Below are 55,298 nucleotides of genomic sequence, written 5' to 3'. Positions count from 1 at the left end.
CTGATCATGGACCGCGACGACGGCCCGGCCATCGTCGAAGCCGCCCGCAATCAAAACCCGCAGGGCCTGCTGCTGAACGCCCCGCGCCCCAACCTGCTGCGCTTCATGCCGGCGCTGAACGTCACGGCCGAAGAAATCGACCTGATGCTGAAGCAACTGGATGCGCTGATCGCCCAGGTTCGCAAGGCCTGATTGATCGGATGGTGAGGTAAAGCCAAGGGCCGCAGAGAGGCGGCCCTTGGCTTTTGTGCGCGCCGTGGCAGGGCGGAAGCACATTTCTGCTGCCTTATAGTGCAGCAGAAACTGGTTGTTTGCTGCACTATAGGCTAATATTTATGCACTCTGTGCAAGCCTATAGGCTAATAATGTCTCCCGAACTTAATCAACTGCGCTTAGAACAATTGCAGGCAACGCTGGCGCGCTATGCCGCTCTGCTGACACAAAAGACGCCTGCGCATGGTTGGTTGAAATTGATCCGCGAATCCCTGGGCCTGAATCAACGGCAGCAGGCCCAGCGGCTGGGCATTGCTGCGCCCACTTTGCACAAGGCAGAACAGGCGGAAGCGGACGAGCGCATCACGCTGGGAAACCTTCGCAAGCTTGCGGACGGCCTTGACTGCGAACTCGTCTATGCCTTGGTGCCGCGCAAACCGCTCACCGACGTGATTCAAGAGCGCGCTCGCGCCATCGCGCTTGAAGAGGTCAGTGGCGTTGCGCACACAATGAGCCTTGAAGATCAGCGTCCCACGGATGCGCGTCTACGCAAACAGGTCGAGCGACGGACGGAGGAGCTGCTGCGTGGCCGATGGTCCGATCTATGGCGCTAGAACTCGACGAACAGGATGGACAGACACCGCTCGATCCCGATGAACGCGCGGGCCTTATCCCCGAGCACTTGAGCACTAAAGGCGATTTGAATGATTGGGAGCAAGAGAATCTCTTGCGAGCGGTGCGTTGGTTGAAGCGGGTTCGTTCGCAGGACGTTCTTACCGAGGGATTCTGCCGGACGCTTCACTTAAAAATGTTCGATCAGACTTGGGCCTGGGCTGGCACATTTCGCCAGTCTGACAAGAACATAGGTTGCGACTGGACGCAGGTAAGCACACGGCTTGCTCAACTGCTTGCGAACACGCGCTGGGGAATCGAACATCAAACGTTTCATCCCGATGAAATCGCCGCCCGCTTTCATCGGGACCTGGTTTGGATTCATCCGTTCCCCAACGGCAACGGACGGCATGCCCGAATGATGGCCGATGCCCTGCTCCGTAGTCTTGGGCAGTTGCCGTTTTCGTGGGGGGGCGGTGGAAACCTGGTGAACGCATCCGAAGCACGCACCCGCTATCTGAATGCGCTGCGTGCGGCGGACCGGGGTGACTACCCTTTGCTGCTCGCTTTTGCCCGCAGTTGAAAACTGCCGCGCTATCTCTGACCGTATTCCTCCCAAGACCGAGGCTCTACGCATGGGGAATAGGTCTCCGTTTATGTCAACTCTTGCCCTATACTCGCGCCACTACCGCACCAACGGTAGTCCGGAATGGAAGCCGGCAATGTCTTTGGCGGACGATCGCCGCGCAAGCGGCATTTTCACGTCTGCGCGCCTTTGCACGTCCCTATGGGCGGGCCTTGGCGAGGGTGCGTTCGCGCACGCCGGTTTCCAAAGACACCGGTCTTCCAACCTTGTCTCGTGCCCGCCCACCCCATTTGGAAGTGGGATGCGGGCTGACTCGTCTTTGGAGCAAGCATGCAATCGCACCCTCTCACCCAGAATCCCTGGTCTATCGAGACCGACCCCGAGTTGGGCGTCATTCCGCTCGCGCACCTGCACCACATCGATCGTACCCGCCATGCCATTGAGGCTATCGCACGCTTGGTCGGCAATAGCGCATTTGAACCCGCCGCAACCGGGGAGCAACCGTTGGACGCCTGGACGGTTGCGGCGTTGATGGGCGGGGTGCAAAGCTTGTGCGACCACTTCGGTACGTTGACCGAAGTGATGCTCGAACAGGCTCGAACAGCAGGCCGTGACGTAGGCCCCGACTGTTCATGCTGCAACGCGCCCGCGTCAATGCAGTAAATGATGATTGGACTTTGATCGTCGAGGTCGATCAAGACGCCCAGTTGTGAAAGCTGCGCTTCAGACGATCGACCGTGTGCCGCCATTTTGGCGTTGTCGGCTGACAAACAGTATTTTGATTTCCGAAAAGTCCGACTTCATTTATCGCCTCGCTCTCCGAGACGGTGTGCAGCCACTTCACCCGCACGAAGTACTCAGCGCGATCAGGGTCGCTCGCCCTTACGCCGTATTTGTCGGCATCTTTGAGAACGTGCAAGGCAGGTTCTTCCCCTGTTTCGGTTTGAACATTGAAGTCATTGATCGATTGCACCGGTTCCACCACGGTGCCGACCCCGACATAACCCTTTTTCGGAATCTTGACCCAGACTCGATCGCCGGGAGACAGCAGTTTCAAGGTCTGGCTATACCAGCTACCGCCACCGCCACTGATAAAGCCGAATCGGCGCGCGTCTTCCCAATCCCTGTTCCCGTAAGAGACATAGAACTCGCCGTTCCAAGGCTCTTTTTCGCCATTTGCGGCAGCCGTAGAGGCAACGTTCGCCTGCGTTTCGCTCGGGTCAATAAGCCATGCACGACTTAACAACTTGTCGTCGCCATGCGCGAAAACCTGAAAGAAGACAGCGTTTATCGCAATGTCGCGGGCGTTCAGATAGCTGATGATGCGTTCGGTTGCCGGATCCAACTCCGCGGCCACGATGATGATCTGATGGGACTGGTTCAGTGTCTCATCATCCAATTCAACGCCAAACCTCTGCTGGAAGGCTTCATCCAACGCCTTGCCGTCGGAGAAACGTTGATAGATCTGAGCGACGCGGTCCGGCGTGAGCTCTTCGACCCAGGATGCGTAGTCCAGCGCTTGCGCCACGATTTCACGCGGCGTTCGATTCCGTTTCAGCTCGATGAGTACCAGCGATCCATCAGGTGCGATGGCCAGTAAGTCGATGCGACCTCCGTGCGCAGTGGCTTCCTGACGACCGATCAGCATCCAATCGTTGGATAAGATCCTGGCATCCTGGAGGATCATTTCTTCAAGCTGCTGTTCGCTAGCGAGCCGGGTACGAGATAACAATGCCGGCTGTTCGCCGACAAGCCAGATGGAGTGATTAATGGGCATTTCGAGTCAGTCTGGAAAATAGGGTTTCAGGCAATCGTTGCAAGCCGGATTGGGGCGTCAAAAAATCCTTTGCGTCCTCAGCACGCGCCTGCCGCACGCGCGCCATGGGTTGCCTGACTGTGAGTGTATTTATCACTGACGCTCGACGAGAGCTGTTCGATCAAACCTTTACACGAAAATCCCATCATGCTGACGTATTGTTTCGCCGATCTTTCGGCCTGCTTGTTCCAGTCTGCCTTGAGGCTATCCACCGCCACGGTCGCATCTGCGACGCTGTAGCCGTCGCCAAAATCGGACGACAGTTGTTCAATCAACCCGTCACGAGAGAAACCCTGCATGCTGAGGTACTGCTGCGCCGAGCGAACCGCATTTTTTTGGGGCATCGTAAGGCTTTGAGCCGCTGCGGGAGCGGCTCCCAAGACGGCCAATGCAATAAGGGCGGTGCCGAGGTGCGACAGTGCTTTGTTCATGAGTGTCTCTTCTAGTTTTAGGAATGTCGATGCGCATTGGAACGAAATGGCACGGAGATTTCAGCGCCCCGTGTTCGTGTGCAAGCGTTGATCTGAATACGCTGCCGGAAGGCGAAGTTGCCGAATATACACTGCGATATCAAACCAATCCGTGACGCAGTCGTCACCGGCAAGTGCGTGGTTAATATCGCGCATTTATTATTTCTAGCCAGAAGAAAACTTGGCCGGCATACCGCGCCTTCAATTCAAGGCCTGCGCCTTCCCAAGCCCGCACGCGCCAGCCGCCAATCAGATGTATCCTTTCGCCCGTCGTCATCATTCACGAGGTAGCGCGCGTGCACTGTGAAACTTGTGGGGCGGCGCATCGCGGTCGTGGCCGTCTTTGCGACGAATGCACCAAGACCCTCTCCGGCATTTCCAGCGAAACAAAGGCGCCGCCGACTCCGTTCGGTTTCGGCACCGAGAGCAAGCCGCTTGCCCCGGAATATAAAAAGCCGCTCTCCAAAGAGGGCGGCTGGGATCGGCCGACGCTGGTTCGCACGGACGTCATTCCGATTGCATTGGGCGGCCGGCCATTGAAGCGTTGGTGGTTGGCCGCGTTTGGCCTGGCCGGGCTGGCGATGACTGTTGGTGAAGTCGCCTTCAAGTGGGGCGTGTGGTGGTTCTGGTTCGTCATTCCCAGCGCGATCGCATTTTCTGTTGGGCGTAGCCTGCTCAAAAGGCGCTTCGTCCGATTGGTGAACCTGATCAACGTCGAAGCCGATCGGTCGGGTAGCGTGTATGTCACGACGATAGGCGGAAGCTGCCCGGTATGTAATGCCGACATCAAGCTCAACGATATCGGCAGAAGCCAGCGCAGCAAGATCGTCGTTCAGTGCACCGAAAACAAGATCCATCAATGGCCATTCGACCCCAATCGCCTGGAGTCGTTGTAGCGGATCGATGCGGCCGTCAATGCTGAAGGCAACTGCCGATGGCCGACGTCAGCCGGGACATTTCCTTGTCCACGCCCAGATCCGCGCAATAAGCGCCCGCGCCGCGCAACGATAGCTTCAACGTGGACGTCTTCTTCGACATCTCGGCTCTGAGGCGGAAGCCGGCCGTGTTGGGCGTGCTGTAGTGTTGCGACTCCAGGACGCCGGAATGCGTGTCGCGGATGGCGTATCCGGTGTCGTATGGCGAACCACTGTCGTTGCTGGCGGCGCTGGCCTGATCGATGCAGGCGAATACGGCTTCGACCGAGGCGTTCTGCGGCACCGCGACCGTTGCGTTTTTTTCGGGACCGAATGCGTCGCACATGCTGGGCGACATTGAGCAAGCGCCGAGCAAGACGGCAAAGCCCAATGCAAGAGCCAGGCGGGCCGACAGCGGCACGGTTCTTGATGCCTCGTGAGTACGCTGCATATCTCTGATCTCGTGAAATGCCATTGGTCCACCTTGGTTATCGAGGGTGGCGCGACAAACGCGTGCCGCGACGACGCGTATCAGGAGGCTTGCCGGTCAAAAATATGGACGACGCGAAACCGTTCGCATACCAGCAGCATGTCCGGCGCATAGCCACCGTTGCGCTCGAAGTATGCAATATGTTCGTCGCGCCAGACGGGGAACGGGCCCTCCCCTTCCGCGACGGCGAACGCTTCGTCGACCTGATCGAAGCGCTGGATCAATATGCTGGTCGTTTCGATGACGCAGGCGGGGCGGCCCTTCCCGTCCAGTACCACATCGCGCCGCCCAGCTTGTGGCACTGGCTCGTCGTCGTTGAAGTGGTGCAAGGCGCCGCAAGTGGCCGTCTTGGTCCCGGCCAGGACCAGCGCCAGCAGCGCGTCGGCAAGCTCGGGGGAATCGCCGAACTGAAACGTCACGGCATCTTCAAAAGGAGCGGGAGGGGGCGTGGTCGGCTTCATTGTGGGGGTGCTGATGTTGTCTGGGGGGCGAGACGCGGTGCTGGTCCGCATGCGCGTCGGGGAAGATCGGATCATCATGGAAACCCATCCGACGGGAAACACGATGTCGGCATTCTAGTGGGTCGCACACCGCAGTTGGCTTCCAATACCGATGGAGTTATCGCACGTCTGCCGCGAGCTTGATGCTCAAGCCGATCAGCGCCAGTCCGGCAAGCCGCGTCGCCACGGTTCGAGCTCCGACAAACGCCACGCAACGCCGCGCTACCAGGTTGCCGATCAGCACCAAAGCCGATTGGTAAAGCAGGCTGAGAACGGTCACGTGCAGCATCATCGCCCAGAGCGTTGCGGTCGAGGCTTGCGGCGTCAGGAACAAGGGAAAGAAGGCGACGAAAAACAGCATGACCTTTGGGTTGGTCAGGCTTACCAGCAATGCGCGGCGCAAGATCCGCCACGGGGAAGCATCGCGCACCGGCTCCACGCCGTCTGCGCCGGGTCGCGAACGCAGCAGCTGCACGCCCAACCAAAGTAGGTAGGCGACGCCGGACCATTGCAGGGCCTGGAAGATCAGCGGATGCGCCTGCATGAGGGCGGCCAGGCCGGCTGCGGCCGCGACCATGAACAGGAAGTCGCCGATCAGCGTACCCGTCACGGCGGCCATGCCGGCGCGTTTGCCATTGCGCGCCGTGGCCTCAAGGATGGCGATCGTGCCTGCGCCCGGCACGGCCTGGAATATCAGGATGGCGACGATGAAGCTGCCGTAGTGCTGGATATCGAACATGCCGCTCAAGCCCTTTGCGTTGAAGAGCTCAAATTATCGAATTCGTCATCACCTTCGATACAGTACATTCTTCTTCTGCAATTCGATTTCCATGTTGATTTTTCTTGTGCATACCGGCTGGGGCAAGAATGGATAAAGGCGAACTCGATGACATCGCATGGCGTCTGCTGCGCGCGCTGCAAACGGACGCGCGCGCGCCCTTGAAGGCGCTGGCGCAAGCGGCGGGCTTGTCGGTGGCGGCGACGGCGGAACGGCTCAAGCGCTTGCAGGAAGCGGGTATCGTGCAGCGCTTCGCGGTTGAGGTAGACGCTGTGAAGACGGGATATCCCGTGAAAGCCATCGTCGGCATCACGGCGACGCAGCCGGGCAAGAAGGCGCTGCTGGACCGACTGCGTCAAGCGCCCGAAGTGCTCGAATGCCATCACGTGGCGGGGGCGGATTCCTACATGATGACTGTGGTGGCAACTGGGCTGGCCGACCTGGAGCGCTTTATCGGCACAATCAACGGCTACGGTGAAACCCGCACGTCCATCGTCTTCTCCACACCAATCGAGCGTCGCGGCGTGGTGCCGCCCGGCATCGGCAAACGCACCTGATGCCGGCGCATGGCGCGGGGCAGCGGCATCTGGTCGAACGCCGCCACCTCTGGCAAACTTGCCGCCATGCTACGCATCGACCATCTCAGCAAGCGCTACGGCGACTACCTTGTATTCCAGGGCCTGACTCACACCTTCGAGCCGGGCTGCATGGCGCTCTGTGAAGAGGACAGCACCGGCAAATCCAGCTTGCTGGGCATCATCGCAGGCGTGGTCCCCGCCGATGAGGGCGAGGTCTGGATCGACGGGCATTCCCTGGCGCAAGCGCCGCTGCAAGCCCGGTCGCGCCTGGCCTATGTGCCCGACAACTGCATGATGTTCCCCACGCAGACCGGCCACGAATTCCTGTTGAAAGCGGCAGCCGAAAAAAACGTCGTCCTGGACGACAGCGTGCTGGACCTGGCGTTTCGCCTGGGTCTGGAACCGCACCTGGACAAGCGCTTCGAACAGATGTCCACGGGTACGCGGCGCAAGGTGTACCTGACGGCCGCCGCGCTGGGCGCGCCGTCGGTCGTAATCGCGGATGGCCCCAGCAGCGGCCTGGACGCCCAGGCGCGCGCCGTGTTGGCCGAGACGTTCACCCTTTGGGCGCGAGACCGCGTAGTGCTGTTCGCCAGTCACGATCACGAGCTGGTGCAGGCGTGCAACGCCCGCACGCTCAACGTGGGCGATCTGCGTTAAGTGCCTGGTCTGGCCGAGGCCGCGTCAGCGCTTGGCGCCTTGCAAGACCTTGATGAACGCATCGCTGAACGCGGGAATGTCGTCGGGCTTGCGGCTCGATACCAGCGCGTCATCCACGACCACTTCCTGATCCACCCACTTGGCCCCGGCATTACGCAGGTCATCTTGAAGAGACGGCCAGCTTGTCATGGTGCGGCCACGCACCACGCCCGAGGACACCAGCAGCCAGCCGCCGTGGCAGATCACGGCCACGGGTTTGCCGGCATCGAACATGGCGCGCACTAGCGCTTGCGCTTTCGGGTGCATGCGAATCTCATCACTGTTCATAACGCCGCCGGGCAGCAGCAGTCCGTCGAAAACGCCGGGTTCGGCTTCGGCCTGTGCGAATGTCAGATCCACCGGAAAGCGGTCGCCGGGCTTGTCGTGATGCATGCCCAGGATCGGTTCATTGCGCGCTGACACCAGCACCGTGCGAGCCCCTTCGGCTTGCAGTCGGTCGCGCGGACCGGTCAGTTCTACCTGCTCGAATCCGTCGACGGCCAGAATTGCGACGTTCATTTCGTTGAGTGTTGCCATGATTGCTCCCTGTGCAGGGCCCCGTGCAAGCGATACGCGGCGGGCCGGGGCTGCGCCCGCCAAACCGATCACGCAGCAAGCGCCATGCCGCAGGGGCGGGAAGGCATCGGGATATCATGCAGAGTCGATTTCGACGCCGACCCCTTTTATCAATCAGAACAAGGAACAAAGAACGATGCCGCTATCCACCGTGCTTGCTCGCGTGTGCCTGATGGGATTCCTGTTGCCTGCCGTTGCCCTCGCGACGCCACCAGAGGCCCCTAAGCTTTCCGGCGTCGAAGCCGAGCGGGCCGAGCGGCTACGGACGAACGGCGATGCGTTGCTGGGCGACGCGCTACAGGGAATGGCGCTCGTGGTGATCCCGACCGTCAACCTGGACGCCCAGGCCGGGCGCGACTTTGATGACCCCGCCGTGCGCGACAAGTTCGCTCGGCAAGGCAGCGTGCTGATGCGCTGGCAGGACAAGACCGAAGCCGATTTCGGGATTAGCGCAGGGCCGGGCGAGCACAGGTTCAACAAGACCGACATCGGGCCGATCTTCCAGACGACGCGTGGCGCGGTGACGTATCAGGTGATCCCGGTATGGCCGGGCGAATATCAGCTGACGCGCATCACGTACCAACAACGGCGCACTGACCTGCCCAAGCTGGATGCGGATCTGGAAGTGCTGGATATGAAAAGGGAAATGGCCTACGCCTCGCTGCGCGAGCGTGCCGACTTCGATTTCAAAAAGATCGACTCCGCGCCGAAGCAGGAAGAAGACACGAGCGACGGCTTGGGCCAGGGCTGCATGATGATGATGCGGCTGGGTAATGGTTGCGACGAGGCGGCGAAGGCCTTGCGCTGGGAGTTGAACGGCCAACGCGCGGTCGCTGCTGGCGCGGCGGAACGGCAAGAGGTGCCGGGCATGGATGTCGAGCTGTCTTTTGCGCCTGTCGCCTCGATCACCTTGAGCAAGGGTGATGTGGTGCTGACCGACGGCTTCGTGTTGCAGGACGGGCAACCGGTCATGCGCACGGATATGTGCGGCTATTGGGCGGGCGAAAGACTCTGCGGGCTGCAATCTCTGATCGTGCAGCGCTTGCCCGCCAGCCTCCAGGATTTCCGGCAGGCACGCAGCGCCGCCAGCTTCAATATGCCCAGGCTTGAGGCGGCGTTGCAGCGCCTGGAGTATCGCGCGCCGACGATGCTGGTCGAGCCCGCCGACAAGGCAACGCCGAATGTGATTCGGGCGGAACGCAGGTAGTTCTGCCGACGGAGCTGCGCGCGGCAGGCGGGCGTGCAAGACGCGCGCCGCCAGTCACGACTGTTCGTATCCGCCAGCCCATCGCGGCCAGCGACGGCCGACTCAGGCTACGCTGGCGAAGCGCTGGTCCAGGTACTTGATGATTTCGCTGGATTCATACATCCAGCGCGTGCCGTCCGCATCTTCGATACGCAGGCACGGCACCTTGATCTTGCCGCCGCCAGCCAGCAATTGTTCACGCGCCTCGGGGTCGTTCTTGGCGTCGTGCAGCGTTACGGGCACGTTCAGGCGATGCATCGCGCGACGCGTCTTCACGCAGAAGGGGCAGGCCTGGAATTGATAGAGGGACAGCGCGGCGGCTTGCGCGTTGACGGCAGCCTGGCCTTGGGCAGAACGCTGTTGCGGGCGCGGACGGGTCAACGCGTCGCCAATCACGATCAGTTGACCCAGGCCGACACGCAGGGCTTTGACAAGCATGGATGGACTCAAAACAAGGGAAAGAGGCGGTCAGTCTACCTTGTTGCCGCAGGCGGCCCTCAGGTCTGCGCCGATTCGTGGCCGTGCAGCGTCTTCAACCTTCTCAATTCCGGGAACCAGCGCATCCACAGACCGGCCACCGCGATGGTGCCCATGCCGCCCAGTACGACCGCGGGCACCGCGCCGAACAGTTCGGCGGTCAGGCCCGATTCAAACTCGCCCAGTTGGTTCGACGCCCCGACAAACAGCGTGTTCACGGCGCTGACGCGGCCCAGCATATGGTCGGGCGTGTTCAGCTGCACCAGCGAGGACCGCACCACGACACTGACCGCATCGGCCGCGCCCAGCACCACCAGCGCAGCCACCGACAGCGGAATCGACGTGGACAAGCCGAACACCGTGGTCGCCAGGCCGAATACGATCAGCGAGCCGAACAGCAACCGCCCCACGTTTTCGCCCAGGCTCAATCGCGCCAGTGTCAGCGACATCAAGGCCGCGCCGCAGGCAGGCGCGGCGCGCAACGCGCCCAGGGCCCAGGGGCCGGCGTTCAGGATGTCTTTTGCGAACAGCGGCAGCAAGGCCGTTGCGCCGCCCAGCAGCACCGCGAACAGATCCAGCGACAAGGTGCCCAGCAGCAGGCGACGCTGAAAGATGAAGGTGATGCCGGCAAACAGCGTGCGCCACGTCGTGGGTTCTTTGCGCGGCAAAGCGCGTTCGATGACCAGCGTGGCGATCGATGCAAAGGCCGTCAGGTACAAGGCGGCCGCCACGCAGTAGATCCATCCCGCGCCCAGGCTGTAGCCGATGCCGCCCAGCGCGGGGCCGGCGATCTGTGCGATCTGCCCGCCCGATGAGGCCAGCGCGGTGGCGCGCGGCAGCCATTCGCGCGGCACCACGGCGGGAATCAACGTGGACAAGGTGGGCGCTTCGAACGCGCGCGCCGAACTCATGATGATGATGGTGGCGTAGATCAGCGTCTTGCCGCCGACGCCATGCAGCGCGGCAATGGCCAGCACCAGCGTGGCCAGCGTTTCCAGCGCCATGCAGACGGCGACGATCTTGCGGCGGTCGTAGCGGTCGGCGACGTGGCCCACCACCAGTGTCAGCGCAGCCATGGGCAGGAACTGCGCCAGGCCGATCAGGCCCAGGTCCATGGCGCTGCCGGACAGCGCGTAGATCTGCCACCCCACCGCCACGGAGACGATCTGGAACGCCAACGACGCGCTGATGCGTGCGAACAGGAAGTGCAGGAAAGGTGGGCGGGTAAGCGGACTGGGGGAATCGGCGGCGGGCATGAGGGCGTGCGCGGCAGGCGCTCGGACGGCGCCGGAACGCACATTCTAGTGACAGCTGGCTGACGCGATACTAAAGCGCCGGCCGGTGGGGTGATGGGGCGGGGGCGATGCGCTGAAAACGTGGCGCGACGACCCTGGCGCGACGACAGCGATGCGACGGCTGTAGTGCAACGAGTGCGATGCAACGACCGTAGCGCAATTTTCGCGACGCCCTACGCTCCGCCATCAGCACGCGCCGCCGCGACTGCGACGGCGCGCAAAGGCCAGCGCCTACGCTGCGATCGACACAAGCTCCGCGCCTTCGGTGACCTGATCGCCCACGCCATAGAACACTTCTTCGACCTTGCCGTCGCCGGGGGCGGAAATCGTGTGCTCCATTTTCATGGCTTCCATCACCAGCAATGGCTGCCCCTTTTCGACGGTGTCGCCCGCCTTGACCGAGATCGAGATGATCTTGCCCGGCATCGGCGCGGTCAGGCCGCCGCCGTGCTCGCCCTGCGTGTCCTGGGCATGCGCGAGGGGGTCGTACAGCTCCAGCACGTGCACGCCGTCATCGCCGAAGACGTGGGCGCGGTCGGCGTGCAGCACGACGGTGCCGGCGCTCTCATGGCCAGCCAGCGTAATGCGCAGGCCGTAGGCCAGGTTCGGATTTGCGCTGGCGTGCGAGCGCCACAGAAACGGTTGCGGGCCCGCGCCCGTGTCCAGCGTCCACGCGCCACCTTGGCGCGACACGGTGACGCGCCGCGTTTCGCCGTTGTCCACCCATTGCAGATGGCGCTGGTACTGGTTGCCCAGACGCCAGCCGTCGCGCGCGTCCCAGGGATCGGCGGGGCCTTTGCCAGCGGACTGCGTGCCGGGCTGGGCCAGGCCCTGGCGCACCAGCACGGCGGCCGCTGCCAGTGCCAGCGTGGCGGGGTTGGCGGCCTGCGGCTCGGGCAGCAGCGTGGCGCGCTGGCGCTCGATGAGGCCGGTGTCCAGGTCGGCGGCGGCAAACGCGCTGTCTTTCATCAGGCGCGACAGGAAGGCCACGTTGGTCTGCACGCCGACGGCTTGGGTCTGCGCCAGCGCTTGCAGCATGCGCTGGCGGGCCTGATCGCGGTCGGCGCCATGCACGATCAGCTTGGCGATCATGGGGTCGTAGAACGGCGTGATCGTATCGCCCGTGCGCACGCCGCCATCGACGCGGATGTCGGCGTTGGCGAATGCCGTGTGCGGCGGCAGGCCTAGGTAGGCCAGCGTGCCGATGGAAGGCAGGAAGCCCTTTTCAGGGTTCTCGGCGTAGATGCGGGCCTCGATGGCGTGGCCGTTGATGCGCAGGTCTTCCTGACGCGCGGGCAGCGGCTGGCCGGCCGCCACGCGCAACTGCCATTCGACCAGATCGTGGCCCGTGATCATTTCCGTGACGGGGTGTTCCACTTGCAGGCGCGTGTTCATCTCCATGAAGTAGAAGCGTCCATCCGGCTCGGCGATGAATTCCACCGTGCCCGCGCCCACGTAGCCCACGGCGCGCGCGGCGGCCACGGCGGCCTCGCCCATGGCGCGGCGGCGCTCTTCGGTCATGCCGGGCGCCGGCGCTTCTTCGATGACTTTCTGATGGCGGCGTTGCACGGAGCAATCGCGTTCGAACAGATAGACGCAGTTGCCTTGCGTGTCCGCGAACACCTGGATTTCGATATGGCGCGGCTTTTGCAGGTAGCGCTCGATCAGCACCCGATCATCGCCAAAGCTGGATGCGGCTTCGCGCTGGCATGAGGCCAATGCATCCAGGAACGCACCCGACGATTCCACCACGCGCATGCCCTTGCCGCCGCCGCCCGCGCTGGCTTTGATGAGCACGGGATAGCCGATGCCGTCGGCCTGGGCCTTGAGGAACTGCGGGTCCTGGTTGTCGCCGTGATAGCCGGGCACCAGCGGCACGCCGGCCTTTTCCATCAGGGATTTGGCGGCGGACTTGCTGCCCATCGCGGCAATGGCGGAAGCGGGGGGGCCCACGAAGGCGATGCCGGCCTTTTCGGCGGCTTCGGCGAAGGCTTCGTTTTCCGACAGGAAGCCATATCCGGGGTGGATGGCGCCCGCGCCGGTGTCGCGCGCGGCTTGCAGGATGGCGTCGGCGCGCAGATAGCTGGCGCGCGGTTCCGATCCGCCGATGTACACGGCCTGATCGCAGGCGGCCACGTGGCGCGCGTTGGCGTCCGCGTCCGAATAGACGGCGACGGTGCGGATGCCCATGCGGCGGGCGGTGGCGGCGACGCGGCAGGCGATTTCGCCGCGATTGGCAATCAGCAAAGTGTCGAACATGTATGTCTTCCTGGCTGTAATTCTTCTGGACCTGCGTCGCTGCGGCGCGGGGCCTACATGCGGAACACGCCGAACCGGGTGTCTTCGATGGGCGCGTTCAGCGCCGCCGACAACGCCAGTCCCAGCACGCGGCGGGTGTCGGCGGGCGCGATGATGCCATCGTCCCAGAGCCGCGCGGTGGCGTAGTAAGGGTGGCCTTCGTGCTCGTACTGTTCACGGATCGGCGCCTTGAACGCCGCCTCTTCTTCCGGGCTCCACTTGCCGCCGCGCGCTTCGATGCCATCGCGCTTGACGGTGGCCAGCACGCTGGCGGCCTGCTCGCCACCCATCACCGAGATGCGGGCGTTGGGCCACATGAACAGCATGCGCGGCGAATAGGCGCGGCCGCACATGCCGTAGTTGCCCGCACCGAACGAGCCGCCAATCAGCACGGTGAACTTGGGCACGGCGGCGGTCGCCACCGCCGTCACCATCTTGGCGCCGTGGCGCGCGATGCCTTCGTTTTCGTATTTGCGGCCGACCATGAAGCCGGTGATGTTCTGCAGGAACACCAGCGGAATCTTGCGCTGCGCGCACAGTTCGATGAAGTGCGCGCCCTTTTGCGCCGACTCGGAAAACAGGATGCCGTTGTTGGCCACGATGCCTACCGGCATGCCCTGGATGTGCGCAAAGCCGGTGACCAGCGTGGGGCCGAAGCGCGCCTTGAATTCGTCAAATTCCGAGCCGTCCACGATGCGCGCGATGACTTCGCGCACGTCGTAGGGCTTGCGCGTGTCGGCGGGAATGATGCCGTTCAATTCACTGGGGTCGTAGCGCGGCTCGCGCGGCGCGATGGTGGCCAGTTGCTGCGGCTTCTTGCGGTTCAGGCGCGCGACGGCGTTGCGCGCCAGTTGCAGCGCGTGCATGTCGTTGGCGGCCAGGTGGTCCACCACGCCGGACAAGCGCGTGTGTACGTCGCCGCCGCCCAGGTCTTCGGCGCTGACTTCTTCGCCGGTGGCGGCCTTGACCAGCGGCGGGCCGCCCAGGAAGATCGTGCCCTGGTTCTTCACGATGATGGATTCATCGCTCATGGCGGGCACGTAGGCACCGCCTGCGGTGCACGAACCCATCACCACGGCGATCTGCGAAATGCCCTGCGCCGACATCTGCGCCTGGTTGTAGAAGATGCGGCCGAAGTGTTCGCGGTCGGGGAAGACTTCGTCTTGCTGCGGCAGGTTGGCGCCGCCCGAATCCACCAGGTACACGCAGGGCAGATGATTCTGCGCCGCGATCTCCTGCGCGCGCAGATGCTTCTTGACGGTCATCGGGTAGTACGTGCCGCCCTTGACGGTGGCGTCGTTGCAGACGATGACGCATTCGGTGCCCGACACGCGGCCGATGCCGGTGATGACGCCCGCGCCGGGCGCATCGCCGTCGTACATGCCATGCGCCGCCATGGGCGACAGTTCCAGGAACGGCGTGCCCGGATCGATCAGGTTTTCGACGCGGTCGCGCGGCAGCAGCTTGCCGCGCGCCACGTGCTTGGCGCGCGCGGCTTCGCTGCCGCCCAGCGCGGTTTGCGCCAGTTTCTGATTCAGATCATCCAGCTGCGCCTGCATGGCGCGAGCATTATCGGTGTAGTCCTGCGACCGCGGATTGATGCGGGATTCGATGATGGGCATGGGGTTCCACCCGTCCTGCGTGATTGGAATTTGAAGGCGCTCGTCGAGCGGTTTGTCTCGCTGCCCGGTGGGCCGGGCATTCTTGTCGATATGGGTTTTCGTTGCGCCTTTCGTGGCAGGGGCGCGACCGCGTCGCCCGCGCCAGCCCGGTTCGACAGGCGCAGCGAAAAACCATGCTGGAAGACGGACGGGGAATCCGTCTTCCAGGCACTTGCTTAGACCATTTCGATCGCCATCGCCACGGCTTCGCCGCCGCCGATGCAAAGCGTGGCGACGCCGCGCTTGCCGCCGGTCTTGCGCAGCGCGCCGACCAGCGTGGCCATCAGGCGCGCGCCCGATGCGCCGATCGGGTGGCCCAGCGCGGTGGCGCCGCCGTGGACGTTGACCTTGTCGTGCGGCAGCTTGAAGTCATTCATGGCGGCCATGGTGACCACCGCGAAGGCTTCGTTGATTTCGTACAGGTCCACGTCTTCGGCCTTCCAGCCGGTCTTGGCGAACAGGTTCTTCAGCGCGCCGACCGGGGCGGTGGTGAACCAGCCCGGCTCTTGCGAGTGCTGGCTGTGAGCCACGATGCGGGCCAAGGGCTTCACGCCGAGCTTCTCGGCGGTGGAGGCGCGCATCAGCACCATCGCGGCGGCGCCGTCGGAGATCGACGACGAGTTGGCGGCGGTGATGGTGCCGTCCTTCTTGAAGGCGGGCTTGAGCGTCGGGATCTTTTCCGGCATGGCCTTGGTGGGCGCTTCGTCGGTGTCGATCACGGTGTCGCCCTTGCGGCCGGCGACCGTGACGGGCGCGATTTCCCACTTGAAGCTGCCGTCTTCGGTGGCGGCGCGGGCGCGGCGCAGCGATTCCAGCGAGAACTCGTCCTGCTGTTCGCGCGTGAATTCATATTTGGCGGCGCAGTCCTCGGCGAACACGCCCATGGCTTTGCCCTTGTCGTAGGCGTCTTCCAGGCCGTCCAGCGCCATGTGGTCATACACGGTGTTGTGGCCGAAGCGATAGCCCTGGCGCGCCTTGAGCAGCAGGTACGGCGCGTTGCTCATGCTTTCCTGGCCGCCCGCGACAACGACGTTCGCGCTGCCGGCAGCCAAGAGGTCGTGGCCGAACATGGCGGCTTTCAGGCCCGAACCGCACACCTTGTGAACGGTGGTGCATGCCACGCCCAGCGGCAGGCCTGCGCCCAGCGCGGCCTGGCGCGCGGGGGCCTGGCCCTGGCCGGCTTGCAGCACGTTGCCCATGATGACTTCATCGACCTGGTCCGGCTTGATGCCGGCGCGTTCGATGGCCGCCTTGATGGCGACCGAGCCCAGCTCGTGCGCGGCCAGGCCGGACAGGCTGCCCAGCATGCCGCCCATGGGCGTGCGGGCGATGGAAACGATAACGATGGGATCTGACATGACTAACTCCTGTGAGGGTCGGGACAGCGTCTGGGTGTCGGCACTGCGCGGTCGCCAGAAAGGCGTGCCGGACGCAGGCGTCTGTCCGTATCGTAAGGGAAAAATTCTTCAATACGGCCTTGCGCCACCTGCGCGCGACAGGCCTGCCACCAGTCCGGCTCAAGCAAGTCGGCATGGTGACGCATGAAGGCGCCGCGCACGCGCGCGTCGCCCAGCAGGAAGCGGCCGAATTCTTCGGGGAATACGTCGTTCGGTCCGATGGCGTACCAGGGTTCCGACGCCATTTCCGCTTCTTCGTTGGGGGCCGGCGGGATGCGCCGGAAATTCATCTCGGTCATGCGCTGGATTTCGTCGTAGTCATAAAAGACGACGCGGCCCAGGCGCGTGACGCCGAAGTTCTTGTAGAGCATGTCGCCAGGGAAGATATTGGCGGCGGCAAGCTGGCGGATGGCGTCGCCGTATTCACGCACGGCGGGCTCCAGCAGTGCGTCGGACGCCTGGCGCAGGTAGATGTTCAGCGGCGTCATCCGCCGTTCGATGTAGACGTGGCGGATGACGACCGTGTCGCTGGTCTCTTCGATCAGGCTGGGCACCAGGCGGCGCAGTTCGTCCAGCAGCGCGGGCGCGAAACGGCTGCGCGGCAAGGCGACCTGCGAATACTCCCAGGTATCGGCCATGCGGCCCACGCGGTCATGCAGCTTGACCATCTGGTACTTGCGTCGCACGGTGGCGTGGTCCATGCCGTCTTTGTCGATGCGGTCCTTGATGAGCTTGAACACATAGGGGTAGGACGGCAGCGTGAACACGCACATCACCATGCCCTTGATGCCGGGCGCGATGTCGAAGGCGTCGCGCGAATGGGCCAGGTGGTGCAGGAAGTCGCGGTAGAACAGCGTCTTGCCCTGCTTTTGCAGGCCGATCATGGTGTAAAGCTCGGCCTTGGGCTTGCGCGGCAACAGGCTGGCCAGGAAGTTCACGACGGCGGCGGGCGTTTCCATGTCCACCAGGAAGTACGCGCGCGTGAAGCTGAACAAGGTGCTCAGGTCGTCTGCGCCCAGCAGCAGCGCGTCCAGCGTGACCTGCCCGGCCGGGTTGCGCGTCAGCGCTACGGCAAAGGGATAGACCGTCGTCTGGTTGATGAGACGGCCAACGATGTAGGCGCCTTTGTTGCGAAAGAACAGCGAGCCCAGCGCGTGGATCTGGCAGTCGCTGGCGATGCGACGGCCGACGTGGCGCGGCAGCAGCGTGCGTAATTGCGAGACGGCGGCGCGCGCCAGCATGCGCGTTTCGCGTGGCAGGTCTTCGAAGGGCAGCGCCAGGCCGAAGTCGGCCACCATGCGGATCAGGCTTTTTTCCAGACCGTCGGTGGCCGGGTAGTAGACCCGATACGACGGCATGCTGCTGTCCAGGTATTCGGTGGCAACCGCCGGCCGGACGAAGAGGAAGTCGTTGTGGAAGTAATCCCGGTGCAGCAGCCGGCACGTCACGGAATTGAAGAAGGTCTCGGCGCATTCGGGTTGGCGGTGCGCGCCCAGCAGGCCCACGAACTCTTGCTTGATCTGTTGCCAGTAGGCCGTTTGCGCGTCGGTCAGCGCGGGCGCCGCCGCGCCGTTGCCATTGGCGTGGGCTTCGCCCAGCGCGCCTTCGGGCCGACCGCGCAGCACGCTTTCCAGCTGCGTTGCGCATTCGCGCACGCGCATGTCGTAGTACTCGATGCGTTCGCGCGACAGGTGCTGGATACCGTGCCAGTCGCCCGATTCGAACAGCGCCTTGGCCCGCTGCGCGCTGTAGCGAAACAGCGCGTAGTGGCGGTCGAAGCCGGCCAGGATCAGCCGCGCCACGTCCAGCGCGGAAGGCCCCGGGGCGGGGGCCTGCTCGATGTGCTGGACGTCGGACATGCGGATCATGGCGGGGCGCTCGGCCGGCAGATCAGGCGGTTTCGTTGAACAGTTCGCGGCCGATCAGCATGCGGCGGATTTCGCTGGTGCCCGCGCCGATCTCATACAGCTTGGCGTCGCGCCACAGGCGTCCCACCGGGTATTCATTGATGTAGCCGTTGCCGCCCAGGATCTGCACGCCCTCGCCCGCCATCCACGTGGCTTTCTCGGCCGTGTACAGGATCAGTGCGGCGCAGTCCTTGCGCACCTGGCGCACGTGTTCGGCGCCCAGCTTGTCCAGGTTCTTGCCGACCTGATAGCAGAAGGCGCGGCTGGCTTGCAGCGTGGTGTACAGATCGGCGACCTTGCCCTGGATCAGCTGGAATTCGCCGATGGCCTGGCCGAATTGCTTGCGGTCGTGGATGTACGGCACCACCACGTCCATCACGGCCTGCATGATGCCCAGCGGCCCGCCAGACAGCACGGCGCGTTCGTAATCCAGCCCGCTCATCAGCACCTTCACGCCGCCGTTGACCTGGCCCAGCACGTTCTCTTCGGGGATCTCGCAATCCTGGAACACGAGTTCGCCCGTGTGGCTGCCGCGCATGCCCAGCTTGTCGAGCTTTTGCGCCACCGAAAAACCCTTGAAGCCCTTTTCGACCAGGAAGGCGGTGATGCCGCGCTGGTGCGCCTCGGGATCGGTCTTGGCGTAGACGACCAGCGTGTCGGCGTCGGGGCCGTTGGTGATCCACATCTTGGTGCCGTTCAGCACGTAGCGGTCGCCCTTCTTGTCGGCGCGCAGCTTCATGCTGACCACGTCCGAGCCGGCGCCGGGTTCGCTCATGGCCAGCGCGCCCACATGTTCGCCGGAGATGAGCTTGGGCAGGTACTTGGCTTTTTGCGCCGTGGTGCCGTTGCGGTTGATCTGGTTGACGCACAGGTTGGAGTGCGCGCCGTAGGACAGGCCGACCGAGGCGCTGGCGCGCGAGATTTCTTCCATCGCCACCATGTGGGCCAGATAGCCCATGTTGGCGCCGCCATATTCTTCGTCGGCCGTCATGCCGAGCACGCCGAGTTCGCCAAATTTGCGCCAGAGATCCATCGGAAACTGGTCGCTGCGGTCCACCTCGGCGGCGCGCGGTGCGATCTCGGCCTGCGCGAAATTGCGCACGGCGTCGCGCAGCATGTCCAGGTCTTCGCCCAGGTCGAAGTTCAGGCCGGGAAGATTCATCGATGTCTCCGTGATAGTGGGTACTTACATTCTTATCGGTGCCCGGGGCTGGCATCGGGCCGCCATCGTGTGGCTCATCATGCGCCGATCGGGCATCGCGACGCAATGATGCACCGCAAATATTACGTTTACGTAAACGTAAATTGGAGTCGGGTTATCCCTAGGAAATTGTCCATTTCCCCGAGGAGAACGCTGTTTACTATTCGTCCCTGTCCCTGAAATCTGCCTGACCGATACGGAGTGTGCCGTGCTCGAACTATCCAATCTGGACGAAATTGTGGCGCTGCGGCGCGATATCCACATGCACCCGGAGCTTTGCTACGAAGAGCACCGCACGGCGAAAGTCGTGGCGGACACGCTGCGCGGATGGGGCATCGAGACGCACACGGGCATTGCCAAGACCGGGGTGGTCGGGGTCATCAAGCGCGGGACGTCGGACCGCGCCATCATGCTGCGCGCCGACATGGACGCGTTGCCGATGCAGGAAGAGAACCAGTTCGAGCACCGCTCGCGCCACGACGGCAAGATGCACGGCTGCGGCCACGACGGCCATACCGCCATGCTGCTGGCGGCGGCCCGGCATCTGCAAACGGCGGGCGGCTTCGACGGCACGGTCTACCTGTGTTTCCAGCCGGCCGAGGAAGGCGGCGCGGGTGGCCGCGCCATGATCCAGGATGGCCTGTTCACCCGCTTCCCCTGTGAAGCCGTGTTCGGCATGCACAACTGGCCGGGCCTGCCGGCAGGTGCATTTGGCGTATGCGCGGGCCCGATGATGGCCGCGGCCAACGGCTTCAAGATCACGGTCAAAGGCAAGGGCGGCCACGCCGCCGCGCCGCAGGACTGCAACGACCCCGTGCCCGCGCTGTTCGCCATCGGCCAGGCGCTGCAAACCATCCTGACGCGCAGCAAGCGCCCGCTGGACGCGGCCGTGCTGTCGATCACGCAGGTGCAGGCGGGCGGCAGCGTCATCAACGTGATTCCCAACAGCGCGTGGCTGGGCGGATCGGTGCGTGCGTATCGCACCGAGGTCGTCGACCTGATCGAACGCCGCATGAATGAAATCGCCGGCAACATCGCCGCCGCACATGGCTGCGAAGCCGACGTGTTCTTCGAACGCCGCTACCCCGCGCTCGTCAACACCGTGGCCGAAACCGAGTTCTGCATGGAGGTCATGCGCGACGTGGTGGGCGACGAACGGGCGTTGACGATCGAACCGGCCATGGCATCGGAGGACTTCGCCTTCCTGTTGCAGGAAAAGCCGGGCTGCTACGTGTTCCTGGGCAATGGCGATGGCGAACACCGCATGGCCGGCCACGGCCTGGGCCCGTGCATGCTGCACAACGCCAGCTATGACTTCAACGATTCCTTGATTCCGGCGGGCGCGTCGTACTGGGTCCGCCTGGCGCAACGCTATCTGGCGGCGTAAACCAGCGCCGCAACCGCCTGATGTGCTTCACGTTTTCCGCTTTACCCAACGCAGCGCTACGCAACATCACTAGGACGATATGAAAAAGAAGACTTTGCTGATCCAGGCCGCGGGGGCGGCTCTGGCAATCATGGCAGGCGGCGCAATGGCCGAAGGCTGGCCCGCCAAACCCGTCACGCTGGTTGTGCCCTATACGGCAGGCGGCAGCGCCGACGCCATCGGACGCCGACTGGGCGACGTGTTGCGCAAAGAAACCAACGTGACCGTCATCGTTGAAAACAAGCCGGGCGCTGGCGCCTCGGTGGGCACGGACTTCGTCGCGCGCGCCCAGCCCGACGGCACGACGTTGCTGCTGGCCTCGACCAGCCCGCTGACGATCTTCCCGCATCTGGCCAAGACCAACTACGACCCGATGAAAGACCTGACGCCGGTGGCCAGCGTGGCGGTCGCGCCCGTGGCCATCGTTGCCACCAAGGCGCTGCCGGTCAAGGACTTCGCGGGTTTGATCGACTACGCCAAGTCGCATCCGGAAGGCGTGCGCTACGGTACGCCGGGCCAGGGCACCGTCGCCCACATCGGCATGGCTGCTGTCACCAAGCAGACCGGCACGCAGATGCTGCACGTGCCCTATCGGGGCAACAGCCAGGCGCTGACCGACGGCCTGGGCGGCGTGGTCGAGCTGCTGGTGGTTAACAGCGACGTGGTGTTGCCGCACGTGGCCAATGGCGCGCTCAAACCGCTGGCCGTGATGGCGCCGCAACGCCTGGCTGCGTGGCCTGACGTGCCGACGATGGCCGAGCTGAAGCTGCCCGAGGCGCAGTACTACTCGAACTTCGGTGTGTTCGCGCCCGCCAACCTGCCGGCCACCGTGTCCCAACCCTTGTTGGCCGCGCTGACCCGCGCGGTGGCCAGCGCCGACTTCCAGGACCTCTTGGCCAAGTCGTACCTGCAACCGGGCACCGCGTCTGGCGACGCGTTCGCCAAGCAGGTGCAGGCCGAATTCGCCAACAACGCGCGCGTCATCAAGGAAGGCAATATCAAGGCCGACTAAGACGCGGCTTGTGGGGCAGCCCGCGGTCATCGACGGGCAGCCCCTTGACCCGATAGCGCATTGCGGCCAGCGATTTTGCGTTGGTGATGCGCTCGATGTGCGCGCATTGCGCGCACCAATGGCCGGCGCGGATCGATGCAAACGGCGCATGCCAGTCATGGCCACGATGGCATAGCCAGTGCATTTTCTTGGTGGTGTTGAGGTAGACGGACGTCAGGCATTCGCCGCCGCGTTCACGCGCCGCCTGATGCGCCGCCTCGATGCCCAGACGCTTGTTCAGGTTGGCGCAGACGCCGCACCAACTGCCCAGCAGGATCTTGCCCCCGGTGGTTTGCCATTCATGGCCATCGGCGCAGCGGAACCCATAGCGCACGCCCAGCCCGTGATAGGTATCCGACAAACATGCGCCACCGCGTTCCTTGGCCTTGCGTTGCAGGCGCGCCAGGCCGTCCGGATGCCGGTAGCCTTCAACTTTACGCAAGCGTGCGCACTCGGGACACCAGGTGCGCCGCAGCACGTCGGCGCCGGCCGCTTCCCATTCGTGACCCGCTCCGCAGCGGAACTGGAAGGTTTTTTGCCCGCGCGGACTGACGGTGTCCAGGCACTGCCCGCCGCGTGCTGTCGCTGTTTGCTGGATGCGCAACAGCAGGTCGTCGCGCCTGCGCCGGTAACCTGCATCACGGCCACAGACCGCGCAACCAATGCGCTGCAAAGCCTTGTTGCCCTTGCGGTTCCATTCATGGCCGGCTTCGCACTGGAAGCGGTGCGGCACGTCCCAGCCCAGCCACTCGGGCTCAAGGCAGGTCACGCCGTTCTTCGTCGCCAATTCGCCCAGGCGCGTGAAGTTGATCTGAGCCACGCATAGCGGGCATTTGGCCTGGCTGGCGCGGCCGAAGGTTTGCAGCGTGCGCTCGAATTGATGGCCCACGCTGCACTGAAAACGGTACATCGCCGACAAGCCGCGCCAACGCGTGTCCAGGCATTCAAAGCCGGCGGCGTCCGCGGCGGCGCGCAGCTGCGGTTGGCGATCAAGAATGGGGTGCTGACGTATCGTGTGCATGAGGAATCCTGTTGCCAGAGACATCGCCATTCACTGTCGTGCGCACCGCCGCAGGAACCCGTGCAAGACACGGAACCAAGTCGAAGGAAGACGCACGAGCGCTTCGGGCAATCGCGACTGCGATGCGCCGATGATGGCGATCGCCGATCTTGCCTTCCTGTCGGGAGCAAAGATATTGGATAAATCTTATTTTTGGGCGGAACCTTGCAAACCGCCGCACATCGGACTAGCTGGAGCGAGGTCCGAACATGATCACCAGCATGCCGGCCAGGCACAGGCCCACGCCGATCCAGTCGCTCAGGGCGGGCCGCACGCCATCGACCGCCCATAACCACAGCAGCGCCATGCCGATATACACGCCGCCGTAGGCCGCGTAGACGCGTCCGGACGCCGTGGGGTGCAGGGTGAGCAACCAGGCGAACAGCGCCAGGCTGGCCGCGGCCGGCAACAGCAGCCAGACGGAATGGCCCTTGCGCAACCACAGGTACGGAAGGTAGCAGCCGATGATTTCGGCCAGCGCCGTCAGGACGAACAGCGCAAGGGTTTGCAGGGCGGCCACGATGGCGGCCTTAAGGCTTTTGCGCCAGCAACACGCGGCATTCGCGTTCCTGCTGGGCAATTTCCTGCAAGGTGTCTTCGATATCGCGGCGCTGCTGCTCAAGCGTCGCGCGGTGCTGTTCCAGCACGCTCAGGTACTGTCGCAACTGCACTTCGGTATCGCCCGGGCCGTCGTACATATCGATCAGCGTCAGGATTTCCGACAGCTGCAAGCCCAGCCGCTTGCCGCGCAACGCCAGCTTCAAACGTGTGCGGTCGCGAGGGCCGAAGATGCGGTTGCGCCCCTCGCGCGCCGGGCTGACGATACCCTGGTCTTCGTAGAAGCGGATCGTGCGGGGCGTGACGTCGAACTCGCGGGCGAGCTCGGAGATGGTCCAGGTTGACGAGGGCATGCGACGTGTGGCAGTTTACGTAAACGTAAATTATGATGACTTGACGTGAACGTCAAGCGTGGAGCAAGAGGCAATGAACCCCAACGAACAGAAATTGCAGTACCCCTGGGCGGACTTCCAGCCCGAAGCCGGCCGTGCCCATGTGGTGGCGGAAGGCGTCAAGTGGATCCGGATGCCGCTGCCGTTCGCGCTGGATCATATCAACCTCTGGCTGCTGCGCGACCGCATCGACGGCCAGGACGGCTGGACCATCGTCGACTGCGGGATCTCGCGCGACGAGGTCAAGAATCTGTGGGAATCCGTTTTCAACAACGAACTCGAAGGTCTGCCCGTGCTGCGCGTGCTGGTCACGCACATGCATCCAGACCACATCGGCCTAGCCCATTGGTTGTGCGAACGCTGGAACGCGCGCCTGTGGATGACGATGACGGACTTCATGGTGGCTTCGCTGTGGTCGTCGCGCCGCAATGACGCCGGCGCCGGCCCCGGTGGCCAATCCGCGGTCGACCACTTCGCCCGCCACGGCCTGACCGACCCGGACGCGCAAGAGCAGATCCGCCAGCGCGCCAACTACTTCCCCAACCTGGTGCCGGCCGTGCCCGCGCGCTACACGCGCATCATGCACGGCGACAAGATCCGCATCGGCGCGCACGACTGGCGCGTGATCGTCGGTTACGGCCACGCGCCAGAACATGCCTCGCTGTTCTGTGCCGACCTGAACGTGCTGATCTCGGGCGACATGGTCTTGCCGCGCATTTCCACCAACGTTAGCGTGTTCGATTACGAGCCCGATGCGAATCCGTTGCCGCTGTACCTGCGGTCGCTGGATGGTTATGACGGCTTGCCCCGCGACACGCTGGTGCTGCCCTCGCATGGCCGGCCGTTCAAGGGCCTGCATGAGCGCATCGCCCAGCAGCACGAGCACCATCGCGATCGTCTGGCCGAAGTGCTCCAGGCCTGCGCGACGCAGCCGCAATCCACTTCCGACATCGTGCCCGTGCTGTTCAAACGCAAGCTGGACCTGCATCAGCTGACCTTCGCCATGGGCGAGGCGCTGGCGCATCTGCACGCGCTTTATTTCGAAGGCAAGCTCAAGCGCGCGACGGGCGCGGACGGCATCGTGCGGTTCACGGCCGCGTGATCGGTCAGCGCGGCGGGTTCCGGGCGGAACCCGTCAGCGCGAGGCGGTGGCCAACCTGACGGCCAGGCCCACGAACACCAGCGCGGCGATGCGGTTGAGCCAACGCTTGGCCGTCACCGAGCGTTGCAGCAGTTCGCCGAACGCGCCGGAGAAAAACGCGATGGCGCCAAACACCAGCAGCGTCGACACCATGAACACGGCTCCCAGCTGCATGACCTGCAAGCCGACGGGGCCCAACGCGGGCGTGGTGAATTGCGGCAGGAAGGCAAAGAAGAACAGCAGCACCTTGGGATTGGTCAGGTTCATGACGATGCCGCGCCGATACAGCGCGCTGGGCTTGAGCGGCTCCGGCCGCTTGCCGGGGTCCGACTCTACGGGCGCGCGCAGGATCTGCCACGCCAGGTAGGCCAGGTACGCCGCGCCCGCCAGCTTGAGCGCGGTGAAGGCCAGCGGCGAAGCGGCGAACACGGCGGCCAGGCCCAACGCGACGGCGGCGGTATGGCCCAGCAGCCCGGTGCACAACCCCAGCACCACCAGCATCCCGGCCTTGCGTCCCCAGATGGCCGACTGCATCAGCACGAACAGATTGTCCGGCCCGGGCGTGAGCGCCAGCAGCACGGCGATGCCGAAAAAAGCGATGAGGGTGTCTAAGGGCAGCATACGATGTGGCCTGTCGAGTAGCGGCGCGGGTAAGCGGGGAAATGGCATCATAAGGGTAAATACGCCGTTGTTCGGCCCTGCCCAACCATCCAGGACAAACGAGACACGCCATGACGACAAACGCCGCGCACGCCCCGCAAGCGCAAGACGACGCAACGCAACCCGACGCCGCGCTGCACGCGTTGCTGCTGGCTCGCCACAGCTGCCGCGCCTTCCTGCCCAAGCCCGTTCCGCGCGCCGTCATCGAGCGCATCCTGACGCTGGCCCAGCGCACGGCGTCCTGGTGCAACTGCCAACCCTGGCGCGTGTCCATCACCGAAGGCGTGGGCACCGATCGCTTGCGCGACGCGCTGCGGGCGCGCGCCGAGCAGGCAGGCGAGGCGCCGGGCTTTGCCCCCGATTTCCCCTTCCCCCGCGAATATCGCAACGAATACCTGGCGCGCCGCCGCGAATCGGGCTTTCAGCTGTACGGCGCGGTGGGCGTTGCGCGCGGCGACCGCGACGCCTACCGCCGCCAGGAAATGCGCAACTTCCAGCTGTTCGACGCGCCGCACGTCGCCGTCATCACAACCGACGAAGCGCTGGGCGAATACGGCGCAATGGACTGCGGCGGCTATGTCGCCAACTTCCTGCTGGCCGCGCAGGCCAATGGTGTGGCCACGGTGGCGCAGGCGTCGCTGGCGATGTATCCCGAGGTGCTGCGCGACGTTCTGGGCATCGGCCCCGACCGGCGCGTGGTCTGCGGCATTTCATTCGGCTATGCCGATACCTCCCATCCGGCCAACAGCTACCGCACGCGTCGCGCCGACCTGTCGGAAACCGTCAACTGGGTCACGGGCTAAGGACAGGCGCGCCCGCGCCTGATATGGTTCACCCTGTTCGCCCGAGTCCGGCCCTGTCCACTACTCCAGCATTTCCTTGAAGATGACTTCCAAACACATCGATACGGTATTGCAGCACGCGGGCACCGCCCCGTTCGACCCCCAGACCGGCACCGCGCCCGTTCCGCTGCCGCCCATGCGCGCCAGCACCGTGCGGTTTCAGAATCTGGCCGCCCTGGAGCAGGCGCAGCGCAGCAAGGCCGAAGGCGGCCGCGCCACCACCTACGGCCGCATGGGCATGGATACGCACGCCGCCCTGGAACAGGTCTTCACGCAGCTGGAAGGCGGCACGCATTGCTACCTGGCTTCGTCGGGCCTGTCCGCGATGACCATGGTCATGATGGCGCTGTGTTCGGCGGGCGATCACGCGCTGATCTCCGATTGCGTATACGGCCCGATGCGCGAGCTGGACGACGCGGTGCTCAAGCGCATGAACATCGAGATCACCTACTTCGCGGCCGATGACGACCTGGACGCGTTGGTGCGGCCCAATACCAAGCTGCTGTATGTGGAATCGCCCGGTTCGCTGCTGTTCGAAATGCTGGACATGGGCGCGATGGCCGCCTTCGCCCAACGCCACGATCTGGTGCTGGCCACCGACAACACCTGGGGCTCCGGGTATATCTATCGGCCGCTGACGCTGGGGGCGCAGGTCTCGGTCATTGCCGGCACGAAGTATGTGGGCGGGCACTCCGACCTGATGCTGGGCGCGGTCGTGACGAACGACGCAGCCATCGCCAAGAAGCTGAACCGCACGCAGTACGCGATGGGCTATTCCGTCAGCGCCGACGATGTCTGGCTGGCGCTGCGTGGCGTGCGCACCATGCCGATCCGCATGGCGCAGCACGCGCGGCACGCGTTGCAGGTATGCGAATTCTTCAAGAGCCGCCCCGAAACAGTGCGCCTGTTCCATCCTGCCCTGCCGGAAGATCCGGGCCATGCGTTGTGGCAGCGCGATTGCACGGGCTCCAACGGCATGCTGTCTGTCGAGCTGCGCCTGTCGCCCAAGGCGGCGCGCGTGTTCGTGGACGCGCTGACCTTGTTCGGCATCGGCTTTTCGTGGGGCGGCTACGAAAGCCTGGTGCAGCTGGTCTCGCCCAAGGACCTGTCCAAACACCGCTATTGGGGCGAAGGCGACAACGCGCTGGTGCGTTTGCACATCGGCCTGGAAGCGCCCGAAGACATCATCGCGGACCTGACCCAGGCGCTGGAGAAAGCGGCGGCGGCCGGCGAATAACAGCCGCCCACGCCGTCGCCCTTGCGGCGACGGCCGCCCTATTGCCCGGTCGCCGCCTCGCGGATCCACGCGCCGATGCGCTGGGCAATCTCGTCGCTGTTGTCGTCCATCATCGGCATGTGTGAATTGCCCGCGATGCCCATGTCCGCCAGCCGCCACGTGTCGACCCTGGCGCCGTGGCGCGCCAGGGCATCGGCATACTCCCGGCCGCTGGCGACAAGGCGCTGCCACAACGGCGTGGCGTCCAGGAAGTCGCCGTAGACGAACAGGAACGGCTTATTCGCCACGGCGGCTGTCGAGACCTCGGCAGAGAAACCCGAAGGTTCGATGCCGATCACACCGCGCACCAGATCGGGCCGCGCATGCAGGGCTCGATAGGCGACCTCGCCGCCATGGCTGTGCGCCACCACCAGGCAGGGGCCGATGCGATCCAGCGCCGCGCAGAAACCATGCAGCGCTGCATCGTTATTGCCCAACCAGCGTGGCACCGCGTGCCGGATGAAATCGTCGAACGCCCCAACCGGAAAGCGCAGCCCGGCGAATGCGCGGCGCGTGTTGAAGTCTTCGGCGCGGCCCATGCGAAACAGCGACCAGCTTTCCTCTGCCGTGCGGATGATGGGCGGTTCCGGCCAGACCTGTTCGAAAGGCGCCCATCCAGCGCGTCCACGTTCGACGTTGTCCACCACATACACCGCATGACCCTGGCGCAGGAAATGCTGCATCCAGCCAGCGCGTCCGTCAGGCGTCTGTTCCCACATCGCACCCGTCATGCCGCCGCCATGCAGCAGCACGATCGGAAGCGGATGCGCGAGGCGCGCCGGGATGAAGTACTGCACATAGGCCTGTTCAAAGTGGTACAGGCCATTGGGGTCGTAGGCGAGCGACGCGCTCTTGGTGAACGCGATGTCGCGCTGCGGCAGGCCAGCGATGCGCACCGGTCTGCCGCCCGCATAGAAGCTGCCGAAATCGGCCAGCGTGACGGTTTGGGCGGGGGACGGGGTCATCGCTTGACCAGCGGGCATTGGCTGTCCGACAGCGGCCACGCGAGCGTGTCGCCGGGGATGCTGCGCACGATGTTGTAGTAGTCCCAGGGCGCCTTGGATTGCGCGGGCGTCTTGACCTGCGCCAGCATCATGTCGCGCACCACCAGGCCGTCTTCGCGGATGTGGGCATTCATGCTGAACGGGTCATCGATGGGTAGCGCTTTCATCTTGGCCATCACCGCGTCGGCGTCCGCCGTGCCGGCCGCCTTCACGGCTTGCAGGTAGTGACGCACCGAGCTGTACACGCCTGCTTGCAGGAAGGTCGGCGGACGGCCGACGCGGGCCTCGAACTTCTTGGTGAAGGCGCGCGTGCCGTCATTCATGTCCCAATACGAGGGCACGGTCAGGTAGGTCTTTTGCGCCGCCTGCAAGCCCAGGCTGTGCACGTCGGTGATCAGCAGCAGCATGGCCGCCAGCTGCTGCGCGCCGCCGATGCCGAATTCCGCCGCCTGCTTGATGGCCGAAATGGTGTCGCCGCCCGCGTTGGCGATGGCAATGATCTGCGCTTTCGAGCCCTGCGCCTGAAGCAGGAAAGACGCGAAGTCGGAGGCGTTGAGCGGGTGAAAGACGGTGCCGACGTCTTCGCCGCCGCTGGCCTTGACGACCGCCTCGGTGTCGGCCGCCAACTGCTTGCCGAACGCGTAGTCCGAGGCCAGGATGAACCAGCGCTTGTTGCCTTCGTTGACCACGGCGGTTGCGGTGCCGCGCGACAAGGCATAGGTGGTGTAGGTCCACTGCACGCCATAGGGCGAGCATTGCGCCTGCGACAACGCGGTGGTGCCGGGGCTGGAGAACAGCACCAGCTTTTTCTTTTCGCGCGCAATGCCCTGCACCGCCAGCGCGACCGAGGAATTGGGCACGTCCACCACCACGTCCACGCCGTCGGTGTCGTACCACTTGCGGACCATGCTGCTGCCGATATCGGGGCGGTGTTGATGGTCGCCCGAGACCAGCGAGATCGGCTTGCCCAACACGCTGCCGCCCACCTCTTCGATGGCCAGTCGGGCGGCTTCCACCGAGCCCTTGCCAGTGGCGTCGGCGGTCACGCCCGCCATGTCCGTGAGGACGCCGATCTTGACGCCGTCCGCCGTGCTGGCATGCGCGGCGCTGGCCGCAAAAGCCAGGCTCAGGCCCAGCGCCAATGCCGCGCGCTTGCGCAGGAATTGCTGCTTCATTTGTCTTCCACCCTTTTTGATGCCGTCGTTGCGGCGAATTCTCGTGGCAAAAGTGTAGCGCCGCGAGTTCAAAAGGATGGAAGACTTTCTCAGCGATTCCTCAAAAGAAAACGCCCCGGCCATGCGGCCGGGGCGTCTGGTTCGCGTGTGCGAAAAGAATTACTTGTTGCGTGCCATCGGGATCAGGACGTCGATTTCCTTGATGGCGCCTTCGTAGCTGTTGCCCGCCATGACCGGCGAGGTCATGAACTTGCCACCCACGGCAAACGACGGGGTGCCTTCGATGCGGTAGGCGTCGGCCAACTGCGTGGCGCGCTGCACTTGGGTCTGCACGCTGAACGAGTCGAAGATGGAATCGAACTTGGCGCGGTCCACGCCTTGCGTGGCGGCCCACTCGCCCATCGACTTCTTGTCGAACAGGCGCTTGTTTTCACCGTGGATGGCGGTGAAGAACTTGGCGTGCAGGTCGGGGCGTTCCAGGGCCATGAACGTGTAATAGACCTGCTGCAGCGGCTTCATGCCGGCGTTGAAGGCGATGGGAACCTGCTTGAGCACCACGTCGGACGGGGCGGTCTTGGCCCAGGTTTCAACCATGGGTTCCATGGCGGCGCAGTGCGGGCAGGTGTAGGCGAAGAATTCCAGCACTTCCACTTTGCCCGGAGTATCAGAGGGCAGCGGCGGGTTGATGGCCACATAGGCTTGCGAGCCTTGAGCCTGGCTGACCGGACTGAAGAACGTGGAGGCGGTCAACGCGGCCGCGGCCATGATGCGAAGGATCTTGGGGGACAACATGGATGAGAGGTTCCTGAGTAAAAAGTTACAGACAGGCCCGGGGCCGGATTAGTTCAATGCAAAAAATAGCGCCGGAGCGGCCTACTGGCGCACCACGGCGGTTTCGATCTTGTTTTCACCCAGGCGGCCGCGCGCCCGGTTCATATCGTCCAGCCGCGCGAACGGGCCGACGCGCACGCGGTTCAGCGGCTTGCCATTCACTTCGGCCTTTTGCACGGCGACCGGCAGACCCAGAAGAATGATGCGGGCCTTGAGCGATTCCGCATCGTTCTCGCCTCGGAACGCGCCGGCTTGCAGATAGTACGTGCCGGTTGCTGCGGGGGCGGCGGCCTTGGCGGTCGGCGCGGGCGCGGGCTTGGACAGAGGCGTGGGCGCCGGGCTCGGTGCTTGATTGGACGCGACGGCGGCCGGCGCCGGTGCCGTCGCCTGCGGTTTGGCGGTGGACGGCAGCGTGGCGATCAACGCGCCCAGGTCGTCCAGGCGGGACGGCGTTTCATCCGGCTTGGACGCTGCGCCGGTGCCAGCGCCCGGCAAGGGAGCGGGCGCGGTGGCGGTGGGACCAGTGGGTGGGGCTCCTGCCGCGCCGTCGCGGCCATACAGGCCCGCGTTCGGATCCGGCGCCTGGCGCGGGTCGGGCAGCTTGCCCGTGTCGCCCTGGCGGCTGGCCCGGTCCACGAAGGGTACGGGGGCCTTGGTGACGTAGAAGGCCACGACGGCGGCCACGATCAGACCGATGAGCAGGCCGGCGAGCGCCCCGTAAAGGGTGCTGCCGCTTTCGCCTGAGGAACGGCGGGTGGTTTTTCGCTTGGTTGCCATGAACCGATGTTACATCCGCTCGGGCGCGGACACGCCCATCAGCTCCAGGCCGTTGGCCAGGACCTGACGCGTGGTTGCGGCCAGCCGCAGACGGGCCAGTTTCAGGGCGACGTCGTCGACCAGCACGCGTTCAGCCGCGTACCAGGCGTGGAAGTCCGATGCGCAATCGCGCAGCCAGAACGCGATGTGGTGCGGCGACAGATCCTGCGCGGCCAGCGCCACCACGTTGGGGAATTCGGCCAGGCGTTGCATCAGGGCGAATTCGGACGGCGCGGTCAGCAGGGACGTATCGGCGGCAGCCACGTCGGCGGCGGGCATGCCGGCGTTGTTGATCATCGTGCTGATGCGAGCGTGGGCGTACTGGATGTAATAGACCGGGTTCTCGTCGCTTTTCGACAAGGCCAGGTCCACGTCAAACACGAATTCGGTGTCGGCGCGGCGCTGGATCAGGAAGTAGCGCACGGCGTCGCGGCCCACCCAGTCGATCAGGTCGCGCATGGTGACGTAGCTGCCGGCGCGCTTGGAGATCTTGACCTCTTCGCCGCCGCGCATCACCTTGACCATCTTGTGCAGCACGTAAGACGGGTAATCCTTCGGGATGCCCTCTCCCAGCGCTTGCAGGCCGGCGCGCACGCGGGCCACGGTGCCGTGGTGGTCGCTGCCCTGGATGTTCACGGCGCGGTGAAAGCCGCGTTCCCATTTGGCCTTGTGGTAGGCCACGTCCGGCACGAAATAGGTGTAGCCGCCTTCGCTCTTGCGCATGACGCGGTCTTTGTCGTCGCCCGTGCCCAGTTCGGTGGTGCGCAACCACAGCGCGCCGCCCTCTTCATAGGTATGGCCGCCGGCGATCAGCGCGTTGACGGTGGCTTCGACCCGGCCCGACGTGTACAGCGAGCTTTCCAGGTAGTAGTTGTCGAAGGCCAGACCGAACGCTTGCAGGTCCAGGTCTTGTTCGCGGCGCAGATAGGCCACGGCGAAGACGCGGATGTCGTCCAGGTTGTCGATGTTGCCGGTGGCGGTGACGGGTTCGCCGTCGGACGGCTGGATGGTCTTGCCGTCCTGGAAGTCGCGCGCGATGTCGGCGATGTAGTCGCCCTTGTAGCCGTCGGCCGGCCAGTCGGGCGACTCGGTCGTCAGCCCACGGGCGCGCGCCTGCACGCTGATGGCCAGATTGTGGATCTGGTTGCCGGCGTCGTTGTAATAGAACTCGCGGGTAACGTCCCAGCCGATGGCGTCATACAGGCGGCAGAGGGCGTCGCCCAGCGCGGCCTGGCGGGCGTGGCCCACGTGCAGCGGGCCGGTGGGGTTGGCCGACACGAATTCAACCAGGATCTTTTCACCGCTGCGGGGGGCGCGGCCATAGCTTGCGCCCTGCTCTGCGACGGCGGCGATGACGGCCTGGCGGGCGGCGGCGGTGATGCGCAGGTTGATGAAGCCGGGGCCGGCGATTTCAGCGCTGTCGACCAGATCACGGGCGCCGGGGGCGGCCATCAACGCGTCCACGATGGCTTGGGCGAGTTCGCGCGGGTTGCGGCGGGCCGGCTTGGCCAGCTGCATGGCCACGTTGGTGGCGACGTCGCCGTGGGCGGCGACCTTGGGGCGCTCCAGCAGCACGTTGGCCTGGGCGTCGGGAAGGCTCTGCGCGACGGCGGCCTGGATCAGGGAGATAAGCTGTTTTTGTTGCTCGGGGAGCATGGGCGTCTGAAGTAGTTCTGGGTGAGTGACCAAGGCGGCGATCAAACGGACGGTGTCCGGGCCGGCGGTGTCACGGGAATCATCCGGAATGATAGTTGATTTGGCAGCCCAACCGGCGGCCCTGAGGGCCGAAACCGTCCGTCAAGCGTTCGGGTTGGCGGCAGAACTGTCAACAAAATCAAATGCCTAGGCGGCGAGGCACGCGCCCGGCGACGCGTCACGCTGGCGTGCCCGGAGGCGCCAGTTGGCATCAAGGGGGCGTTGCGGTAGTGTACGTAACGTATTCATTGAGGGAGACGACAATATGCTGATTACCTTTCACTCCAAGGTTGTGGCCGAAGTCCTGATGCTGTCCGACCACGCCGGCCCCATCCTGCAAGCGGCGGGCAAGCCTGTTGGCGACAAGATTCCCGAGCGCGGCGTTTTCACGGTCGAGCAACTGGCCCCCGCCATCAGCGGCATCGAACACGCGATCCAGATCGCCGAGCATCCGGAAGATGACGACGACGACGAAGACAAGGCGCCCCGATCCGCCATGGCGCGCGCGGTTGGCCTGAAGGAACGCGCTTTCCCCCTGCTGGACATGTTGCGGCAATCGCAGGCTGCCGGCGTCGAAGTCACCTGGGAAGCCTCGCGCGGGTGGTAAGCAATGTCGCCGGACGGACAATCTGACCGGCGATTTTTGCCTACCCTTGCCGCCTGACGCCCATTCAAGGAATTCTTTATGCGCAGCGACATCACCATTGTTTTCAACACCCGCCAGTCGCTGGACCTGAGCGCGACGGTCGAGCCGTCCCCGCAGCGCCAGAGCGACGCGCGCGACTGGTTCGACGGCGCCTGGGAAACCCTGGGCTGCGAACCCCTGCGGCCCAGCGGCAAAGTGCTGTTGCTGGACAAGGTGCTGGGCGTGGCCGACGCGCTGGGCTACGACACCCTGTCCACCGACACCAAGGAAGCCCGCGAATTCGCCGAGCATCTGGCGCTGGCGCTGGAACGCCCGCGCATCACCGTCGACCTGCCGGGCCTGACCGTCGGCTACTGACGGCGCGGGCTTGGCAAACGTAAAAATCCCCGCCAAGGCGGGGATTTTTCTTGCCGGCACGCGTCCGGAACTACCGGATGCCCGCCCGCATGAACGATTGCACGAATTGCCGCTGGAACAGCAGGAATGCAATCAGCAGGGGCGCGGCCGACATCAGCGTCGCGGCGGTGATGACCGACCAGTCGATGCCCTGGTCCGTGGACGAGAACACCTGCAAGCCCACCGTCAGCGGCCGGGATTCGACCGAGTTGGTGATGATCAGCGGCCACAGGAAGTTGTTCCAGTGGTGGCTGACCGACACCAGCCCGTAGGCCACGTAGATCGGCTTGGCCAGCGGCACATACACCTTCCAGAGAATCTGCATCGCGCTGGCGCCTTCCATGCGCGCGGCCTCTTCCAGCTCGCGCGGCACCGTCTTGAACGTCTGGCGCAACAGGAAGATGCCGAAGGCGGAAGCGAAGTACGGCAGGCCGATGGCGAACACCGTGTCGCGGATGCCAAGCTGGCTCATGGACCGGTAGTTCTCCACCAGCAGCACGTCCGGCATGATCATCAGCTGTAGCAGCACCAGCATGAAGACGAAGTCGCGGCCGCGGAACTCGAAGCGCGCGAACGCGTAACCCGCCAGCGTCGACAGCACCAGCTGCGCGGCCAGCACCATCGTGACCAGCAGGAAGGTGTTGAGGAAGTAACGTGGAAACGGCGCGGCCTGCCAGGCGCGCGCGAAATTATCCAGCGTCAGCGGTGCGAACAGCTCGAAGCGGGTGGCGTAGGCGGGCGGGTGGAATGCCGCCCACATCGCGTAGGCCAGCGGCAGGATCCACAGCAGGCCAAGCGCCCATGCGCCCAGGGTATCTAGCTTGTCTTTCATTGATAGTGCGTCCTGCGATCCAGCCAGCGGAACTTGAACAGCGCGGTCAGCGCCAGTACCACCAGCAACACGACGGTCAGCGTGGCGGCGTAAGCCGTGTCCCAGAAACTGAAACCCACCTGGTAGATGTAATACAGCAGCAAGGTGCTGGCGTTGTCCGGCCCGCCGCGCGTCATCACGACCACGTGATCGACCAGCCGGAACGCATTGATCAGCGCATTGATCAGCACGAACAACGTGGTGGGCATCAGGAGCGGCCACAGGATGCGGCGGAAATACTGCCAGCGTGACGCGCCTTCCAGCATGGCGGCCTCGCGCAGCGACGGCGACACCGTCTGCAAGGCGGCCAGGTAGAAGATCATGAAAAAGCCGGATTCCTTCCAGACGGTCACGAGCATCAGCGCCGGCAAGGCGGTCTCGCGGTTGCCCAGCCAGTTCGGGCCGGGCGACCCGAACCAGCCCATCACCTGCGCGATCAAGCCGTATTGCGGCGTGTAGAAAAACAGCCAGATGTTGGCCACCGCCACCATCGGCAGCACCGTGGGCGTGAAGTACGCCATGCGTAAAAAGCCACGGCCGCGCAGATTGCGGTTCACCCACAGCGCCATGATCAGCGCGATGCCGATCGACGTGGGGATCGTGCCCAGCGCAAACCACAGGTTGTTCCACAGCGACTGCCAGAACACCGGATCGTCACGCATGACGGCGTAGTTCTCCAGGCCCACGAAACGCGCCGGACGCGCGCCCTTGGGCGTGGAGAAAAAGCTGTGCCAAAGCGTCGCCAGCGCCGGGTAATGTGTGAACGCGGCGAGCAGCACGATGGCTGGCAGCAGAAGCAGCCAGCCATAAAGCGCATGTAAAGAGCGGCTCATCGTGCTTGTCGGTTTATTTGTAGGGACGCAGGATGCGATCGGCCTCGCGCTGCGCGTCGGTCAGCGCCTGCTGCGGCGTCTTCGAACCCGTCAGCGCCGCTTGCAGCGCGTCGTTCAGGGTCTTGGTGACGCGCTGGTTTTCATGCGTGGAAAATTCCGCCACGCTGACTTCCAGCTGGTCGCGCGCGACCGCGGCGGCCGGCACTTCCTGCGCGTACTTCTTCATCTTCTCGGTCTGCCAGGCGGCTGGCGTCACGGCCACGTAGCCGGTGGCGATGCTCCAGTCGGCCGCGCGTTCCGGCGTGGTGACCCACTGAGCGAACTTCAGCGCGGCCTGTTGCTGCGCGGGCGTGCCGCTCTTGAAGATGTAGAAGTTGCCGCCGCCCGTGGGGCTGCCGCCGCGCTTTTGCTGCGGCATCATCGCCACGCCGAACGGGAAGTCGGCGTTCTTGCGGATGTTGGTCAGGTTGCCGGTCGTGGTCCAGACCATGGCGGCCTTCTTTTCCAGGAAGTCCTTGGGCGTGGTGCCCCAGTCGATGGTGCCGGTCGGCATGATCTTGTGCTTGGCGGACAGGTCGCGCCAGAACTGCGCGGCTTCCACCACTGCCGGCTTGTCCAGGTAGACCTCGTTGCCGGCTTCGTTCATCAGGATGGCGCCGTTGGGCGTGGTCAGCGCCTGGAACAGCCAGTACGCGAACGCGCCGCCCGACGGGATCTCGATGCCCCATTGCGTCGTGTTGCCCGAGGCGTCCTGCCGGGTCAGCTTCTTGCCGTAGTCGACCAGCTCCGCCCAGGTGGCCGGCGCGCGTTCCGGATCCAGGCCCGCTGCCTTGAACAGGTCCTTGTTGTAGTACATCACGATGGTCGAACGCTGGAACGGCACGCCCCAGGTGTGGCCGCCCGTGCGGCTGTTCTGCATGAAGGCGTCATAGAAGCCGCCCAGCCACTTCTTGTCGGCATCGCTCTTGGCCAGCGAATCGATCGGCACGATGGCGTCTTCATCGATCAGCGTGAACATGTCGGTGGACAGCAGCACGGCCAATTGCGGCGGCGTGCCGCCCTTGAGCGCCGTCAGCGCCTTGGCGATGGAGTCCTGATACGAGCCGGCATAGATCGGCTTGATCTTGATGTCGGGATTCTCCTTTTGGAAATCCGCGACCATGTCGTCGACGATCTTGGTGATCGGGCCGCCGACGGCGACCGGGTAATAGAACTCAACCTCGACGGGTTTGTTTTGCGCCTGAGCAGGCAGGGACAGGCAAGCGGCGGCCAGGCTGGCGGCCAGGGTCTTCAGAACGATGCGTCGCATGGTGCGTTTCCTTTCCAGTGCAATGGGCGGCTACTAGCGCCCGACGGTGTTGATGACCGCCGAATCGGCGGCAAAGAAATGCTGTTGCCCGTCTTGCCACGACAGGCCCAGGGCCTCGCCGGCGCGGGCGCGCAGATGGCCGCCCACCCTCACGGCCACGCCGCTGGTGTCGCCAACGCGGCACACCACGATGGAGTCCGCGCCGAAGTATTCGACGCTTTCGACGATGGCCGGGATGCCGGCGCTATCGATGCGGATGTGTTCAGGGCGCACGCCCAGCTTGACCGCGCCGGCCGGCGCGTTCGCGATCACGGGGCCTTGCGTGCCGGCGATGACGGCCGCGCCGCTCGCGGCGGCCAGCCCGATCAGGTTCATGGGCGGCGTGCCGATAAAGCGCGCCGCGAATTCGCTGGCCGGCCGCGCATACAGGCCGTCCGGGGTGTCGTGCTGTTCGATCTGGCCGCCACGCAACAGCACCACCTGATCGGCCATGCTCATCGCCTCGGTCTGGTCGTGCGTGACGTAGACCATCGTGATGCCCAAGTCCTGCTGCAAGGCGCGGATCTCGCGGCGCATTTCGTGGCGCAGCTGCGCGTCCAGGTTGGACAGCGGCTCGTCCATCAGGCACACCGGCGCCTCGGAAATCACCGCGCGCCCCAGCGCCACGCGCTGTTGCTGGCCACCCGACAATTGCGAGGGCTTGCGGTCCAGCAGATGGCCCAGGCCCAACAGGCTGGCCACGCGCTGCAAGCGCCGTTCGAAGTCGCGCGCGGGTTCCTTGCGCACTTTCAGGCCGAACAGGATGTTCTCGCGCACCGACAGGTGCGGGAACAGCGCGTAGGACTGAAACACCATGGAGATGCGGCGCTTGGCCGGCGGCAACTGCGTGACGTCGCGCTCGCCGATGCGTATGGTGCCGGACGTTGGCGTATCCAGGCCGGCGATCATGCGCAAGGTGGTCGACTTGCCGCAGCCCGACGGGCCCAGCAGAACCGTGAAGCTGCCGGCAGGCACCGTGAAGCTCACGCCGTGGATGGCGGCGGCGCTGCCGTACTGTTTGGTGAGGTTATCCAGGACGATGGATGACATGCTGTCTCGACGATCTAATTGTTAGATCCGCATTGTTGCCTGTTATGAAAACCTTTTCATTGTGCAGCGCAAACATGACGGATTCGTGGCAAGCCTGACGGCCTCAAACTCAGCGGCGCAACCCTCGCGCCGCGTTCATGCAAACGGATAAGGACCCGGGTAATCCCCCAGCACCGCGTGATGCGTGACCAGGCTCGCGCCTTGCCACCAATGCAGCTGGTAGCCGGGCGGTTCCATGATGTATTGCAGCGTCGGGCGCGGTCCCAGTTCAAGCGCCAATTGGTGTGCGGTGCCGGGACAGGTGGATGCGATCGTGCCGCCAAAACGCTGGAAGATGGTGCGGTGCAGATGGCCGCACAGCACGCGCTCCACATTCGGAAAGCGCGACACGATGCGTTCCAGTTCCGGCGCGCCGGCCAGCAGGCCGATGGCGTCCATGTGTTCGATGCCGGTCAGGAACGGCGGATGGTGCATCAGCACCAACGTGGGCCGGTCGGGCTGTTCGGCCAGGCGCGCGGCCAGCCAATCGAGCCGGTCCTGGCACAGTTCGCCGTGGCTTTTCATCGGCACCACCGTGTCCAGCGCCAGCAGGCGCAGCGGATAGGTCTCGATGGCGTACTGGATGAAGGGGCCGGCGCCCTGCAAGTAGGTGTGGTCGGGAAAAGCGGCGCGCAATTGGGTGCGGTCGTCGTGATTGCCCGGCAGCAGGAAATAGGGAATCTCCAGTGCTTGCAGATGCTCGCGCAGCACCTGGTATTCATGCGGGCGCCCCAGGTCGGTGAGGTCGCCCGTGATCAGCACGCAGTCGGGCCGGGGCGTCAGCGCGTTCAGCGCGAGCACGGCCGGCGCCAGGAAGGCGGCCGGGTCGATGACACCGTAGGCCTTGTCGCCCGGGGTGCGCATGTGCAGGTCGGTGATTTGGGCAATAAGCATGATGCGTGCGTATGTCGGAATGGAAAGGTTCAGCGGCGTACCGAGGCCGCGGTGCCGCCCACCACGATGCAATGCGGCAGGCGATTCGATTGGGCGGGCTGGCCATGGATCTGCGCCAGCAGGTTCGAGCACGCCGTCTGTCCGATGCCGTCGCTGGGTTGCGCCACCGTCGTCAGCGGCGGCGTCAGCAATGCGCCAAAGCGCATGCCGTCAAAACCGCATACCGAAATATCGGAAGGCACGCGCAAGCCCAGCGCCACCAGGTCGGCGATGACGGCGGTGGCGAGCAAGTCGTTTGAGCAGAACAACGCGGTAGGCGCCTGTTTGCCGCGCAAGGCGGCCTTGAGTACGTCGGCGTCGCTGCCCGTGTGCGAGCTCATCGCGATGTGCTGCACGGTGTCCAGGCCCAGCTTCTTGGCGCAGGCGCGCGCGCCGCTCAGGCGGCGCCTGGCGCGGTCCGACGCGGTCAACGGGCCCGTCACCAGTGCGATGCGGCGATGCCCCAGCGCGGCCAGGTGGGCGACCATGTCGCTGGCCGCGGCGCGGTTGTCCACGGACGCGAATGGGTGCGTCGCGGACTCGTTGTAGACCAGCACGTAGGGCATGCCGGCGCTGTCCAGGTCGTCCAGCGTGGCGCTTTTGTTGACGTCGGCCACGGTCAGGATCAGGCCATCCACTTGATGATCGATCAGGCCCTGCACGGCGGCGGACTCAACGGCCGGGTCGTAGCCGGTGGCGGTCAGCATGACGCTGTAGCCCGATTCGCGCGCGCGGCGCTCGGCGCCTTCGAAGCACTCGGCAAACACCGGATTGGACAGCGTGGGCAGGATCAGGCCGATGGTGCGGGTGCTGCCCGAACGCAGGCTGCGGCCCACACGATTGGGCCTGAACCCCGCGCGCTTGGCCACGTTGCGGATGTGCGCCAAGGTGTCCGGATGCACGATTTCAGGCTGGTTGAACGCGCGCGAAACCGTCGCCGGCGATACGCCAGCCTTGCGGGCCACTTCAATGATGGAAAAGCGGGGCGACGGGCGCGTAGCCATACCGAGGTCGATTGTCGATTTGCTGAAAACGTTTTCATCTTACAAGACAAATATGACCTTTGTGTTGCACGGGTTTGCGCTATGCTGACGTGAACGCAACAACATAAAGCCAAGGCGCGACGCAGTCGTTCTACCCTGGAAAACACGGTGTTTCTGGTGTTTTTCCTAATTGACGCGGTGCGCACAATGGCTGGGATCGGTTCGCTCGCCACCCCGTCGCCCTGGCGCCGGGATCGCAAAGGACAGACCCCTCGGTCAAGGGGACCGGGTGCGTAATCAGCTGCCGCGCCTTGCGCGGCGCCGGTAAAGAGGAAAGGAAAATGTCTACTGCCTTAAACAGCCTTGGCGCGGTTCAAGCCGCGCGCAAGCTGCAACGGCGCGAGTTAACCGCGGTGCAACTGGTGCGTGCCTGTTTTGCGCGCATCGAGCAGCGCGAGAACACCATCCATGCCTGGACCGCGCTGCAAAAGCAGGCGGCGCTGGACGTTGCCCAGGTGCTGGACGATGGCCCGTTGCAAGGCCCGCTGCACGGTCTGCCGATCGGCGTCAAAGACCTGTTCGACACCGTCGACCTGCCCACCCGCTACGGGTCACCCATCTACGAACGCCATCGCCCCGGCCTGGACGCCGCGGCCGTGGCGCTTTGCCGTGGCGCGGGGGCCATCGTGGTGGGCAAGACCGTCACCACCGAATTCGCCACCTACCAGGCCGGCCCCACGCGTAACCCGCGCAACGAAGCCTACACGCCGGGCGGCTCGTCCAGCGGGTCCGCCGCCGCCGTCGCCGACGACATGGTGCCCTTCGCGCTGGGCTCGCAAACGGCGGGGTCGATCATCCGTCCTGCGTCCTACTGCGGCATCGTCGGCTTCAAGCCTACGTTCGGGGCCATTCCCCGCGCCGGCGTGAAAAGCCTGGCCGAGTCGCTGGACACTGTCGGCGGCTTTGCACGGTCGGTGCCTGATGTGGCGTTGTTTGCCTCGGTGATGATGCGCGATGCGCGCATGCAGAATCTGTCCTACGACGCCAAGCCGCGCGTGGGCATGTGCCGCACGCTGCAATGGCGGCACGCGCAGGCCGAGACGAAAGAAGCGTTCGCGCAGGCTGCGGCCACGCTGTCGCGCGCGGGGGCCGTCGTAAAGGAAGTGCCGCTGCCGTCCCAGGATTGCATGCTGGTGCAGTTGCACGCCGACATCATGGCGTACGAAGCGTCGCAGTCGCTGGCCTACGAGCGTCTGCAACATGCTGGCCAGCTCAGTCCGAAAATCCAGGCCGTGCTGGAAGCCGGCGCGCAGATCACGGCCGAGGAACATATCAGGAATCTGGCCCGCGCCGAAGAGTCGCGTGCCCGCGTGAACAGCTGGTTTGATGACTACGACGTGGTGCTGGCGCCCAGCGCCGCCGGTGAGGCGCCCTTCGCCGACCTGGGCACGGGCGACCCGCAGTTCTCGCGGCCCTGGACGCTGTTCGGCCTGCCCTGCCTGAACCTGCCTTTCGCGACCGGCCCGCAAGGCCTGCCCGTGGGGCTGCAACTGATCGGTCAGCGCTATGACGACTATCGCACCCTGGCGATCGGCGCGTGGATCCACGAGCAGCTGCTTGCGGCCAATGCGCCCGACATCGGCGCGTCCGACATGTGGCCGCGAGGGTGAACGTGATGCGCGGCTGGCGGCTGAAAGCCGAACGCCGACGCTGACTACCGAAGCCGGAAAGCAGAAAGCCCGCCGATAAGGCGGGCTTTTTTTTGCCGGTAGCGCCAAGAAGAGGTGTGTTCCTGGGTCAGGGCCAACCCATGTTTCGGGCTGGCCTTGGGCGTTCAGTTCAGGTGGCGAGCGCGGATCACGCGGTCTCGGCGGCTTCCTGTTCCGCGGACGCCACGGCGCCCGCGTTGATGTGGCGGTTCACGGCGCTCAGCACGGCCTGGAACGAGGCGGTCACGATGTCGCGGTCGATGCCGACGCCAAAGCCTGTGCTGGACTCACCGACGCGCAGCTCGACGTAAGAGGCGGCGCGCGTGTCGGTGCCGGTGCCGATGGCGTGCTCGTGGTAGTCCATGATGCGGACCGGCACGTCCAGCGCGGCCACGAAGGCCGAGATGGCGCCGTCACCCTTGCCCGTCACGATACGGCGTTCGCCGTTGTATTCGAGTTCGGCTTCGATGCTGAAATGCTGGCCTTCGCCGGCCGACGGGTTGCCGTCGATGCGGTGGCGGATCAGCTTCCACGGCGACTTCTGTTCGAGGTATTCGCGGTTGAAGATCGTGTGCACGTCGTCGGCGGTCACTTCGCTGCCCGTCTCGTCCGTCACGCGCTGGATGGCGCGGCTGAATTCGATTTGCAGGCGGCGCGGCAAGACCAGACCGTGTTCCTGCTCAAGCAGGTACGACACGCCGCCCTTGCCCGATTGGCTGTTCACGCGGATCACGGCGTCGTAGCTGCGGCCCAGGTCGGCCGGATCGATCGGCAAATACGGAACTTCCCAAACGGCGTCGGCCTGTTGCAGCGCGAAGCCCTTCTTGATGGCGTCCTGGTGCGAACCCGAGAATGCCGTGAAGACCAGGTCACCCGCATACGGATGACGCGGGTGCACCGGCAACTGGTTGCAGTATTCCGCGCAGCGGCGCACTTCGTCGATGTCGGAGAAGTCCAGGCCGGGATGCACGCCTTGCGTGTACAGGTTCAACGCAAGCGTGACGAGGTCGACGTTGCCGGTGCGCTCGCCGCTGCCGAAGAGGCAGCCTTCGATGCGGTCAGCGCCCGCCATCACGGCGAATTCGGCGGCGGCCACGGCAGTGCCGCGGTCATTGTGCGGATGCACGCTCAAGACGATGCTGTCGCGGCGCGCCAGGTTCTTGTGCATCCATTCGATCTGGTCGGCGTACAGGTTGGGGCTGGTCGCCTCGATCGTGGCGGGGAGGTTCAACACCATTTTGTGATCGGGCGTGGGCTGCCAGACGTCAGCCACGGCGTTGGAAACTTCCAATGCGAATTCGGGTTCGGTGGTGCTGAAGACTTCGGGCGAATACTCGTAGCTCCATTTCGTTTCGGGGCGCTGCGAGGTGTATTGCTTGATGAGGCGCGTGCCCGTGGTCGCGATGCCCTTGATCTCGTCCTTGGACATGTTGAACACGACCTTGCGGAAGGCCGGCGCGCAGGCGTTGTACATGTGGACGATGGCCTGCTTGGCGCCGGCAGCGGCTTCGACCGTGCGGCTGATCAGGTCTTCGCGCGACTGGGTCAGCACGATGATGGTGACGTCGTCGGGGATGCGCTTTTCATCGATCAGCTTGCGCACGAAATCGAAGTCGGTCTGCGAGGCCGACGGGAAACCCACTTCGATTTCCTTGAAGCCGATCTTCACCAACTGCTCGAAGAAGCGGAGCTTGCGCTCGACGCTCATCGGTTCGATCAAGGCCTGGTTGCCGTCGCGCAAGTCGGTGCTCATCCAGATCGGCGCCTTGGTGATGCGGCGGCTGGGCCAGGTGCGTTCGGAGAAGTCGCGGGTGAACGGCGCGAAGGGGACGTATTTGGTGGCGGGGTTGGCAAGCATCATAACTACACCTCGATCGGTTTCTTTTGAATCCCGTGAGCACTGGGGCTCGACTGCGCTTGCGACCGGATGACGGTCTTGCGCCAGGGGTTGCCGTGATTAACCGGCAGGATTCACAAATAAAAGGGGGAAATCGCGTGTGGCAAACGTGGCTGCCGAGCTACCACGGGGACACTAGGCCCGGCAACCGATCGGTAGGTATAGCGATAGCGCGGCAACGAAAGAGGAACGAGCGCGCAGGCCGGCGACCGGAGCGGCAAAGCGTCCGGTGGCAATCGCGGGGAGGGTGCGGTGAGCGGCCATAGGGTGCTAGTCAAACATATTTTTTCTACAAGCGCAAACAAAAACGGTGGAAAAAACGGGGGCGGAGCTTGGCTGCGCCCGCTTTGGAAATCGGGGCGGGCCGGTACAGGCCCGACCCAACACCGCGCGATTATTGCGTCTGCATGTGGCCCGTTTTCACGATTTTGCCCAGTCGTTCGCGTTCGCTGGCTGCGAATTCCACGAAGCTGGCACGCGAGCCGCCGCCCGGTTCGATGCTGCTTTGGCGCAGCGCGTCCTGCACTTCCTTGGTCTGCAAAGACTGCTCGACGGCTGCGTTCATTTTGTCCAGCACGTCGGCGGGGGTGCCTGCAGGCGCATACAGCCCCGCCCAGTGCCCGATGCGGATCGCCGGGAAGCCTTCCTCGGCGGTGGTCGGGATGTCAGGCGCGCTGGCCATGCGTTTGTCCCAGGTAGTGGCCAAGGCCTTGAGCTTGCCGCTCTGGATCAGCGGCAAGGTGACGATGCTGGCCTCGGAGGTGGCGTCGACCTGGTCGCCGATCACGGCGGTCACGCCCTCCGAGCCGCTCTTGTAGGCGATGGGTTCGACAGGCAGCCCCGTCGCTTCCTTGACCATCTCGGCAACGAAATGCGGCGTGCTGCCATTGCCGGCCGTCGAAAAGGTGATGCGATCGGTCTTGGCCTGTTTGGCGCGCTGGACGAAATCCTTCAGGTCCTTGGCCGGGTTGGACGGATTGGCCACGATGACTGACGGGGTGATGGTCAGCAGCGCCACGGGCGTCAGCTCTTCGTCTTTATAGGGCTGGTCCGAGCGGATCAGGCTGTTGGTCACGGTGCCGTTGCTGCCGACCAGATAGGTGTAGCCGTCCGCCGCGCTGCGAGCGACGTGCGCGGCGCCTACGACGCCGCCTGCGCCCGGACGGTTTTCCACGATGACCGACTGTTTCAGCGTCGTGCCCACTGCCTTGGCGATGATGCGGGCGACCAGGTCATTGGCGCCTCCCGCGCTGAACGGAGCGACAAACGTGATGGGTTTGTCGGGCCAGTCAGCCAAGGCGGGGGTGGCGGCGAAGGCGGCCGTGCAGGCCACGAGCAAACCGGCGGCATACCGGATGGGGGTGCGGAACATGGTTTTCACTCCAGGGGCCGGCCGCGCTCGGCAGGTCTCGGCTGCCGTTATGTCGTTTTGCCATGGTTGTATGCGCGGCCCGCGGTTGCGCGAGCCTGGACGGGCCAGTATAGAGGGCCGAGCTGGCGCAGGACTGAAACAGAAAGGCCGCCTGTCGGCGGCCTGATGAGGTGTAGAAGAGCGGGGGGTCGCTTCAGCGCGCGGGACCGATACGCGGTTCGACGTAACGATCGTTCCGGGTTTCTCCCCGGACTTCGCTGCGCGGGGCGCGGCGGCCATCGTCGCGCGGGTCGCGCCCCGGGAGCGTGGCGGTGCCTTCCAGAATGTGTGCCTGTTCGGCCACCATCGCGATCTTGCCGCTGCGATTGTGGCGAATTTCATACAGTGCGCGGCGCAAGTCGCCTACAGTGAAGGGCTCTTGGCGATCGCCCCAGGTCCAGCGCAGCACGCCCAGCGATTCTTCCGACAGGTTCGGCGCCAGATCGGCCAGCACGTCCGTGCTTACCGGCGTGGCGGCGCCTGCTGCAAGGCTGGCGGAAAACCAGGCGCGTACGGAAAAGAAGACGATCAACGTCCAGATGCCGGCAACCACCCACCAGATATAGGGATTGACCTTCTGCGCCATGTCCTGGGTCGGTTGGCCCAGCGTATGCAGGAAGTCGTAGTTCATGCGTTTGCCGAAATCCAGTATCCACGAGGCGATCAGATACCAAAGGACGACGGCGACGGCGATGACTATCGCGCGCACAACGATACGGGGTAGCGCCAGTTTGAGCAGGGTCTGGCCGATAAGTCGGCTGTCCTGGCGAACGCTTGCGGGCGAAGTCAGATTCATCATGCAAAATATTGTACCTATGACCCGTCCAATTTTAGAACTGCGACCTGGCCAGCACCTGACGCTGACCCCTCAATTGCAGCAATCGATACGATTGTTGCAGTTGTCCACGCTCGACCTTGAGGCCGAGATCTCGCAAGTGCTCGCGGACAACCCCTTGCTGGAGCGCGAAGACGACACTCCGGCCGCCGAGGCGCAGGCGGAATCCGAACGCGAATCCTCCGTCGAGGACGACGCGCCCGCGGTGGAACGCGATTCCCCCGTGGAAGAAATGCCGGGCTCGGGCGGCGTGTATTCGGATGACGATTCCGGGCTGCCCGAGGCGGCGCGTCCGGACACGCTGCGCGAGCACCTGCTGGGTCAGCTGATGCTGACGCGCGCCGCGCCGCGCGATGCAGCGCTGGCCGCGCTGCTCATCGACGAACTGGATGAAAACGGCTACCTGGGCTCGCCGCTGGAAGAAATCCTTTCCTGGCTGCCCGCCGAAATGGAGCCTGACCTGGACGAACTGCGCGCCGCGCTGTCGCTGCTGCAATCGTTCGACCCGCCCGGCATCGGCGCGCGCGACATGGCCGACTGCCTGGTGTTGCAATTGCGCCATCCCGACCTGACCCGTCTGCCCGAAGCCGCCGACCCTGCCGTGCTGGCCTGCGCGCGCGAAATCTGTGCAAGCCATCTGCCCATGCTCGCCACTGGCAACGCCGCCCGCCTGTGCGCCGCCGTGGGTTGCGACGAGGCAACCTTCCGCACCGCCCATTCGCTGATCCTGCGGCTGGAGCCTCGGCCGGGCCGCGCCTGGACCGTGCCGGCGGCCGATTACGCCGTGCCGGATGTCATCGTGCGCAAGACGCGGCGCGGTTGGCAGGTCACGCTGAATAGCGCCGCCGTGCCCCGCTTGCAGATCAACGGCCTGTATGCGCAGATGCTGGGCAACCAGAAGGAATCCGCGCACGCGGGCCTCCAGACCCAGTTGCAGCAAGCCAAATGGATGATCCGCAATGTCGAGCAGCGCTTTGACACGATCCTGCGAGTCGCCCAGGCCATCGTGGAACGCCAGACCGCGTTCTTCAGCCAAGGGCCATCGGCCATGCGTCCGCTGATCCTGAAAGACATCGCGGGCGAACTGGGCCTGCACGAATCCACGATTTCACGGGCCACAACGCAGAAGTACATGCTCACTCCGTTCGGCACGCTGGAACTCAAGCGCTTCTTCGGGGCAGGCGTGTCCACGGATGGCGGCGACGCGACGTCGGCCACGGCGGTGCAGACATTCATCCGCCAGATGGTGGCCGAAGAGAACCGCGCCAAGCCCTTGTCGGACAGCCAGATCATGCAGAAGCTGGCCGATCAGGGGATAGTCATCGCCCGTCGGACGGTGGCAAAGTACCGCGAAGCGCTGCGAATTGCCCCCGCAACGCTGCGCAAGGCGCAGGCCAGCGCGCGCTGAAATTGGGGACGAATCTTCGCGGATTCGTCCTTTGTTTCAAGGGCTTGCGTGACAATTACGCTACAAATTTTTTTGCGTCCAGGGCTTGTCATCCGCTGGATAATTTTCGATAATCATTCGCATGTACATTTGCGTATGTAATGCCATCACCGAACGCCAAGTCCGCGCCAGCGTGGACGGTGGCGCGACGACGCTGTCCGACCTGCAATTCGAGCTGGGCGTGGCCACGTGCTGCGGCTGCTGCGCGGCAACCGCCGCCGAATACCTGCCGGGCGGCCGCTGCTCCAGCGTATGCGACGTTCGCTCCATCGCCGTTCCGGTCAATGCTCCCGCCACCCTGGTTGAATCGGGCTCGGCTGCCAACAACAGCAGCTTCCCCATTCCGCTGGTCGCTGCTGGCTGAAGCGTTGCCATCCCTGCCGGCTCGCTGAATTCTCAGCGAGCCGTCTTGTTGTTTCCCGCTACTTTCTCTCGTAGCAACTCCCCAGCCTTCCCTGATCTGCCCTGCCTGTGCGTCCGCTTGGCCGGGTAGCAGCGCGGCCGTGCGAGTCAGATGCGCGCGACTTCCCAAAATGTTTGTCAACGAACCTGGGCGCGAGCAGAATGCTTGATCCCTGCGCCCTGCGTGGCGTGCCGCTCTCCTGGACCCTTGATGAAGGCCACGCCCGTCGCCCGTCCCCCGAACGCCCCTGCTGCCTCGGGGATCAGTTGGGTACCCATCGCGGCGTTCTGCTTTTTATGGAGTTCCGCCTTCGCGGCGGCAAAAATCGCGGTGCGGGACTGTCCGCCGCTGACTCTGCTGACCATCCGCTTTTTGATCGCCGGCGTCCTGATGCTCGGCATCGCCGCCTACAGCGGCCGTGGCCAGCCAATGCGGGCGCGCGACCTGGCCTCGCTGATCCTGCTGGGCGTGTTGAACAATGCGTTGTACCTGGGCCTGAGCTGGTCGGGCATGACCACCGTTTCGTCAGCCTTCACGGCCGTGCTGATCAGCACCAATCCCTTGTTGATCGGCGTCCTGGCCGGGCCTGTGCTGGGCGAGCGGCTGAACTGGCGCAAGTTGCTTGGCCTGTGCCTGGGGCTGGCGGGTGTAGCCGTGGTGCTCAGATCGCGGCTGTCAGGCATGCAGGAAGACATGCACGGCACGCTGCTGGTCACGGGCGGGCTGGTGGCGCTGGTGGCGGGCACGTTGCTCTACAAGCGCCTCAAGCCCACGGCGGGCCTGTGGACATCGACCGGCATCCAGTCCCTTGCCGCGGCAGCGGCGTTGCTGCCGTTCGCGCTGATGAACGAAAGCCTGGGCGACGCGCATCTGACCACCAGCCTGTTGGCCAGCATGGCCTACATGATCGTGGCGGTGTCGATGGGCGGCTACTACCTGTGGTTCATGATCTTGAGCCGGGCCAGCGCCACTTCGGCCAGCGCGCTGCATTTCCTGATGCCGCCGCTGGGCCTGTTATTTGGCTGGCTGGTGCTGCGCGAACCGGTGTCGTGGCTGGACCTGTTGGGCATCGTTCCCATCGCCATTGGCATCTGGTTGACGACGCGCAAAGCGGGCTGATCGCACTCTCTGTCAGAGTAAGTTCTGCGGGGTTGCGGATAAACAACCAAACGGTTTTGACGGGTGTAGGGACTATTTGTCGTCGCGCCTGACGGGCCGGTCGGCAATGGGCGTGAAAAATGGGGTGCGATTACCGCGTGTGGGTCCGCGCAACGCCGCATGGGGCTTGCGTTTCGCATGCAAGGCATCGCGCACGCATACTCATTCTCATTGGCTTGTCGCTTTCTTGTAGCGGTCCTAAAGCGGTTTACCAAATGCGGCGCAAGGCTAGGCGTGGCCCTGCGGCAGATGGTAGTCTGCCGGGGTTGCGTACGCGCGGCATCGTGCGCTCCTTTGTCGCGATGCACTCGCGTCGCGCCTGACTGCAAGGAGTCCATTATGAAAGGCGACAAAACCGTCATCCAGTTTCTGAACAAGCAACTGACCAACGAACTGACGGCCATCAACCAATATTTCCTGCATGCACGCATGCTGAATCATTGGGGCTTCGACAAGCTGGGCAAGCACGAGTACGAAGAATCCATCGGCGAAATGAAGCATGCGGATCGCCTGATCGCGCGCATCTTCATGCTTGATGGCCTGCCCAACCTGCAAGACCTGCACAAGCTGCTGATCGGTGAAGATGTGCCCGAGCTGCTTGCTTGTGACCTGAAGCTGGAACAAGCCGCCCACGCAACCGTCGTGGAAGCCATCGCTTACTGTGAGTCGGTGCGTGACTACGTCTCGCGCGATCTGTTCCAGGACATCCTGGACGACACCGAAGAGCACATCGATTACCTGGAAACCCAGATCGATCTGATCGACAAGGTCGGCATCCAGAATTACCTGCAAAGCCAGATGTCCGTGCCCGAGTAATCGGTCCGGCCGCCAGGCAAAAGAAAGGCGCCCCATGGGGCGCCTTTTCTATGTGCGGCAATCGCGGCGTTACTGCGGGCGGGCCGGGCATTCGGCCATCGTGCCCCAGGCGCGGTTGGGCGCACAGTACTTGTTGCGCGCGTTCCACGAGCAGGAGGGACGTTCGAAGAAGCCCTGCGTTGCGCACTGCGCCAACTCGCGCTTGAGCGCGTCCTGCCAGCCCGGCGCGCCCGGTGCGGGCGAGGTGTTGGGCGGAGGGGGCGGCGCCTGCACCATTTGCGGGGTGCCGTAGCCATTGGCTTGCATCTGGCCGCCGTTGATGGCGGTCGAGGTGCCGGGCACTTGCAGGTCCATGGTGGTGACATCCGACGAGCCCGAGGGCAGCGGCACTTCCGAGGCGGCCGCGATTTCACGGGCTTGCTCGGGGGTGATGCGTTCGCGCGAGAGCTTGACGGCCGGGTCGCTGACGGTATCGAACAGCGACACCGTGTTGACTTGCCATTCGCGGTCGGCGGGTTTGTCGGGTACGCCCAGCGTGCCATCGATGCGAGGCTGCGGGGGCTGCGCCACGTAAGGGCGTCCGTTGGCGTCCAGAACGGGCTGCTGCGAAGCTGCCGCGTCCTGACCAGGAGCGGGTGCCGCGGGCGGCGCATGCGCTACCAGCCAGTCACCCAATTGAATACCGCCCCAGGCCGACGCGCCAAGCGCGATCAGGAGCGTTGCGAATAATAAACGCCAAGACATTGCTACCCTCATCTGCCGTGCGGAACCCGAACGGGTCTACGCCTTGTCCCCGAAAACCTTGCCGCCGTGTTCGCGCATGGCATGGAATTTCACCTCGGGATACAGGTCCTCGGCTACGCGCAACTGCGCAGGGGAACTGATCAAAAACGCCGCCGCATCGACGACATCATAGGCGATATGAGCCGCATTGGCATCCATGAACTTGCGCAGCGCCTTCGGGTTTTCAGACGTAATCCAACGTGCCATTGTGTAGCGCGAAGGCAGCATTCTGGCGTCCGCGCCGTACTCGGTTTTAAGGCGATGCGCGACCACTTCGAACTGCAGTTGGCCGATGGCGCCCAGCAGCAAAGAGCCGCCAGCGGCTTCGGGACGAAACACCTGGATGGCGCCCTCTTCGCCCAGTTGCGTCAGGCCGGTGCGCAGCTGTTTGGTGCGCAGCGGATCCTTCACTTCAACCGCCTGGAACAGCTCCGGCGCGAAGAACGGCAGGCCGGTGAATTGCAGGGTCTCGCCTTCGGTCAGCACGTCGCCCAGCTGTAGCACGCCGTGGTTCGGAATACCGATCACGTCGCCGGCATACGCCTCGTCCAGCAGCTCGCGCCGTTGCGACAGGAAAGACACCACGTTGTTCGGGCGCATTTCTTTATTGGTGCGGGCAACCTTCAAGCGCATGCCGCGCTCGAAGCGACCCGAGCTGACGCGCACGAACGCCACGCGGTCGCGGTGGGCGGGGTCCATGTTGGCTTGCACCTTGAACACCACGCCGGTGAACTTGGGTTCTTCCGGCAGCACTTCGCGTTGCAACGCCATGCGGGGACCGGGGGGCGGCGCGTGGTCGACCAGCGCGTCCAGCACTTCCTGCACACCGAAGTTGTTGATGGCCGAACCGAAGAACACCGGGGTCTGCTTGCCGGCCAGGAATTGCTCGCGGTCGAACGCGGGCGCCGCTTCGTTGATGAGCTCGATTTCGCCGCTGGCCTGATCGAACGCCGAGCCGTAACGGCGGGCGATTTCAGGATTGGTCAGCCCTTCGATGACGTCGTCGTTGTCCGAACGGCGTTCCTGCCCCGGGCGGAACACGCGCATGCGGTCGCGGCGGATATCGAACACGCCACCAAACGACTTGCCCATGCCGACCGGCCACGAGAACGGCACGGCGTCCATGCCCAGGTGGCCTTCGATTTCGGACAGCAGTTCCAGCGGCTCGCGCACTTCGCGGTCCATCTTGTTGATGAACGTGATGATGGGCGTGTTGCGCGCGCGGCAGACTTGCAGCAGGCGGATCGTCTGCGGTTCAACGCCGTTGGCCGCGTCGATCACCATCAGCGCAGCGTCAACCGCCGTCAGCACCCGGTAGGTGTCTTCGGAGAAGTCCTGGTGGCCCGGGGTGTCGAGCAGGTTGATGACGCAGTCGCGGTATTCCATCTGCATGACCGACGAGGCCACGGAAATGCCGCGCTGCTTTTCGATTTCCATCCAGTCGGACGACGCATGGCGCGAGGCCTTGCGCGCCTTGACGCTACCGGCGATCTGGATCGCGCCTGCGAACAGCAACAGCTTTTCGGTCAGCGTGGTCTTACCTGCGTCAGGGTGGGAAATGATCGCGAACGTTCGGCGCCGCGCTACTTCTTGAGGGATATTCATGGTCGGGGGGATTGTACTTAACGCCGCTTTGGGGGCCGGCGCGGTACGGCATCGTGCATGAAAAAGCCTTGGAGCACCCGCTGTCGCCAGCGCGCGCCGCAAGGCCCGAAAATTCAGGAATGGCGGCGGAACGACGCCAGGAATACGCCCGCCAAAATGAACAGCGACCCGAAGGTACGGTTCATCCAGCGGATGTGCTTGGTGTCGCGCAGCAGGCGCAGCACACGCGCCGCCAGCAGCGTGTAGACGCCCATGGCGACCAGGTCAGTGAAAGCCAGCGTACCGGCAAGCGCCATGTACTGCGGCGTCAAGGCCAGCGCGGGGTCGACGAATTGCGGCACGACCGCCAACAAGAACACGGTGCCCTTCGGGTTCATCGTGTTGATGAGGAAGCCGCGCATGACCAGATCGCGGATCGACGCCTGCTTGGGGTCGCCGGCATCCACCGCGACGGGCGCGGCGTCGGTACGGAACTGACGCACGCCCAGGTAGATCAGATAGGCCACGCCCAGATACTTGACCACATTGAAGGCCATCTCCGAGGTGGCCAGCACCGCGCCCAAGCCCACGGCGACGACGACGAACTGGAACAGGATGCCCATGATGAGGCCGGCCGTGTTCCAGTAGCCGCGTGCAAAGCCGTACTTCAATCCAGAGGACATCGCCGAGATCGCGCCCGCCCCGGGTGAGAACGAAATGGCCCAGGAGGCCAGGAAGAACGTCAACCAGGTGGATAAGGGCATGATGGCGCGGGTCCTTGGATCGCAGTATTCAGGGTGCCGGTGATATTACTCGCTGGTCCTTACTTGCCCAGCAGCGCCGCGCGCGGACGGCCTGATCCGCCGTTGCCCGTCGGACGCGGAGCGCCTTCCGGACGGCGCGGGGCCTGCTGCGGGCGACCGTCGCCACGGCCGGCGTGCGCCGAGCGGTCGGCGGGCTTGGCGTCGCGTTGACCGCCGTTGCCACGGCCTTCGCCAGCGGCGCGAGCCGGTGCGGGCGCGCGGCCGCCAGTGGCTGCGCGGGCCTGGCCTTGGGCCGGACGCGAACGGCCGGCGCCAGCGTTGCCGCCACGGCCGGCGTTACCGCCATTGCCGCCACGACCGCCACCGCCGTTGCGATTGCCGCCGCGCGGGCTGCGCGCGTCTTCATCGCGTTCCTGGCGTTCAAAGGCGGCGGCGCTGGTGGGCGACGGCGTCCAGCCTTCGACCGGCTTGCGTTCGATCGTCTTCTTGATGAGGCGCTCGATGTCCTTCAACAGCTTGATTTCGCTGTTGTCGACCAGCGAGACCGCCGCGCCGGTGGCACCCGCGCGGCCCGTGCGGCCGATCCGGTGCACGTAGTCTTCCGGCACGTTCGGCAGCTCGAAGTTCACCACTTGCGGCAGCTGGTCGATGTCCAGGCCACGGGCGGCGATATCGGTCGCCACCAGCACGGTCACCGTGCTGTCCTTGAATCCTGCCAGCGCACGGGTGCGGGCCGATTGGCTCTTGTTGCCGTGGATCGCGGCGGCGGTCAGGCCGTCCTTGACCAGCTTTTCAGCCAGGCGGTTCGCGCCGTGCTTGGTACGCGTGAACACCAGCACCTGATGCCAGCCGCTTTCGCGGATGATGTGGCTGATGAGGTCGCGCTTGTGATGCTGTTCCACCATGTGCACCGTCTGGGTGACCAGTTCGGTGGCGGTGTTGCGCGGGGTGACCGAGACTTCGCCCGGGTTGTTCAACACGCCGCGCGCCAGGGTACGGATCTCGTCCGAGAACGTGGCCGAGAACAGCAGGTTCTGGCGTTGCTTGGGCAATAGCGCGAGAATCTTACGGATGTCGCGGATGAAGCCCATGTCCAGCATGCGGTCGGCTTCGTCCAGCACCAGGATTTCAACGCCGGACAAGTCCACCGTCTTCTGGCCGCAGTGGTCCAGCAGGCGGCCCGGGGTCGCCACCAGGATGTCCAGCGGCTTGCGCAGCGCGGAAATCTGGGGATTGATGTTGACGCCGCCGAACATCACCATGGACGTCAGCGAGGTGTACTTGCCGTAGGTCTGCACCGATTCCGCCACCTGCGCGGTCAGTTCACGCGTCGGGGTCAGGATCAGGCAACGGGGGCGGCCGGGCTTGCGGGCTTCCGGCTTTTGCTGCATCAGCAGATGCAGGATCGGCAGCGTGAAGCCGGCGGTCTTGCCGGTACCCGTCTGCGCGGCGGCGAGCAGGTCGCCGCCTTTCAAGACTTGAGGAATCGCCTGGGCTTGAATAGGCGTGGGCGCGGTGTAGCCGGTATCGGCAATAGCGCGCAACAGGGAATCAGCCAGCCCGAGGTCGGCGAAAGGGGAAGAGGTAGTCAAAACAACTCCAGCGGCAGCCCGTCGCTCAAGTTGAGAGACTCCAATCCAGGCGGACGAATAAGGAGAAAAGGGAAGCGCCCTGATGGGCGAAGCTTGGCAGCGAAGGGCCTAGCGGACGTGTGCAGATTGGCAAAGCACACTCGGCGATTGTAGCTGATG

General features: G+C 64.5%; 55 protein-coding genes (1 of these 55 cut by a window edge). 20 read left to right on the top strand and 35 right to left on the bottom strand.

Features of this window, described 5'->3' with window-relative positions:
* From API01S_RS22475 to API01S_RS22460, 4 genes are all read left to right on the top strand, one after another.
* A protein-coding gene (locus tag API01S_RS22475) for an acetylornithine transaminase (RefSeq protein ID WP_006216721.1) crosses the window boundary here: on the top strand, window positions 1-192 show its final stretch. It extends 1,002 nt beyond the left edge of the window; the window shows 192 of its 1,194 coding nt (coding positions 1,003-1,194); the start codon falls outside the window, past its left edge; its stop codon occupies window positions 190-192.
* A gap of 173 nt (window positions 193-365) precedes the next feature.
* Complete coding sequence (locus API01S_RS22470) at window positions 366-827, top strand: mobile mystery protein A (protein WP_006216722.1); 462 nt, start codon at window positions 366-368, stop codon at window positions 825-827.
* Entirely contained in the window at window positions 818-1,408 is a 591-nt protein-coding gene (locus tag API01S_RS22465; RefSeq protein ID WP_061306189.1) for a mobile mystery protein B, read from the top strand. The genes API01S_RS22470 and API01S_RS22465 overlap by 10 nt, the downstream gene beginning before the upstream one ends.
* Before the next feature lie 333 nt (window positions 1,409-1,741).
* A complete protein-coding gene (locus API01S_RS22460) occupies window positions 1,742-2,074 on the top strand; it encodes a hypothetical protein (RefSeq protein ID WP_050728309.1) in 333 nt (110 codons plus the stop codon).
* A gap of 31 nt (window positions 2,075-2,105) precedes the next feature.
* On the opposite strand, the gene API01S_RS22455 is transcribed toward API01S_RS22460, so the two are convergent.
* Both API01S_RS22455 and API01S_RS22450 read right to left on the bottom strand, forming a co-directional pair.
* Window positions 2,106-3,188, bottom strand: coding sequence for an endonuclease NucS domain-containing protein (locus tag API01S_RS22455; protein ID WP_050728308.1), 1,083 nt, complete (start codon window positions 3,186-3,188; stop codon window positions 2,106-2,108).
* A 77-nt stretch (window positions 3,189-3,265) separates the two neighbouring features.
* Window positions 3,266-3,658, bottom strand: a complete 393-nt coding sequence (locus API01S_RS22450) for an Ltp family lipoprotein (protein ID WP_006216725.1) — start codon at window positions 3,656-3,658, stop codon at window positions 3,266-3,268.
* Window positions 3,659-3,993: 335 nt separating this feature from the next.
* Between API01S_RS22450 and API01S_RS29230 the strand changes: the two genes are divergently transcribed.
* A complete protein-coding gene (locus tag API01S_RS29230) occupies window positions 3,994-4,593 on the top strand; it encodes a hypothetical protein (protein ID WP_156487156.1) in 600 nt (199 codons plus the stop codon).
* 16 nt (window positions 4,594-4,609) lie between these two features.
* Here API01S_RS29230 and API01S_RS22440 read toward each other — a convergent pair whose 3' ends face one another.
* The 3 genes from API01S_RS22440 to API01S_RS22430 all read right to left on the bottom strand — a co-directional run bounded on the left by API01S_RS22440 (window position 4,610) and on the right by API01S_RS22430 (window position 6,340).
* Window positions 4,610-5,062, bottom strand: a complete 453-nt coding sequence (locus tag API01S_RS22440; protein ID WP_061306188.1) for a hypothetical protein — start codon at window positions 5,060-5,062, stop codon at window positions 4,610-4,612.
* Window positions 5,063-5,142: 80 nt separating this feature from the next.
* Window positions 5,143-5,562: an ASCH domain-containing protein gene (locus tag API01S_RS22435; RefSeq protein ID WP_006216730.1), complete on the bottom strand. Its 420-nt coding sequence runs from the start codon at window positions 5,560-5,562 to the stop codon at window positions 5,143-5,145.
* 157 nt (window positions 5,563-5,719) lie between these two features.
* Entirely contained in the window at window positions 5,720-6,340 is a 621-nt protein-coding gene (locus API01S_RS22430; RefSeq protein WP_061306187.1) for a LysE family translocator, read from the bottom strand.
* A gap of 128 nt (window positions 6,341-6,468) precedes the next feature.
* On the opposite strand from API01S_RS22430, the gene API01S_RS22425 reads away from it, so the two are divergent.
* Both API01S_RS22425 and API01S_RS22420 read left to right on the top strand, forming a co-directional pair.
* The gene (locus API01S_RS22425) at window positions 6,469-6,936 is read left to right on the top strand and encodes an Lrp/AsnC family transcriptional regulator (protein WP_006216733.1); all 468 of its coding nucleotides are present in this window, start codon (window positions 6,469-6,471) and stop codon (window positions 6,934-6,936) included.
* A gap of 66 nt (window positions 6,937-7,002) precedes the next feature.
* The gene (locus API01S_RS22420; protein ID WP_061306219.1) at window positions 7,003-7,617 is read left to right on the top strand and encodes an ABC transporter ATP-binding protein; all 615 of its coding nucleotides are present in this window, start codon (window positions 7,003-7,005) and stop codon (window positions 7,615-7,617) included.
* A gap of 24 nt (window positions 7,618-7,641) precedes the next feature.
* Here API01S_RS22420 and API01S_RS22415 read toward each other — a convergent pair whose 3' ends face one another.
* Window positions 7,642-8,193, bottom strand: a complete 552-nt coding sequence (locus tag API01S_RS22415; RefSeq protein WP_061306186.1) for a type 1 glutamine amidotransferase domain-containing protein — start codon at window positions 8,191-8,193, stop codon at window positions 7,642-7,644.
* On the opposite strand from API01S_RS22415, the gene API01S_RS22410 reads away from it, so the two are divergent.
* Window positions 8,192-9,439 (top strand): hypothetical protein, encoded by a 1,248-nt coding sequence (locus tag API01S_RS22410; protein WP_254598430.1) that lies wholly within the window; start codon window positions 8,192-8,194, stop codon window positions 9,437-9,439. The genes API01S_RS22415 and API01S_RS22410 overlap by 2 nt on opposite strands.
* A gap of 102 nt (window positions 9,440-9,541) precedes the next feature.
* Here the strand turns inward: API01S_RS22410 and API01S_RS22405 are convergent, their stop codons facing one another.
* From API01S_RS22405 to API01S_RS22375, 7 genes are all read right to left on the bottom strand, one after another.
* Window positions 9,542-9,916, bottom strand: a complete 375-nt coding sequence (locus API01S_RS22405; RefSeq protein ID WP_061306184.1) for a glutaredoxin family protein — start codon at window positions 9,914-9,916, stop codon at window positions 9,542-9,544.
* Window positions 9,917-9,975: 59 nt separating this feature from the next.
* Window positions 9,976-11,211, bottom strand: a complete 1,236-nt coding sequence (locus API01S_RS22400) for an MFS transporter (RefSeq protein WP_006216739.1) — start codon at window positions 11,209-11,211, stop codon at window positions 9,976-9,978.
* A gap of 270 nt (window positions 11,212-11,481) precedes the next feature.
* Window positions 11,482-13,509, bottom strand: a complete 2,028-nt coding sequence (locus tag API01S_RS22395) for an acetyl-CoA carboxylase biotin carboxylase subunit (protein WP_061306183.1) — start codon at window positions 13,507-13,509, stop codon at window positions 11,482-11,484.
* A gap of 53 nt (window positions 13,510-13,562) precedes the next feature.
* On the bottom strand, window positions 13,563-15,170 hold the full coding sequence (locus tag API01S_RS22390) for a carboxyl transferase domain-containing protein (RefSeq protein ID WP_061306182.1): 1,608 nt from the start codon (window positions 15,168-15,170) through the stop codon (window positions 13,563-13,565).
* Between the two features lie 215 nt (window positions 15,171-15,385).
* On the bottom strand, window positions 15,386-16,567 hold the full coding sequence (locus tag API01S_RS22385) for an acetyl-CoA C-acetyltransferase (RefSeq protein ID WP_061306181.1): 1,182 nt from the start codon (window positions 16,565-16,567) through the stop codon (window positions 15,386-15,388).
* Between the two features lie 2 nt (window positions 16,568-16,569).
* Entirely contained in the window at window positions 16,570-18,474 is a 1,905-nt protein-coding gene (gene aceK, locus API01S_RS22380; protein ID WP_061306180.1) for a bifunctional isocitrate dehydrogenase kinase/phosphatase, read from the bottom strand.
* 22 nt (window positions 18,475-18,496) lie between these two features.
* Window positions 18,497-19,675: an isovaleryl-CoA dehydrogenase gene (locus API01S_RS22375; RefSeq protein ID WP_006216745.1), complete on the bottom strand. Its 1,179-nt coding sequence runs from the start codon at window positions 19,673-19,675 to the stop codon at window positions 18,497-18,499.
* A 247-nt stretch (window positions 19,676-19,922) separates the two neighbouring features.
* Between API01S_RS22375 and API01S_RS22370 the strand changes: the two genes are divergently transcribed.
* Both API01S_RS22370 and API01S_RS22365 read left to right on the top strand, forming a co-directional pair.
* Window positions 19,923-21,101 (top strand): M20 aminoacylase family protein, encoded by a 1,179-nt coding sequence (locus tag API01S_RS22370; protein ID WP_050728294.1) that lies wholly within the window; start codon window positions 19,923-19,925, stop codon window positions 21,099-21,101.
* Between the two features lie 79 nt (window positions 21,102-21,180).
* Complete coding sequence (locus API01S_RS22365) at window positions 21,181-22,152, top strand: Bug family tripartite tricarboxylate transporter substrate binding protein (protein WP_061306179.1); 972 nt, start codon at window positions 21,181-21,183, stop codon at window positions 22,150-22,152.
* Here the strand turns inward: API01S_RS22365 and API01S_RS22360 are convergent.
* The 3 genes from API01S_RS22360 to API01S_RS22350 form a co-directional block, all read right to left on the bottom strand.
* Entirely contained in the window at window positions 22,139-23,212 is a 1,074-nt protein-coding gene (locus API01S_RS22360; protein ID WP_061306178.1) for a hypothetical protein, read from the bottom strand. The two genes, API01S_RS22365 and API01S_RS22360, sit on opposite strands and share 14 nt — an antisense overlap.
* A gap of 226 nt (window positions 23,213-23,438) precedes the next feature.
* The gene (locus API01S_RS22355) at window positions 23,439-23,771 is read right to left on the bottom strand and encodes a YnfA family protein (protein WP_174544687.1); all 333 of its coding nucleotides are present in this window, start codon (window positions 23,769-23,771) and stop codon (window positions 23,439-23,441) included.
* A 10-nt stretch (window positions 23,772-23,781) separates the two neighbouring features.
* Window positions 23,782-24,162 carry a MerR family transcriptional regulator gene (locus tag API01S_RS22350; RefSeq protein ID WP_006216751.1) on the bottom strand — a complete coding sequence of 127 codons (381 nt, stop codon included), beginning with the start codon at window positions 24,160-24,162 and terminating at the stop codon, window positions 23,782-23,784.
* A 73-nt stretch (window positions 24,163-24,235) separates the two neighbouring features.
* Between API01S_RS22350 and API01S_RS22345 the strand changes: the two genes are divergently transcribed.
* Window positions 24,236-25,303 carry an MBL fold metallo-hydrolase gene (locus API01S_RS22345; protein ID WP_050728291.1) on the top strand — a complete coding sequence of 356 codons (1,068 nt, stop codon included), beginning with the start codon at window positions 24,236-24,238 and terminating at the stop codon, window positions 25,301-25,303.
* 33 nt (window positions 25,304-25,336) lie between these two features.
* Here API01S_RS22345 and API01S_RS22340 read toward each other — a convergent pair whose 3' ends face one another.
* Window positions 25,337-25,963 carry a LysE family translocator gene (locus tag API01S_RS22340; RefSeq protein ID WP_061306177.1) on the bottom strand — a complete coding sequence of 209 codons (627 nt, stop codon included), beginning with the start codon at window positions 25,961-25,963 and terminating at the stop codon, window positions 25,337-25,339.
* A 110-nt stretch (window positions 25,964-26,073) separates the two neighbouring features.
* On the opposite strand from API01S_RS22340, the gene API01S_RS22335 reads away from it, so the two are divergent.
* Both API01S_RS22335 and metC read left to right on the top strand, forming a co-directional pair.
* Window positions 26,074-26,805: a nitroreductase gene (locus tag API01S_RS22335; RefSeq protein WP_061306176.1), complete on the top strand. Its 732-nt coding sequence runs from the start codon at window positions 26,074-26,076 to the stop codon at window positions 26,803-26,805.
* Between the two features lie 82 nt (window positions 26,806-26,887).
* Complete coding sequence (metC, locus tag API01S_RS22330; protein ID WP_061306175.1) at window positions 26,888-28,081, top strand: cystathionine beta-lyase; 1,194 nt, start codon at window positions 26,888-26,890, stop codon at window positions 28,079-28,081.
* Between the two features lie 38 nt (window positions 28,082-28,119).
* Here metC and API01S_RS22325 read toward each other — a convergent pair whose 3' ends face one another.
* The 5 genes from API01S_RS22325 to argS form a co-directional block, all read right to left on the bottom strand.
* A complete protein-coding gene (locus tag API01S_RS22325) occupies window positions 28,120-29,103 on the bottom strand; it encodes an alpha/beta hydrolase family protein (protein WP_061306174.1) in 984 nt (327 codons plus the stop codon).
* Entirely contained in the window at window positions 29,082-30,299 is a 1,218-nt protein-coding gene (locus API01S_RS22320; RefSeq protein WP_061306173.1) for an ABC transporter substrate-binding protein, read from the bottom strand. Before API01S_RS22320 ends, API01S_RS22325 begins: the two co-directional genes overlap by 22 nt.
* Before the next feature lie 159 nt (window positions 30,300-30,458).
* Window positions 30,459-31,091, bottom strand: a complete 633-nt coding sequence (locus tag API01S_RS22315; protein ID WP_061306172.1) for a thiol:disulfide interchange protein DsbA/DsbL — start codon at window positions 31,089-31,091, stop codon at window positions 30,459-30,461.
* Window positions 31,092-31,172: 81 nt separating this feature from the next.
* On the bottom strand, window positions 31,173-31,907 hold the full coding sequence (locus API01S_RS22310) for an SPOR domain-containing protein (RefSeq protein ID WP_061306171.1): 735 nt from the start codon (window positions 31,905-31,907) through the stop codon (window positions 31,173-31,175).
* A gap of 9 nt (window positions 31,908-31,916) precedes the next feature.
* A complete protein-coding gene (gene argS / locus API01S_RS22305) occupies window positions 31,917-33,602 on the bottom strand; it encodes an arginine--tRNA ligase (RefSeq protein ID WP_006216761.1) in 1,686 nt (561 codons plus the stop codon).
* Window positions 33,603-33,906: 304 nt separating this feature from the next.
* Here argS and API01S_RS22300 point away from each other — a divergent pair, with 304 nt between their 5' ends.
* Entirely contained in the window at window positions 33,907-34,248 is a 342-nt protein-coding gene (locus tag API01S_RS22300; protein ID WP_006216763.1) for a DUF1840 domain-containing protein, read from the top strand.
* 78 nt (window positions 34,249-34,326) lie between these two features.
* A complete protein-coding gene (locus tag API01S_RS22295) occupies window positions 34,327-34,644 on the top strand; it encodes a hypothetical protein (RefSeq protein ID WP_061306170.1) in 318 nt (105 codons plus the stop codon).
* A 70-nt stretch (window positions 34,645-34,714) separates the two neighbouring features.
* Here API01S_RS22295 and API01S_RS22290 read toward each other — a convergent pair whose 3' ends face one another.
* From API01S_RS22290 to API01S_RS22265, 6 genes are all read right to left on the bottom strand, one after another.
* Window positions 34,715-35,515 (bottom strand): carbohydrate ABC transporter permease, encoded by an 801-nt coding sequence (locus API01S_RS22290; RefSeq protein ID WP_006216766.1) that lies wholly within the window; start codon window positions 35,513-35,515, stop codon window positions 34,715-34,717.
* Entirely contained in the window at window positions 35,512-36,387 is an 876-nt protein-coding gene (locus tag API01S_RS22285) for a carbohydrate ABC transporter permease (RefSeq protein ID WP_006216768.1), read from the bottom strand. The genes API01S_RS22290 and API01S_RS22285 overlap by 4 nt, the downstream gene beginning before the upstream one ends.
* 13 nt (window positions 36,388-36,400) lie before the next feature.
* Entirely contained in the window at window positions 36,401-37,696 is a 1,296-nt protein-coding gene (locus API01S_RS22280; RefSeq protein ID WP_006216769.1) for an ABC transporter substrate-binding protein, read from the bottom strand.
* A gap of 33 nt (window positions 37,697-37,729) precedes the next feature.
* Window positions 37,730-38,785 (bottom strand): ABC transporter ATP-binding protein, encoded by a 1,056-nt coding sequence (locus tag API01S_RS22275; protein WP_006216770.1) that lies wholly within the window; start codon window positions 38,783-38,785, stop codon window positions 37,730-37,732.
* Between the two features lie 135 nt (window positions 38,786-38,920).
* Window positions 38,921-39,718: a phosphodiesterase gene (locus API01S_RS22270; RefSeq protein WP_061306169.1), complete on the bottom strand. Its 798-nt coding sequence runs from the start codon at window positions 39,716-39,718 to the stop codon at window positions 38,921-38,923.
* A 29-nt stretch (window positions 39,719-39,747) separates the two neighbouring features.
* Window positions 39,748-40,761 (bottom strand): substrate-binding domain-containing protein, encoded by a 1,014-nt coding sequence (locus API01S_RS22265; RefSeq protein WP_006216773.1) that lies wholly within the window; start codon window positions 40,759-40,761, stop codon window positions 39,748-39,750.
* 320 nt (window positions 40,762-41,081) lie between these two features.
* Here API01S_RS22265 and API01S_RS22260 point away from each other — a divergent pair, with 320 nt between their 5' ends.
* A complete protein-coding gene (locus API01S_RS22260; protein ID WP_050728280.1) occupies window positions 41,082-42,410 on the top strand; it encodes an amidase in 1,329 nt (442 codons plus the stop codon).
* A 187-nt stretch (window positions 42,411-42,597) separates the two neighbouring features.
* Here API01S_RS22260 and leuA read toward each other — a convergent pair whose 3' ends face one another.
* The 3 genes from leuA to API01S_RS22245 all read right to left on the bottom strand — a co-directional run bounded on the left by leuA (window position 42,598) and on the right by API01S_RS22245 (window position 46,556).
* Window positions 42,598-44,310 carry a 2-isopropylmalate synthase gene (gene leuA, locus API01S_RS22255; protein WP_006216776.1) on the bottom strand — a complete coding sequence of 571 codons (1,713 nt, stop codon included), beginning with the start codon at window positions 44,308-44,310 and terminating at the stop codon, window positions 42,598-42,600.
* A 430-nt stretch (window positions 44,311-44,740) separates the two neighbouring features.
* Window positions 44,741-45,718 carry a tripartite tricarboxylate transporter substrate binding protein gene (locus tag API01S_RS22250; protein WP_061306168.1) on the bottom strand — a complete coding sequence of 326 codons (978 nt, stop codon included), beginning with the start codon at window positions 45,716-45,718 and terminating at the stop codon, window positions 44,741-44,743.
* Window positions 45,719-45,911: 193 nt separating this feature from the next.
* Complete coding sequence (locus tag API01S_RS22245; RefSeq protein WP_006216779.1) at window positions 45,912-46,556, bottom strand: hypothetical protein; 645 nt, start codon at window positions 46,554-46,556, stop codon at window positions 45,912-45,914.
* Window positions 46,557-46,572: 16 nt separating this feature from the next.
* Between API01S_RS22245 and rpoN the strand changes: the two genes are divergently transcribed.
* The 4 genes from rpoN to bfr all read left to right on the top strand — a co-directional run bounded on the left by rpoN (window position 46,573) and on the right by bfr (window position 50,416).
* Entirely contained in the window at window positions 46,573-48,000 is a 1,428-nt protein-coding gene (gene rpoN, locus API01S_RS22240) for an RNA polymerase factor sigma-54 (RefSeq protein WP_006216780.1), read from the top strand.
* Window positions 48,001-48,121: 121 nt separating this feature from the next.
* Window positions 48,122-48,403, top strand: a complete 282-nt coding sequence (locus tag API01S_RS22235; protein WP_006216781.1) for a (2Fe-2S)-binding protein — start codon at window positions 48,122-48,124, stop codon at window positions 48,401-48,403.
* A gap of 249 nt (window positions 48,404-48,652) precedes the next feature.
* Window positions 48,653-49,561, top strand: coding sequence for a DMT family transporter (locus API01S_RS22230; protein ID WP_061306167.1), 909 nt, complete (start codon window positions 48,653-48,655; stop codon window positions 49,559-49,561).
* Window positions 49,562-49,939: 378 nt separating this feature from the next.
* Complete coding sequence (bfr, locus tag API01S_RS22225) at window positions 49,940-50,416, top strand: bacterioferritin (protein ID WP_006216785.1); 477 nt, start codon at window positions 49,940-49,942, stop codon at window positions 50,414-50,416.
* A gap of 69 nt (window positions 50,417-50,485) precedes the next feature.
* Here bfr and API01S_RS22220 read toward each other — a convergent pair whose 3' ends face one another.
* From API01S_RS22220 to API01S_RS22205, 4 genes are all read right to left on the bottom strand, one after another.
* Window positions 50,486-51,172, bottom strand: coding sequence for a hypothetical protein (locus API01S_RS22220; protein WP_085947629.1), 687 nt, complete (start codon window positions 51,170-51,172; stop codon window positions 50,486-50,488).
* A gap of 24 nt (window positions 51,173-51,196) precedes the next feature.
* Entirely contained in the window at window positions 51,197-52,804 is a 1,608-nt protein-coding gene (locus tag API01S_RS22215) for a peptide chain release factor 3 (RefSeq protein ID WP_006216787.1), read from the bottom strand.
* A gap of 113 nt (window positions 52,805-52,917) precedes the next feature.
* Window positions 52,918-53,547 carry a LysE family translocator gene (locus tag API01S_RS22210; protein WP_061306166.1) on the bottom strand — a complete coding sequence of 210 codons (630 nt, stop codon included), beginning with the start codon at window positions 53,545-53,547 and terminating at the stop codon, window positions 52,918-52,920.
* A gap of 59 nt (window positions 53,548-53,606) precedes the next feature.
* Window positions 53,607-55,139 (bottom strand): DEAD/DEAH box helicase, encoded by a 1,533-nt coding sequence (locus tag API01S_RS22205; RefSeq protein ID WP_050728275.1) that lies wholly within the window; start codon window positions 55,137-55,139, stop codon window positions 53,607-53,609.
* Between the last annotated feature and the right edge of the window lie 159 nt (window positions 55,140-55,298).

The organism is Achromobacter piechaudii NBRC 102461, assembly GCF_001571245.1.
GTDB lineage: Bacteria > Pseudomonadota > Gammaproteobacteria > Burkholderiales > Burkholderiaceae_B > Achromobacter > Achromobacter piechaudii.
This window is presented reverse-complemented; position numbering and strand designations above follow the sequence as displayed.

What these genes read in the sequence shown, in the direction of transcription:
- API01S_RS22470 (WP_006216722.1), top strand. Translation starts at nt 366, where the DNA reads ATGTCTCCCGAACTTAATCAACTGCGCTTAGAACAATTGCAGGCAACG.
- API01S_RS22465 (WP_061306189.1), top strand. Translation starts at nt 818, where the DNA reads ATGGCGCTAGAACTCGACGAACAGGATGGACAGACACCGCTCGATCCC.
- API01S_RS22460 (WP_050728309.1), top strand. Translation starts at nt 1,742, where the DNA reads ATGCAATCGCACCCTCTCACCCAGAATCCCTGGTCTATCGAGACCGAC.
- API01S_RS22455 (WP_050728308.1), bottom strand. Translation starts at nt 3,188, where the DNA reads ATGCCCATTAATCACTCCATCTGGCTTGTCGGCGAACAGCCGGCATTG.
- API01S_RS22450 (WP_006216725.1), bottom strand. Translation starts at nt 3,658, where the DNA reads ATGAACAAAGCACTGTCGCACCTCGGCACCGCCCTTATTGCATTGGCC.
- API01S_RS22440 (WP_061306188.1), bottom strand. Translation starts at nt 5,062, where the DNA reads ATGCAGCGTACTCACGAGGCATCAAGAACCGTGCCGCTGTCGGCCCGC.
- API01S_RS22435 (WP_006216730.1), bottom strand. Translation starts at nt 5,562, where the DNA reads ATGAAGCCGACCACGCCCCCTCCCGCTCCTTTTGAAGATGCCGTGACG.
- API01S_RS22430 (WP_061306187.1), bottom strand. Translation starts at nt 6,340, where the DNA reads ATGTTCGATATCCAGCACTACGGCAGCTTCATCGTCGCCATCCTGATA.
- API01S_RS22425 (WP_006216733.1), top strand. Translation starts at nt 6,469, where the DNA reads ATGGATAAAGGCGAACTCGATGACATCGCATGGCGTCTGCTGCGCGCG.
- API01S_RS22420 (WP_061306219.1), top strand. Translation starts at nt 7,003, where the DNA reads ATGCTACGCATCGACCATCTCAGCAAGCGCTACGGCGACTACCTTGTA.
- API01S_RS22410 (WP_254598430.1), top strand. Translation starts at nt 8,192, where the DNA reads ATGATTGCTCCCTGTGCAGGGCCCCGTGCAAGCGATACGCGGCGGGCC.
- API01S_RS22415 (WP_061306186.1), bottom strand. Translation starts at nt 8,193, where the DNA reads ATGGCAACACTCAACGAAATGAACGTCGCAATTCTGGCCGTCGACGGA.
- API01S_RS22405 (WP_061306184.1), bottom strand. Translation starts at nt 9,916, where the DNA reads ATGCTTGTCAAAGCCCTGCGTGTCGGCCTGGGTCAACTGATCGTGATT.
- API01S_RS22400 (WP_006216739.1), bottom strand. Translation starts at nt 11,211, where the DNA reads ATGCCCGCCGCCGATTCCCCCAGTCCGCTTACCCGCCCACCTTTCCTG.
- API01S_RS22395 (WP_061306183.1), bottom strand. Translation starts at nt 13,509, where the DNA reads ATGTTCGACACTTTGCTGATTGCCAATCGCGGCGAAATCGCCTGCCGC.
- API01S_RS22390 (WP_061306182.1), bottom strand. Translation starts at nt 15,170, where the DNA reads ATGCCCATCATCGAATCCCGCATCAATCCGCGGTCGCAGGACTACACC.
- API01S_RS22385 (WP_061306181.1), bottom strand. Translation starts at nt 16,567, where the DNA reads ATGTCAGATCCCATCGTTATCGTTTCCATCGCCCGCACGCCCATGGGC.
- aceK (WP_061306180.1), bottom strand. Translation starts at nt 18,474, where the DNA reads ATGATCCGCATGTCCGACGTCCAGCACATCGAGCAGGCCCCCGCCCCG.
- API01S_RS22375 (WP_006216745.1), bottom strand. Translation starts at nt 19,675, where the DNA reads ATGAATCTTCCCGGCCTGAACTTCGACCTGGGCGAAGACCTGGACATG.
- API01S_RS22365 (WP_061306179.1), top strand. Translation starts at nt 21,181, where the DNA reads ATGAAAAAGAAGACTTTGCTGATCCAGGCCGCGGGGGCGGCTCTGGCA.
- API01S_RS22360 (WP_061306178.1), bottom strand. Translation starts at nt 23,212, where the DNA reads ATGCACACGATACGTCAGCACCCCATTCTTGATCGCCAACCGCAGCTG.
- API01S_RS22350 (WP_006216751.1), bottom strand. Translation starts at nt 24,162, where the DNA reads ATGCCCTCGTCAACCTGGACCATCTCCGAGCTCGCCCGCGAGTTCGAC.
- API01S_RS22345 (WP_050728291.1), top strand. Translation starts at nt 24,236, where the DNA reads ATGAACCCCAACGAACAGAAATTGCAGTACCCCTGGGCGGACTTCCAG.
- API01S_RS22340 (WP_061306177.1), bottom strand. Translation starts at nt 25,963, where the DNA reads ATGCTGCCCTTAGACACCCTCATCGCTTTTTTCGGCATCGCCGTGCTG.
- API01S_RS22335 (WP_061306176.1), top strand. Translation starts at nt 26,074, where the DNA reads ATGACGACAAACGCCGCGCACGCCCCGCAAGCGCAAGACGACGCAACG.
- metC (WP_061306175.1), top strand. Translation starts at nt 26,888, where the DNA reads ATGACTTCCAAACACATCGATACGGTATTGCAGCACGCGGGCACCGCC.
- API01S_RS22325 (WP_061306174.1), bottom strand. Translation starts at nt 29,103, where the DNA reads ATGCCCGCTGGTCAAGCGATGACCCCGTCCCCCGCCCAAACCGTCACG.
- API01S_RS22320 (WP_061306173.1), bottom strand. Translation starts at nt 30,299, where the DNA reads ATGAAGCAGCAATTCCTGCGCAAGCGCGCGGCATTGGCGCTGGGCCTG.
- API01S_RS22315 (WP_061306172.1), bottom strand. Translation starts at nt 31,091, where the DNA reads ATGTTGTCCCCCAAGATCCTTCGCATCATGGCCGCGGCCGCGTTGACC.
- API01S_RS22310 (WP_061306171.1), bottom strand. Translation starts at nt 31,907, where the DNA reads ATGGCAACCAAGCGAAAAACCACCCGCCGTTCCTCAGGCGAAAGCGGC.
- argS (WP_006216761.1), bottom strand. Translation starts at nt 33,602, where the DNA reads ATGCTCCCCGAGCAACAAAAACAGCTTATCTCCCTGATCCAGGCCGCC.
- API01S_RS22300 (WP_006216763.1), top strand. Translation starts at nt 33,907, where the DNA reads ATGCTGATTACCTTTCACTCCAAGGTTGTGGCCGAAGTCCTGATGCTG.
- API01S_RS22295 (WP_061306170.1), top strand. Translation starts at nt 34,327, where the DNA reads ATGCGCAGCGACATCACCATTGTTTTCAACACCCGCCAGTCGCTGGAC.
- API01S_RS22290 (WP_006216766.1), bottom strand. Translation starts at nt 35,515, where the DNA reads ATGAAAGACAAGCTAGATACCCTGGGCGCATGGGCGCTTGGCCTGCTG.
- API01S_RS22285 (WP_006216768.1), bottom strand. Translation starts at nt 36,387, where the DNA reads ATGAGCCGCTCTTTACATGCGCTTTATGGCTGGCTGCTTCTGCTGCCA.
- API01S_RS22280 (WP_006216769.1), bottom strand. Translation starts at nt 37,696, where the DNA reads ATGCGACGCATCGTTCTGAAGACCCTGGCCGCCAGCCTGGCCGCCGCT.
- API01S_RS22275 (WP_006216770.1), bottom strand. Translation starts at nt 38,785, where the DNA reads ATGTCATCCATCGTCCTGGATAACCTCACCAAACAGTACGGCAGCGCC.
- API01S_RS22270 (WP_061306169.1), bottom strand. Translation starts at nt 39,718, where the DNA reads ATGCTTATTGCCCAAATCACCGACCTGCACATGCGCACCCCGGGCGAC.
- API01S_RS22265 (WP_006216773.1), bottom strand. Translation starts at nt 40,761, where the DNA reads ATGGCTACGCGCCCGTCGCCCCGCTTTTCCATCATTGAAGTGGCCCGC.
- API01S_RS22260 (WP_050728280.1), top strand. Translation starts at nt 41,082, where the DNA reads ATGTCTACTGCCTTAAACAGCCTTGGCGCGGTTCAAGCCGCGCGCAAG.
- leuA (WP_006216776.1), bottom strand. Translation starts at nt 44,310, where the DNA reads ATGATGCTTGCCAACCCCGCCACCAAATACGTCCCCTTCGCGCCGTTC.
- API01S_RS22250 (WP_061306168.1), bottom strand. Translation starts at nt 45,718, where the DNA reads ATGTTCCGCACCCCCATCCGGTATGCCGCCGGTTTGCTCGTGGCCTGC.
- API01S_RS22245 (WP_006216779.1), bottom strand. Translation starts at nt 46,556, where the DNA reads ATGATGAATCTGACTTCGCCCGCAAGCGTTCGCCAGGACAGCCGACTT.
- rpoN (WP_006216780.1), top strand. Translation starts at nt 46,573, where the DNA reads ATGACCCGTCCAATTTTAGAACTGCGACCTGGCCAGCACCTGACGCTG.
- API01S_RS22235 (WP_006216781.1), top strand. Translation starts at nt 48,122, where the DNA reads ATGTACATTTGCGTATGTAATGCCATCACCGAACGCCAAGTCCGCGCC.
- API01S_RS22230 (WP_061306167.1), top strand. Translation starts at nt 48,653, where the DNA reads ATGAAGGCCACGCCCGTCGCCCGTCCCCCGAACGCCCCTGCTGCCTCG.
- bfr (WP_006216785.1), top strand. Translation starts at nt 49,940, where the DNA reads ATGAAAGGCGACAAAACCGTCATCCAGTTTCTGAACAAGCAACTGACC.
- API01S_RS22220 (WP_085947629.1), bottom strand. Translation starts at nt 51,172, where the DNA reads ATGAGGGTAGCAATGTCTTGGCGTTTATTATTCGCAACGCTCCTGATC.
- API01S_RS22215 (WP_006216787.1), bottom strand. Translation starts at nt 52,804, where the DNA reads ATGAATATCCCTCAAGAAGTAGCGCGGCGCCGAACGTTCGCGATCATT.
- API01S_RS22210 (WP_061306166.1), bottom strand. Translation starts at nt 53,547, where the DNA reads ATGCCCTTATCCACCTGGTTGACGTTCTTCCTGGCCTCCTGGGCCATT.